The organism is Devosia subaequoris (genome assembly GCF_014197055.1).
In the GTDB taxonomy this organism is placed as follows: domain Bacteria; phylum Pseudomonadota; class Alphaproteobacteria; order Rhizobiales; family Devosiaceae; genus Devosia; species Devosia subaequoris.
The window spans coordinates 627,415-685,085 of record NZ_JACIEW010000001.1 but is presented as its reverse complement, the minus strand read 5'-3'; the positions used below and the strand labels follow the sequence as shown (position 1 = coordinate 685,085).

Here is a 57,671-nt window from a genome sequence, read left to right as displayed (position 1 = left end):
GTTTGGTTTCGGTAATGTCCGAGACCAGTGTCATGAAGGCGCCGTCGCCCAGAGGGCGCTCGTCTATCTGTAGACAGGTGCCATCTTCAAAATGCAGCTCGAGCAGGCGGAGGTTGTCGTCCTCACGCACCAGTTTCATGTACCCACCAGCAATCAGCCGGCTGACGGCCTGATGATAGGTGAGGCGGGTGTCGTCAATGTCGAGGCGGTCGCGATACTGGGCGTTGCAGACGATTAACTGGCCCGTCCCCGTCCAGCAGGCCAGTCCCATTGGAATGGCCGCGGCAAGCTGGTCGTAGCTTTCCCGCTCTTCCGGCGCCGGCACACCTTTGCGGCGCCTGGCCGATAACAGTGTGAGCACACCCGCCAGTGCAAAGGCCGCTGCCCCGCGACGGGTCAGCCCAGAGAAAACGCTGCCATGTTCAAACTCAAGCCCGACCATTCCATGTGGCCCGGCCTCCACCAACTCGGTCAGCGGGCCTGGCGTCGCGCTGCCAGAAAGGCTCGCCCTGATCATTCCCCCGGACCTGAAGGTGGCAGCGTCAAGGGCTGCCTCGGCCTCGCTGGTTGAGCGCATGGCTATGTCGGCAGCCAGCATTTCACCAATGGCGGACAGCTCATGCCGGACGCCGGCAAATGTGCGTGTGACGTCGTAAACCACGAACAGGCTGGCAGCAAAGAACGCGGTGGCGGCTACGGCCGCGCTCGTGCGGGTGAACCGCCAGGCCCAGGGCGCAAGATTTGCGTTGTTGCGGCGTCCTGTTCTGTTCCATTTGCCGACGCGGAATCCAAGTGCGTCGGCGCCGGATGCCCCCGACGACCGCATGAAATTCTCCATCCTTGAAAGGGGTTTAGACCCAAACCAAACTTGCCCTTAACAAGGTATGAATCAGGTTGCCCTGCCTTGTCCAGTGTGCCCCGAGGCACGAATATGAGGAGATCGGAAAAAGCAGAGTCGGCTGAATCACTTAGCCGAGAAGAAAAATTCTTCCAAAAAATTTGTCCCGCAGCGACTGTCCACCTGTCGAACGGGGAACGGCCTCGCCGTCCCCCGTTACGCTCGCTTAGCCGGCAAGGATGCGGTCGAGGATTTCGCCCACATTGCGGCTAAGCGTATGCTGCTCCTTGAGCGCCTGGAGGGCGGTCATGCCCGCCTCGCGGCGCGACGCCTCCAGGATCGGCAGGACGCGGAAGCCGGTAAGAATGCGCGAGGCGACCTGCGGGTTGACCTTGTCGATCTCGGCCACCGCCTCGGTAATGAACCGGAATCCGGCCCCGTCCACGCGGGTAAACTGGACCGGATTGGCCATCACGAAACTGCCCAGCAGCGAGCGCAGCCGGTTGGGGTTGGTTTTGGGGAAGTCCGGTGCCGCCAGGGTCGCACGCATCCGATCAATCACGTCCTCGTCCGGCGCCTGGGCTGAAGCCGTTAGCCACTTGTCGAACACCAGCGGATCACCGGCGAAGCGTGTACGGAACGCGCCGAGCAGGGCGCTTGCCTCACTCGTCCAGTTGCGCACCGAAATGGCCATTGCCGCATAGCGGTCAGTCATATTGGTCGCTACTTCAAACTGGTTGGCTGCGAGGGCGGCGCCACGGTCAGACCCGGTGGTCAGCAAAGACAGCAGGCCATTGCGCAACGAACGACGTCCGGCCTGCGCCGCGTTGGGGCTATAGGCGTCGCTGCTTGCCAACGCCTCATAGGTGCTGGCGAGTTTGGATGCGACCGGCGACACCAGGGCCGTGACCAGCCCCTTGCGGGCAGCGGCAACCGCATCCGGGTTGACGTCCTTGCCAATGTACCGGCCGACGACCGTCTCGGCCGGAATGTCCAGTGCCTGCGCCTTGTAGGCGTCATCAAGCTCGCCATTTTCCAGCGTATCAATAAGTGCGGCGCGCAAGGCGTCGACGTCATCCTCGGACCATGCCTTACCCTGTGCCGCATTGGCGATCAGGGTGGTCGATGCCGTCTGCAACGCGTCCCAGCGATTGAACGGGTCGCTGTCATGGCGTGCCAGGAACAGCAAGTCGTCCTGGCTGAGATTGGTGCTGAGCTTGACCGGTGCCGAAAAGCCCCGGAACAGCGAGGGCACCGGCTTGTTGGCGACACCTTCGAACGTCAACGTTGCGCTATCGCTGTCGAACAGGATCAGATCGTCTTCCACCGTGCCGCCAGATACGCCGGTCCAGCCCAGCGGACTGCCATTTGGGCCGATCAACCCGAACCGCACGGGGATCAGCAGAGGCTTTTTGGTGGGTTCGCCCGGCGTGGGGTCATTGGTCTGGCTGAGGGTCAGCGTGTAGCTTTGGCTGGCAGCATCATAGCTATCCGAGACCTTCACCTGCGGCGTTCCTGCCTGCAGATACCAGGTGGCGAATTGGCTGAGGTTGCGCCCGCTCGAATCCTCGAAAACCTTGATAAAGGCCTCGATGGTCGTGGCATCACCATCATGGCGCTCGAAGTAGAGGTCCATCGCCTTGCGGAAGCCGGCTTCGCCCAGCATGGTGGCCAGCATGCGTACGATCTCCGCACCCTTCTGATAGACCGTGGTCGTATAGAAGTTGTTGATCTCGCGATAATTGTCCGGACGCGGCGGGTGGGCCAGCGGACCACCATCTTCCGGGAACTGGCTGGTTCTGAGGTTCTGCACGTCATGGATGCGCTGCACCGGACGGCTGCGCTCGTCGCTGGTGAATTCCTGGTCGCGGAATACCGTCAGCCCTTCCTTCAGGCAGAGCTGGAACCAGTCGCGGCAAGTGATGCGATTGCCGGTCCAGTTATGGAAATATTCGTGCGCGATGACCCGCTCGATGCCATGATAATTGGCATCAGTGGCGGTCTCCGGCTTGGCGAAGACCAGCCGGTCGTTGAAGATATTGAGGCCCTTGTTCTCCATGGCGCCGAAATTGAAATCCGATACGGCGACGATATTGAAGACGTCCAGGTCATATTCCCGTCCGAAGCGGCGCTCGTCCCAGGCCATGGAGCGGATCAGGCTGTCCATGGCATAGGCGCATTCGGCTTCCTTGCCATGGGTGCAATAGATGCCCAGCTCGACCTCGCGACCACTCATCGTGGTGAAGCTGTCCTTGATTGACCCGAGATCGCCCGCAACCAGTGCAAACAGGTAGGCTGGCTTGAGGAAAGGGTCTTCCCACACGGCAAAGTGCATGCCCTCGCCCAGATCGCCCTGGTCGACCAGATTGCCATTGGCCAGCAAGACCGGCGCCACGGACTTTGGTGCGCTCATACGTACCTTGAACGGGGCGAGTACGTCCGGGCGGTCGAGATAATAGGTGATCCGGCGGAAGCCCTCCGGCTCGCATTGCGTGCACCACGTGCCGCTGGAGCGATAAAGCCCCATCAACTTGGTATTGGCTGCCGGGTTCAGCGTGACTTCGGTTTCGAGCACGAAACGCTTGTGCGGCGGCTCCACCAGAGTCAGCGAATTGGCATCGCTCGCATAAGCGGACTGCATCAGCGGCGCGCCGTCCAGCGCGATCGAGTCGAGTTTTAGCTCGTCTCCGTCGAGCACCAACGGCGTGCCCGGCGCGGTGCCCTCGCGCGGCTCCACAGTCAGTTGCGCCCGCACGCGGGTGCTTTCTTCCAGGATCTTGAAATCAAGCTCTACTGACACGATCCGGTACGGGGTCGGGGCATAGTCCTTGAGGTAGATGGTCTGTTCACTCTCGGTGCGCATGAAGCGGTCCAATTGTCATGGTGTTCTGACTAAGGTGTGGCCGTCTGGTGACAGCCGATTCTGCATTCTCGTGTATCCTATGCGGCTCTCGACTGCATAGCATGACTCTTGTGGCGTCAATTGGGACGCTTTGAGGAGAGGATGCTAGGCAGCCGCCTGCACGTCGTTCCTCTGTGCCTTTTTCGGTCGCATGAGCGATGGTTCCGAAATTTCCGCGCGGCTTCGAACCGTCGGCCAGATATGCCTTGACCTCAACTGCGGTTGAGGTCGCACAGGTATGGGCGACTGAACCGATGCCGCTTTGAACGAATGGTCTTAAGACATGTTGCGCTGGTTTGAATCACGACTTGATCCCTATCCCAAGGGCGACCCGACCGAACCCCCCAAGGGATTGCTGGAGTTCTGTCTTCATTACAGCAAAGGCGCCAAGCGCTGGCTGCTCCTGATGGCCCTTACTGCCGCCTTGGTGGCCATCGGTGAAGTCATCATTTTTGGCTTCATTGGCGACGTAGTGAATTGGCTGGCCGACGCAGATCCCGCCACGTTCCTTGAGACCGACGGTTGGAAGCTGGCGCTGATGGCCGCGATGATCGTCATCGTCGTGCCCGCGATCATGCTGGTTTCGATGCTAACCATGCACCAGACATTGTTGGGCAATTTCCCCCAGCGCATCCGCTGGATGGCGCATCGCTACCTGATCCGGCAGTCGATGAGCTACTTCCAGGACGAGTTTGCCGGCCGCATCGGAGCCAAGCTCATGCAGACGTCGCTCGCCGTGCGCGAGGTGGTGATGAAGCTGCTCGACATGCTGGTCTATGTCGTCGTCTATTTTACCGGTGCGGTGATCCTGGCAGCTTCGACGGACTGGCGACTGGCCATCCCCTTCCTGGTCTGGCTGGCCTGCTATGCGGCGCTCATGATCTATTTCATCCCGCGCCTGGGCAAGATTTCCCAGGCTCAGGCCGACGCGCGCTCGATGATGACGGGGCGGATTGTCGACAGCTATACCAACATTGCGACTGTAAAGCTGTTCAGCCATTCCAATCGCGAGGAGTCCTACGCCAAGGAAGCTATGGATGGCTTCCTCGACACGGTCTACAGGCAGATGCGCCTGTTCACCGTGCTCAACATCCTGGTGCTCTGGTCCAACTCGCTGCTGCTCTTCGCGGTCGGTGCCATGGGAATCTGGCTTTGGATGCAGGGCTTGATGTCGCCAGGTTCTCTGGCCGTTTCACTGGGCCTGGTCATGCGCTTCCAGGGCATGAGCCAGTGGGTGATGTGGGAGATGTCGTCGCTGTTCGAGAATATCGGCACGGTAAAGGATGGCATCAATTCCATCTCCCTGCCGCGCGTTATTCAGGACAAGCCCGAGGCTAAGGCACTGCCGCGCGTTACAGGTGACATCAAGTTCGAGAATGTCGCCTTCCACTATGGCAAGGCTTCGGGCGTCATTGAGGGGCTCAACCTGCATGTACGACCCGGCGAGAAGATCGGGCTGGTTGGTCGCTCGGGCGCCGGCAAGTCGACCCTGGTCAATTTGCTGCTGCGCTTCTACGATCGCGCCGATGGCCGCATCCTCATTGATGGCGAGGATATTGGCAACGTCACGCAGGACAGCCTGCGCGCCAATATCGGCGTGGTCACGCAAGACACCTCCTTGCTGCATCGCTCGGTTCGCGAAAACATTCTTTATGGCCGCCCTGATGCGACCGAGGAGATGATGCGCGCGGCCGCCGAACAGGCCGAAGCTGCCGAGTTCATTGAGACGCTAACCGATCCGCAGGGCCGCAAGGGATACGACGCTCATGTTGGCGAGCGCGGCGTCAAACTGTCGGGCGGCCAGCGCCAGCGCATCGCCATTGCCCGTGTTCTGCTCAAGAACGCGCCCATCCTGGTGCTGGACGAAGCTACTTCAGCGCTGGATTCCGAGGTCGAAGCCGCCATTCAGGGGCAGTTGCAGATGCTCATGCAAGGCAAAACGGTGATTGCCATTGCCCATCGGCTCTCCACTATCGCCATGATGGATCGGCTTGTCGTGCTCGATAAGGGTGTCATTGTCGAGCAGGGAAGTCATGCCGAGTTGGTCGACAGTGGCGGGATTTATTCCCAGCTCTGGGCGCGTCAGTCGGGTGGGTTCCTCGACGTAGATCAGGCCGAAGTCGCGGCGCAGTAGATCGGTAAGGGCGGGGCCAATGGCGCCGCCCTTCTTTCAGCCTGCAACCCTGCCATCGCGTTGCGGAGTGCGCTCCCGCCTCAGATAGGCCCCGACTTCTTCCACGGCCATGGGGCGCCCGAAGAAATAGCCTTGCATGACGGTCCCGCCCAGCGCGACCAGCGCCTGCAATTGCTCCTCGGTTTCCACCCCTTCGAACACGCACGAGATGCCCAGATTGCGGCATAGATCGACCATTGTCTTGACGATGGCGCGGCTGGCGAGGTCGTTGGTGACCTCTGCCACGAAGCTGCGGTCGATCTTGATCCGATGCAATGGCAATTGCTGCACATGCGTCAGGCTGGAATGCCCGGTCCCAAAATCGTCCAGCGCAATCCGAGCTCCAAGGCCAAGCAGCGTCAACAGTGACCGATTGGCCTGTTTGAGATCGCGCATCGCAGCCGTTTCGGTCACCTCGAAGTCGATCTGACAATGACCCCGGCTGCGGTCAAAGAGCGCTGCGATCTGTTCGATGGCCGTGGTTGAGCCAATGTCGTTTGCGGAAAGATTGACCGAAAGCCTGATGCTTGGCGGTAGCGTCCGGCTGATCGCCAGGGCCTTGCGCAGCACGCTCTGAGTGACATTGCTGATCCGCCCGGTGCGTTCGGCCATGGGAATGAATTCTGCCGGAGAAATTTCGCCCAGGACTGGGCTGCGCCATCGCGCCAGTACCTCAAACCCGGTGGTTGCGCCGAGCGAAACATCATATTGCGGCTGCAGCACCACATAGATTTCATCGTCGAGATCGGCGGAATACAGCAAGTGCTCCATATGGCGGACCTTGCTGATCTCTTTTGCATGGACCTCCGAGAAGATAACTGCGCTGCCGCGCTGCTCCCGCTTTGCCGCTGACAAGGCATAATCTGCACGGTCGAAGAGATGGTCACCGGTGTCGCCGGGTTCGGAGACGGCAAACCCCGCCGATGCCGTCAGGCGGATGACGCCTTCGGGCTGTTCGAAGGACAGGCGCATGGCGCCGCACAGGACTTCACCCGCGTGCACAAGGGTTTGACGGTCTATCGGTTCGACTAGGATCAGGCCGAATGTATTGCTTTCCAGCCGGGCCAGGAACGTATCTGCTCGACGCAGCGAGTCGATACGACGCGCCGCTTCCACGAGAACTCTGTCACCCGCCAATTGTCCGAAGATCTGATTGATCGACTTGAACCCATCCAGGTCGAGCCGGCCTACCACGATCCGCCGCCCCTCCAGTTCCGCTTCCTGCAGAACCGTGGCGAGATGCCGATCGAAGCTGCGCCGATTGGGCAGGTCCGTGAGGGTATCCATGTTGGCCAGCCGCTGGTTTTCCTCGCCAAGACGCAAGGTTTCCAACTGCCGTCGAGCTATGGCACTGCGTGAGGCGACCAGATCTGCAAAGTCGCGAGAATTGCTCAGCAGAATGATCAGCAGGACGGCGACGACCAGAACCATGTTGACCGCAATGGCGACCAGGGTTTCTTCTCCCGTCGCAGAGAAGAACACAGTGAATGGCCCCAGCACGCAGATGCCTACGGCAAGGGCCGCGACGCGGACATGCATCAGGCAGAACATGCAGCCGATAGTGGTGATGCCCATATAGAAGGCTATTTGTGACTGGAGATGCGCGTCTCCATAGGGGAACAGGCTGAAGCTCCAGGCGGTAAAGCCCAAAGCCACCGCTGCTCCGGTCCAGATGATGCCGCGGAGTTGGGAACGAACCCTGGTCGGGTTCATTACGCGTTCTCTCGAGCGCCACCAAATAATGGTCCTGAGGAAACAGATGGCTGTCAGCGCAGCCGGAATATAGACGGTCAGTTCTACTGGCGCGGCATCCAGATGCGTCCACGCCAGAATGAGCGTGTTGGCGACCAGCATGATGTACATCAATGGCACCTGACGGCTCAGGGCCCGCCATTGTGCGAGGGCGAGTTCAGGCGTGTCAGTCGGCGACAGATTGGTATTTAAGAAGCGCCTGAATACAGACATAGTGCTCGCTCGCCTTTCATGCGGCGAGCCTATGCGGATAATTACTAACGCATCTGTAAAAACGTTTCCGCTGGCGGGGTTATCCGGACAAATATTGGAAGGCGCCACGATGTGGTAGCCAACAACAGGAGGCCTGAGGACGGCGCAAAAGCGCCGCCCTCTGCCGGCTAATTCCACAAGTGCGGCAAGTGCCCGAAGAAATCCCTACATTTCGAGGATTTCACACACCTCCACCGTGCCGCCGTCGCTCAGGATCGGACAGCCTTTGGCGATCTCGTTGGCCGCTTCGTGGCTATCGGCATTGACCAGCGTATAGCCGGACAGCGGATTTGGGCCGCCGCCTTCCTCCACGCCTTTGCTACCCACGGTCATTGAGCGCCCGAGGGGGGCTCCGCCGTCGGCCAGCTTGTCGCCGAGCGAGCCATACCAGTCGTTCCATGCCTTCATGACCTTGGCACCTTCCTCTGGTGTCTCTGGCATGCCTCCGCCGTGATAGGCCAACATGTACTTGTTCATGCGACGTCTCCCTTACTTTTGGCGAAATCCCCTGCAGGCCCGTCTGGCCGCTCATCGACCGTGGCTCTTGTTCCCGCATTTTGCCCATCGAACGATACGCTTCCGGGGAGGCTTGGGAAAGCGCTGGTGGGTCACGGTTTCGCCATCTTCCTGGCATGCCGGAGGGCGGAAACGCGTTGTAACGTTGCATTGAAATCGATTGCAGAGACTGGTATTGGCCACCGCAGTTCGGCAAATGCCGGAATCGGAGGATAGTTTCATGGCCGTTTCAACCCACAATTCCGCTCTTGATCTGGGTGGCGAATTCACGCTGACCGCAGGCACGCGGGACATTTCAACGATCATGAACCTGCCCGGTGATGTTCATCACGCGCTGCTGGCCGCAGACCTGATCCCCGATCCCTATTTCGGTGAGAACGAGAAAGAGGTGATGTGGGTCAACGAGACGGCGTGGAGCGTCGAGCGCCGGTTCACCGCGGCAGCTACCGATATCGACGGCTACCTGACCCTGACACTGGCGGAGGTGGATTGCATCGCCACCATCTTCCTCAATGGCGAGGAGATTGCGCGGACCGACAACAGCTTCGTGCGAAACGATATCGATGTGACCGGCAAGGTGAAAGCTGGCGAAAACACGCTGCGCATCGATTTCGATATCGCGCCGGATGTCGCCAAGGCGCGCGCTGATGCTCACCCTTTCCCGATCCCGTTCACCAAGAACTACCAGACCAATGGGTTGAAGGGTATCCACATGAACTTTATCCGCAAGGCGGCCTGCCATGCGGGTTGGGACTGGGGCATCTGCCTCATGCCCATTGGCGTCTACGGCACCATGAGCCTGCGCAAGTCCCGCCTGGCCCGGCAGGAAAGCGTCCAGGTCGATCAGGCCCATGGCCAGAATTCGGTCGAACTCTCGATAAAGACTCGGCTTTTCGCCTTTGCTCAAGGAGAGGTTGAACTCGAACACAATATCGATGGTCAGGTCATCACCGACAAGGTGGTGGTCCAGCAAGGCGACAACGTCGTCACTCACAATGTGACCATCGAGAACCCGAAGATCTGGTGGCCGGCGGGGCAGGGGGAGCAGCCGCTCTACGACCTTGTGACCAATCTCGAGGGCGAAGTGACCAACCGTAAGATCGGTCTGCGCCAGCTCGACTGGGTCGTGGAGAAGGACGAGATCGATCACACCTTCAAGTGCCGCATCAACGGTCGCGACATCACCATGATGGGTGCCAACTGGATTCCGGCTGATGCCATCCCCAGCCGTGTCACCCCCGCCGTCATTCGCGACCTGCTCAAAAGCGCCAAGGCGGCAAACATGAATATGCTGCGCATCTGGGGTGGCGGACAGTATGAACCCGACTGGTTCTACGACCTTTGCGACGAACTGGGGATTCTCATCTGGCACGATTTCATGTTTGCCTGCATGAGCTATCCGTCAGACCGTACATTCCTCAAAAGTGTTGAGACCGAAATCACCCAGCAGGTGCACAGGCTGAGCCACCACGCCTCGATTGCCCTTTGGTGCGGCGATAACGAGGTGATCGGTTCGCTCGACTGGTATCCCGAGACCAAGGCGGACAAGGAACGCTACATCGCCAATTACGACCGGCTCAACTCGATGCTGCATCGCATTGTCGAGGATGAAGACCCGGCGCGCCGCTTCTGGCCGTCCTCCCCCTCGCTGGGCTATATGGACTTCTCCGATGGTTGGCACTCCGATACGCGCGGCGACCTGCATTATTGGGACGTCTGGCACTCGGCCAAGAGTTTTGAGGCCTACCGCACGGTCAATCCGCGCTTTGCCTCAGAGTTCGGCTTCCAGTCCTTCACCTCAATGAATGTCGTGGAGACTTTTGCGCTTGAAAAGGATCGCAATCCGTCATCGCCCGTCATGGAAAACCACCAGCGCAATGCAGGCGGCAACGCGCGCATTCTTGAAACCATGACGCGCTATTTCCGCTTCCCGCGCGATTTTGAGCAGATGGTGTTTCTCTCCCAGATCCAGCAGGGGCTCGCCATCAAGACCGCCATCGAATACTGGCGCTCCACCAAGCCGCGCTGCATGGGCACGCTCTATTGGCAGATCAACGACATCTGGCCGGTGGCGAGCTGGTCCAGCCTGGACTATGGCGGGCAGTGGAAGCTGATGCACTACATGGCTCGGCGCTTCTTCTTGCCTGTCAACGTCGTTGCCGTGCCCCAGATCACCGAAGTGCAGACCAATACGCGTGGCACCCCGGTCGAAGGACAATTGCCCGACCAGATCGCCCTGCGGGCCATCAACGATACCGGCAAGCCGGTGTCGATTGCGCTCGAAGTAACTGCCGTCAAGGTGACGGGCGGAAGCCGCGTGGTCTTTTCCGGAAATTCGGCGGTTGGTCCGGATGCAGCAATCACGGTGGCCGATATCCCCTTCGCTGACCTGGCCGAAGACGAATTTCTGTACTTCGTTTGGCGGGACGCACAGGGCAACATCTTGGGCGAGAATGACTATTTCCCCAAGCCCTACAAGGCATACGAGCTGGTCGGAGCCGAGATTCGCGCCGAATGGTCGGATCGGGATGGCAAGGCCGTGCTCACCCTTGAGGCGGACAAGCCGGCCTTCTTCACCACGGCCACTGTGGATGCACCGGGCTATTTCTCGGACAATGCCATCACCTTGCTGCCAGGCAGGCCCGTGGAACTGAGCTTCATTCCGCGCCATGGACACTCGGTCAGCTCCAGCGATCTTGCTGGCTCATTGAAAGTCCAGCACCTGGCAGAGACGTTTTAGTCCCTCGCTTCCATACAAGAAAATGCCGCCCGGTCATTGACTTGGGCGGCGCTCTTGTCCAGCCTTGCCAGCGGTCGCAACCCTCTGCGGCCTCTGGAACTCTAGATGTCTCGTCCCTATTCTCCGCCCGCAGAGCAACGTCTGCTGGGCATCGGCTTGGCGCTTGCCGCCTATCTCATGTTGACCGGCATCGATTCCTCGGCCAAATGGCTCGGGCTGGTTGGCATCTCTTTCATTCAGATCGTTTTTCTGCGCTACGCGATCCACCTTGTACTCGTCGCCACGATACACCTGCCGCGCCACGGCAGGACGATGGTGCGCTCAGGCAATATTCGATTGCAGTTCTTTCGCGCGCTGGCCCTGCTGGGCGCAACAAGCTGCAATTTCCTCGCCGTGCAGTTGCTGCCACTGACCGTTACCGGCTCCATCGCCTTCACCGTACCACTGCTGATCTGCGCCCTGTCGGTGCCGCTCTTGGGTGAACAGGTCGGCTGGCGCCGTTGGAGCGCCATCGCGGTCGGCTTCCTCGGTGTACTGGTTATTGTGCGGCCGGGCAGCGACGCCTTCCACCCCGCAACCCTGCTTTCGCTTGCTGCGGCACTCAGCACGGCCTTCTACATGCTGCTCACCCGCAAGGTGTCCAGCTATGACAGCGCCGCCACCAGCCAGTTCTATGTAGGCATCTTTGCCACGGTCTTCCTCTTGCCGGTCGTGCCGTTCTTCTGGTCGTTCCCCAGCACAGCCGACGGCTGGTTCGTCTTCTTCTCAATCGGCGTCTTTGGCTTTGTCGGTCACCAGCTCATCACGGTGGCCTCGAGCCTGGCCCCAGCGACCGTGCTGGCTCCGTTCTCCTACTTCCAGATTTTCTTTCTGGCGGCGGCGAGCTGGATCATCTTCAACCAGCCGCCGGATGTCTGGCTCTATGTCGGCGCGCCGATTGTCATCGGGTCCGGCCTTTATATCTGGTTGCGGGAGCGTGAGTTGGCCAAGCCCGATACGGTGGTACTCAACGCGCGCTAGTCCTCGTCCACTTCATCAAGCGGTTTCTGGCTCGTCGCCTCCCCATGGGTGATCAGCCGCGCGCTGCGCTGGCCTGTGAGATAGATCCACAGCCAGCTCAGCGTGATGAAAATGCGTGTGCGGGTTTCGACCAGAAAATAGATATGGGCAATGCCCCAGAGCCACCAGGCGGCCCAGCCCTTGATCTTGGTGAAACCGAAATCGATCACCGCTGAGCTTTTCCCGATAGTCGCCAGATCACCGGCATGCTTGTACACAAACGGCTCGACCTCGTGCCCGGCAAGTCGGTCCTGAATGGCCTTTGCCGCGTATTGCCCCTCCTGCTTGGCGGCCGGAGCCACCCCCGGGACCGGTCTGCCGTCGGCCCGACTGACCTTGGCCACGTCACCAACGACGTAGACGTTTGGCAGGCCAGGCACGGTCAGGTCCGGCGCTACCTTGATCTGCCCCCCGCGGTCTGCCTTTATGCCTAGCCACTCGGCAACCGGAGTTGCGGCAACGCCAGCGGCCCAGATGACGGTGCGCGTTTCCAGCCGCCGTTTGCCATAGCTGATCCCCTCGGCGTCTATCGAGCTGACCATCTCGCCCAGTTCCACCTGAACGCCCATGTCTTCGAGAGCCTTGTGGGTGTAGTCCGAAAGCTCCTTGTCGAAATTCGAGAGGACCCGGTCGCCACCCTCGATCAGCACGACCCGAAGCGCCTCCGGGTCCAGTGTATGAAATTGTCCCTTGATGCTGGAGCGACCCAGTTCCACGATCGCGCCCGCCAGTTCGACACCCGTTGGACCCGCGCCAATGATTCCGAAGGTCAGCAATGCCCGGCGCCGTTCCGGATCAGACTCACGTTCCGCGGCCTCAAGGGCCAGCAACAGCTTGCGCCTGATCGCCGTGGCGTCCTCCACCGTTTTGAGACCCGGTGCGAAGCGCTTCCATTCGTCATTGCCGAAATAAGAATCCTGTGCGCCCGTCGCCAGCACCAGGCTGTCATAGCCTTCGCGTTCGCCGTGCTCGAGCAGGACCTCACGTGCCTCGGTATCGACGCCAATGACTGTGCCCATCAGCACCCGCACATTGCCCTGCCGGCGCAGTAGATGCCGGATCGGCCACGCGACTTCGGACGGGCTCAGCGCCGCCGTGGCGACCTGATAGAGCAGTGGTTGGAACAGATGGTGATTGCGCCGATCGATCAGGACAATATCGACATCAGCCTTCTTGAGTGCCTTGGCCGCCGACAGGCCTCCAAATCCCCCGCCGACAATGACGACTTTATGTCTAGGGGATGGCATATGGTGCTCCATTAGCTGGGGTGCGTGCGCATCACTCTTGTGCGCGCTCTCTCCACCTTTCAATATAGGCCGCAAGCCCCTCAGCTTGCAGGGGGACAAGCGCATGGCTGCCCCCGGCTTCAGGCAAGACCCCACCGAACAACAGGCTGGCCCCCAGGCTTGTTCCCGTCGCATCGCCCGACGCGAACACCGGCACCCCGCTCAGTTGCGCCAGGGCCTGCCCGAACAGCCGGTTGCGTGCCAACGGCCCTTCCAGCGTAATGCTGCGGCCCAGACCGCACAGGTCCAGGCAGGCACGCGCCATCAGCGCCAGATAAAGCGAGGCCGCCGCGGTGCGCTGACCAGGCGTCAGACTGTCCGGATCACAGCTCCAGCGCCCGGTCTTGTCGCCAAATGGCCCGACGCCAGGCGCAAAACTCGGCAGCGCCTGTACGTCATTGGCTAGCACAAACGCCAGATCTGCCTCGGTCGGCTCTGCGATGTCCGGCACTAAAGTGTCGAATTCCCGCCCGCCCATGAAACGCGCCGTAGGTACCGCCCGGCCATAGGCATCGACATTGGCGAGACTATCCCTGCCCGGATCGAGCGCCCCGGTATCGCCGCCCACCGTCATCAGGATCGACCAGGTGCCGGTGGAGACGATGGTGAATGGCACCTCATGATGGCCCAGATGCGGCACCAGCGAAGCATTGGAGTCGTGAATGCCACAGGTTACCGGCGTGTCGGTCGACAATCCGGTTTCCGAGACAATGTCCGCCTGAAGCGTGCCGATGACTGATGCAGCCGGCCGCACACCCGGAAACAGGTTGCGCCAGCCCAGCGCGTCGACCATGCTGGAAAAATCGCCGCGATCCGGCGCCCAGAGATCGGTATGGCAACCGAGCGATGTCACCTCGCTCGCCAGCGCACCTGTCAGTCGCCATGCCCAGTACTGCGGGTAGGGCACAATGGCCGTCACCCTGGCGAAATCCTCGGAAAACTCTCGGGATTGCCAATAAAGCTGCGCCCCCCAGTTGAGCCCGTTTGGGAGACGAGGGGACAGGCTCTCGCTGAAGCCAGGGCGGACGCCCGCATAGTCGGCTGCGACAGCCTCGGGTCCGTCAAATTCATAATCGAGTACGGGCAGGGCCAGTTCGTCGCCCGCCAGCAGCGCGCCTGTGGCCCCATGCGTGGTGATGGAGATGCCCTCGAGCCCATGGTCTTGGTGCAGCCCCTTCAATGCCCTCAAAATGAAACCCCACAGCATCTCGACATCGGCATGGGGATAAGGCCCGTCCGTGCGGATGGTATTCGGCACACCCTCTGCGGCAATCTGCGCGCCAGTGGTGCTGTCGATAAGCACCACCTTGGCGTTGGTCTTGCCGATATCGATGACGGCAACATGGCGGGGAGGGGTCTGGGTCATGGCCGAACCTGATTTGAACAGATGCGGAGCGACTTAGACCATTTCTCGCCACCATGCCACCACTGACATGTTAGTTCTATTTGACCACCAGCACGGGCATATCCGCATGGGCCAGCACTTCGGAGGCCTGACTGCCCAGTAACAAGCGCCCCAACCCCCGCCGGCCATGCGAGCCCATCACGACGAGATCGGCGGAAAGCTCCTTGGCCGCGTGCAGGATTCCCTCGGCAGCGTGGCTGTTGGCCACGTGCATCTGCGCCAGATGGGCGCCGGTTTCTCCAGCGATCTTTTCGGCGTCCGTCAGGATGCTCTGGGCGGTTTCTTCTTTCGCCTTGTCCAGGTCTTCGATGATTGAGCTGGTGTCCACCATCATGATCTCGGCTCCCGGCGCAACGATGATGGAGGGTTCCGTAACGGTTACGGCAGTGACCTTGCCGCCGGTCTTGGCTGCCAGCGCCAGCGCATGGCGCAGCGCCTTGTTGGAGAGATCAGATCCGTCGACACCGCACACGATATTGGCATACATGGCGAACTCCCTTGACGCTTAATTGTGTTCCCACACTACATCAACGCGTGGCATCACGCACTGATCCAGATCAGTGGGGAGATTGCATGAGCGCACCTTCCGCACTATTTCGGGCCGCAGGACACAAAACACACCAAGGACGCCGGACTTTTGCCGCAGCTTGACCAAAACAGCGCGATCACCTTGCAACGGGCCCGCCGCTTCTCGGTGGCCCCGATGATGGATTGGACGGATCGGCACTGCCGTTTCCTCCATCGCCTGTTGACGCGCCATAGCTTGTTGTTCACTGAGATGGTCAATTCCGGCGCCATCGTGCATGGCGATGCCGAACGCCATCTGCGCTTCCACGCTGTCGAGCATCCGGTGGCGCTCCAGCTTGGCGGTTCCGACCCCGCAGAACTGGCCAAGGCCTCGGCGATTGCTGAAACCTTCGGTTATGACGAAATCAATCTCAATGTCGGCTGCCCGTCCGATCGGGTCCAGTCCGGTCGGTTCGGAGCATGTCTGATGGCCGAGCCCGAGCTGGTCGCCACCTGCGTTCGCGCCATGCGCGATGCCACGGATCGACCCGTAACCGTCAAGTGCCGGATCGGCATTGACGATCAGGATACCGAAGAGAGCCTTGATCGCTTCGCCGACGCCATGGTCGAAGCGGGCGTCGATGCGCTCTACGTCCATGCCCGCAAGGCCTGGCTAAAGGGGCTCAGCCCCAAGGAAAACCGAACGATCCCGCCGCTCGACTACCCGCGCGTGCACCGGCTGGCCAAGCGGCTGGCACCTTTGCCGACCACGATCAATGGCGGCATCGAAACCATCGACCAGACCATGGAGCATCTCGACCATGTGGATGGCGTCATGCTGGGGCGGGCCGCCTATCACAATCCCATGCTGCTCGCCGAAGTCGATGCGCGGGTCTTTGGCGACCCCCGTCCAGTGCCAGATCTGACCGGGGTCATGACGTTGATGGCGGATTACGCCGAGAATGAGTTGCAGGCCGGTGCCCGCCTCAACAATATCGCCCGCCACATGTTGGGACTCGCCAATGGCCGGCCGGGCGCCCGCCAGTTCCGCCAGATCCTCAGCGTCGACGCCTGCCGTCCCAATGCCGGCCCCGAGGTGTTCGGCCGCGCTCTGGCAGCGGTGGAAGAGCGGGCGCTGGCTCCGGCATAGTGGAATTAGCCTTTCGCTTTGTGGTGGAAGGTTTTCGTTTTCATTCGATTTTGTTTCGGATCGCGGTATAAGCCACCCTTCGGTTGACGTTCCAAACGGCCAATGGGGGCAAAATTGCTGAACAAGAACCTTCGCCTGTTCCACCTAGGATGGGTCATCATTCTCATCGGCGCATTGCTTGCGCACTTCATTCAGACATCAGGCGGCATATCCATTCGCGATATCCGTTTCAACGGCAATAACGGCCAGGTCCTGAGCGGCCTGCTCTATGTGCCTCCGGGCGTCTCGGCGGAAAACAAGGCCCCGGCGATCCTGGCGGTGCACGGCTATATCAATAGCCGCGAGACCCAGTCCGGCTTTGCGATAGAATATGCGCGGCGCGGCTATGTCGTCCTGGCTCTCGACCAGTCCGGACATGGCTATTCCGACGGTCCGGCCTTCGCTAACGGCTTTGGCGGGCCCGGCGCACTGGCCTATCTGCGCGGTCTCGACATCGTCGATACCGACAATATTGGCCTTGAAGGCCACTCCATGGGCGGCTGGACCGTGCTAGCGGCGGCGGCCACCATGCCTGACGCCTACAAGTCCCTCGTGCTCGAAGGCTCGAGCACCGGCGCACCCTTCGCCATGGAAGGGACCCCGGAATGGCCCCGCAATCTTGCGGTCGTCTTCTCCAAATACGACGAATTCTCGCAGCTGATGTGGAATGTCGACCGGGCCCAGGATGTTGCTGACAGCCCCAAGCTGCAGGCGGTCTTTGGCACCGATCAGGCCGTGGTGCCTGGCCAGGTCTATGGCGATATCGCCCAGGGCACGGCCCGCATTCTCCAAATGCCCAACACCACCCATCCGGGCGATCACATCTCGCCCGAAGCCATCGGTTACTCCATCGACTGGTTCGCCGAGACACTGGATGGGGCCGAACCCTTGCCGTCTTCCGACCAGATCTGGTTGTGGAAGGAAATTGGCACGCTGATCGCGCTGGTCGGTTTCGTGGTGCTGCTGGCTGGCACGTTTCAGGCGCTACTGGGCGCTCAGGCCTTCGCCCATCTGCGCGACACGCCGGTCAAGGCGGCGCATTCGGAGCGTGGTGCCAAGTGGTGGCTCGGCTTTGCAATCAGCGCCTTTGTCCCGGTGCTGACCTACTACCTGTTCTTCGGCTGGGGTGAGCAGCTTCTCCCGGCCTCGGCGCTGCTGCCGCAGACGATTACCAGCCAGATCGCCTTCTGGGCGGTGCTGAACGGCCTTATCGTCTTCCTGGTCGGACTTGTGCTGCGGGGTGAAAAGGTCAACGCCCGGGGCAATATCTCCGGTTCTATCCTGATCGCACTGGCGACGGTCGGCATCGGCTACCTGTTTGTCCTGGCAGCGGATTTCCTCTTCAAGATCGACTTCCGCTTCTGGGTTGTGGCGCTCAAGCCCCTCAGCCTGGTTCAGGCCAAGATTGCGCTGGTCTATCTGGTGCCGTTCACCCTGTTCTTCGTGCTGGCGCTACGCGGCCTGCATACCGGACTGACGGTGGCCGGGGACAGCCGCCTCAAGCAGTATCTGTCCAATATCGGCGCACTGGCGCTGGGCTTTCTGGTCTTCCTGGCATTCCAGTATGGCTGGTTGCTGTTTGCCGGTCATCTGTTCAGCATCGAGGAACCGCTGAACACGGTGATCGCCATCCAGTTCCTGCCACTGATGACCATCATCGCCTTCCTGTCCACCTTCACCTATCGGCGAACCGGCAGTTATCTGCCGGGAGCGTTCATAAACGCGCTATTCGTGACTTGGTACATTGTGGCGGGACAGGCCACCCAGTTCCCGGTGAGCTGACAATCCTGGGGCGGGCCTGCGGGCCCGCCCCTTTTTCAATCCACCAGTTCCAGAGAATTCTGCGTCACGCTGTATCGGCTGAGGGTCTCAAGAAACGTCATGCCCAGCAGGCTGGTCTCCAGCGCTCCTGGCTCGGTGACAAAGGCGGTCAGGTTCCGCCGCATGATGCCGCCCACTTCAATGCTGTCGAGCCGCGTCCGGGCGGCGAGCCCCTGGCCATTGGCCGTCGATACCGGAACGCTGTAGCGCAGCCCCTCGACGTTCACACCGGCGGCCTCTGCATCTGCAATGGTCAGCACCACAGCGCTCGCGCCCGTGTCGAATATCATCGGGGTGGTATGGCCATTGATCGTGGCATTGACCTCGAAGTGACCGCCAATGCCGCGCCGGAAGGTCGCAGTGCCCGCTTCGCTGTCCACCAGAGCTACGCCAGGCTGCAATTCTCCAGCGACCCGGCCCACAACACCCAGCAATTCGTCGCGATAGGCATAGGTCACCATGGCCACGCCAAAAAGGCCGACCCAAAGCAGCAAGCCGCCCAGCAGTTCAGAGGCGCGGTGACGTCGGGTGAACAGGCCTCCGGCAAAGATGATCAGCAGCACCAGTAGCGGCACCAATTGCGCCGTCTGCATTTGGTTCAGCCCGACCATGCTCCCGACGTCGGCACTGATCAGCAGCACGATGCCCGCAGCAATGATCAGTGCGATGCCGATAAAGCCCATCAAGTCTGACCTTTCACATTCCTCATTCCGATTAAGGGCGCTGGCGCGGCGATTTCAAGGCGTCACGCGAAGATCAGCAACACGGTCAGGGCCGCGATTTCCCCCAGTGCCCCCGCCGCGCCAATCAGGTCACCGGTTTGTCCCCCCACCAGCCGTTTGCAGAGCGCCGTCCACCCCAGAACGACCAGGGCAACAACGAAAGCTGCAGAAGCGACACCAAGCAAGCTTGATGCCGGTGCTCCGATGACGAAGACCAGCAGCAAAGCGAGCGTCGCCCCGATGGCAAATCGCGACACGGGTAGCGCTCCCACTGCGGACGCGGCGCCATCGGCGCGGGCAGGGGGGAGGGCAACGGCCACCCACAAGGCCCCCGACCGTCCGGCAATATTGGCGGCTAGCCACAGCCCCGCCGCCGCTGGCGGATTGATTGTCGCCACACTGCCAATGGCGCTTACCCGCAAAACCAGAAACAGGCACAGCGCCGCTACCCCATAGGTGCCATGGCGGCTGTCTTTGAGAATTTCGAGCCGTCGATCGGGCGTCGGCCCACCGAACAGCCCATCGGCGGCATCGGCGAGCGCATCCTCCATCATGCCGCCACCGACCAGCACCATGGCCGCGACCGACAATGCTGCTGCAAAATATCCAGGCAGGCCCAGCCAAACCCCGGCAAGCAACAGAACTGGTCCAATGCCCATCACCACCGAAGCGAGCGGCAGAGCCATGGCGATCCGCCCGAGATCAGGCAATTCATGTGACGTGGCGCCTGTTGGCAGGCGAGAAAAGAACCGTAGCGCCATCACCAGATCGTCCAAAAGACCCATTCCGCCCCGAGGGGGGGGCGGCGCATAGGCATCACGGCTGGCAGTGTCGATCCGCTCGGCTCGGTCGGCTTCAGCTCCGTTCTCGCTCAATTGCTTTTCGCTCCGTAATGGGCAACAAGACGCGCGCCTTCCTACCATATCGCGCCGGACCTGCTATGCCACTCAACCCTGCCTTTGCTGACATTGTCGAACTGCTCGTGGCCGTGCCCGATGGCGATGAGCAGGCCGTGACCGCTATCCGGCAGCGTGACGCCCAATTGACCAAGCCCCCCGGTTCGCTTGGCCAGCTTGAAGGGCTGGTGGAATTCCTGGCGCGCTGGCAGCACCGCTCAAAGCCGCGTCTCGACAATCCGATGGTCACAATTTTCGCCGGCAATCACGGCGTGACCGAACAGGGTGTTTCCGCGTTTCCTCGCGAGGTCACAGCCCAGATGGTGTCCAACTTCACCAATGGCGGCGCCGCGATCTCGCAGATTTGTGGGCTGCACGAAATCAATCTGCGGGTCTTCGAACTGGCGCTGGAGCTGCCAACCGGCGACATCACCAAGGAACCTGCACTCGATGACCAGATGTGTGCCGCCACCATCGCCTATGGCATGGAAGCGGTGGCCGGCAAGCCGGACTTGATCTGCCTGGGCGAAATGGGCATCGGCAATACCACCATCGCGGCCGCCATCTATGCGGCGCTCTATGGCGGCACCGGCGCCGATTGGGTCGGCCGGGGCACTGGCGTCGACGATGAAGCCCTCAAGCGCAAGGCCGATGTCGTTGACCGCGCACTGGCGCTGCACAAGGCCGAGCTCGACCATCCGCTCGCCATCCTCGCTCGCCTCGGCGGCCGCGAAATCTGCGCCATGCTTGGGGCGTTGGTGGCAGCGCGGCATCAGAAGGTGCCGGTCATCGTCGATGGTTATGTCGCAACCGCGGCCGCGGCCATCGCGCACGCGGTCAATCCGGCAGCCATCAACCACTGCCTGTTCGCCCATGTTTCTGCCGAAGGCGCCCATGCACAGGTGCTCTCGAAGATGGGACAGTCCGGCCTGCTCGATCTGGGCATGCGTCTGGGCGAGGGGAGCGGAGCTGCCCTCGCTGCTGTGCTGGCCAAGACAGCCCTGCACCTGCACGACAACATGGCCACCTTTGAGGGCGCCTCGGTCAGCGGCAAGTCTGTCTAATCGTCCTGTGGTCGACCCTGGAAACCGTTGGGGCCAGGGACCAGATCGAGCAAATTGACTTTCATCTGGTCGTGAAAGCGCGACACCGACGCCATTGCCAGAGTGTAGAGCGCCTCAATGTCCTGTTGCGCTAAAGCGTTATTGAGCGCCGCGTGCTCGACCAGAAAGTTCAGGATATAGCCCTCGGCCATTTCCTGCCGTTGCTGGTCGCTGAGCGTAAGAAAATTCGGATCATTGGCGAACGCCTGGCGCAGTTGCCGCTGGATCGGGCGACTGTCGACCTCGACGGCATAGGCGCCATTGGCTGCAACCCAGTTGAGCACCCAGTAAGAAGTCAACGCGTCAGCCACATTGTTGGTGGTCAGCCCGTCCGGCGCGACAAGCTCCTGCCAGATCTCGTTTGGGCTCCGCTCTTTAAACGCTTCTACCAGGCTGTCTCGCACCTCGGGCCCGACCGACCAGCGAATACGGGAGAGAAACTCCCGCTGCATCCGCGCCGATATGCTGGGAGAGTGCCGATAGCTGGTATCGAACTCCGCGGCGTCCGCCGCCGCAGAAGGACCATCAACCGCTAGGGGTAATTGCTGGGCATTGGTGCCCAATGGTGTTGCCAGCAGCACCAAAGCGGTCAGAAGTGGGCGTATAAACATCGAGCCTCCAGACACGCGATCCTCAGCGTGATCGCGGCGAAATTTCGGCGCGGCGCACTGATCACCCGGCTTCTGAATAGATTTCCAGCCGATTGCGCTTTTCCACCACCGGCGCAAGGGCATCCATCACCCGGGCGCGCGGGAAGGTGGCGATCACCTCAGTGCCGAAGCGGAGCTTGGAGAACAGGTCGAACCGCCCCTGATGCAGGTCCATGATCTTCTGCACGATCGGCAAACCCAAGCCCGCGCCCTGTTCGGCGGTCTTCTGCGCCAGCGAGCCCTGGCCGAAAGAAGACAGAACGGTTGCGATTTCACTTTCGGGAATGCCCGGCCCGTTATCCTTCACCGAAATCAACTGCCCGCCATCGCCGCTGCGCTGCACCACGAGCACGATCCTGCCCTGCTGCGGCGTGAACTTGATCGCATTGGAAAGCAGGTTGAGCACCACCTGCCGGATGGCGCGCTCGTCTCCCCAGAGACGAGGCAGGTTATCGCCCACGTTGAACACCAGTTCGATATTCTTGGACTTGGCTCGCAGCTCCATCATCCGCCGGCAGTCGTCCGCGATATCAACCAGCGACACGACTTCTTCATTGAGCTCATACTTGCCTGCCTCGATGCGGCTGAGGTCCAGCAATTCGTTGATCAGATTGAGCAAATGCTGTCCGCTGGCGTGAATGTCACCAGCATATTCCTTGTATTGCGGCACCTGATGTGGTCCGAGCAGTTCGGATTTCAGCACCTCGGAAAAGCCGATAATGGCGTTGAGCGGTGTGCGCAACTCATGGCTCATCGTGGCCAGGAACTGGCTCTTGGCGATATTGGCCTGCTCGGCATGTCGGCGCGCCTCGTCCGACATGTTGCGCGCCTCTTCCAGCTCATAGATCAGCGTATCTTTCTCGGCCTGGTGGGTAATGGTTTCCAGCTCCGAATTGTGCAGCTGACGGGCGAGATAAACGAAGAAAATCTCACCGCAAATGGCCACCGCCGCCAGCGTATAGTTGAGCGTGCCACCCAACGCGATCAGCGAAATCGACACCGTCGTCGTTACCGGCAGCGTGCTCATCAGCGTGGCCGGGGGCAGTGTGTGGGTGGCGATGGCATTGCTGGCGATGCTCACCAGCACCATGGCAAACATCACTGGTGCCAGTGCCTCGGGGTCCGTTACCAGAGTAAACAGGGCCAGTAGCGACAGCGCCAGCCCTCCAAGGCTTTCGGCGGCGACAAAGCTGGTGGTCCAGCGGGCTGCGTTGAACTTGTGCGGATCGACCGATTTGAACCGGCGCGCGGTGACCACAACGACCAGCAGGCTCGAAATGACCAGGCCCGCCCAGACGGTCGTGACCATCAGGGGCACCCAGAAACTCGCGACAACCGCCAGAATGCTGACAATGGCGGCCATGGGCAGCGCCGCGCCGATCCGGGAATCGGCATAATCATGCATGAGCTCGAAATCGAAATCGGCGCGCGTACCAGAGCTCGACGTCAGTCGCTGACGCGCTTCGAGCACGGCTTTCTGTGCTGTACGCTTGCCGTCATGTCCGTGGCGTGCGCGGACACTGGCGTCGTGGACCGACATGGAAGACTTACTCATTTACTCGATACTGCGAACAAAAACGCGCTCGCGACGCTCTGGATCGAACCTTAGGGGCGCCTTGGTTAACAGGGCGTGAAACCGCCTCGCCGATTTCCGGTCCCAGCCATCCTGTTGAAAGTCCGCCGCCCAAGAATGCTCTGGCCTGTTGCCGCGCAAGAACGTTAAGATAGTCTCTCGGCATTCGTTCGATTGCGAAGAGCAATAATATTGCGCGTCAACCGTGGCTATGGCACTTGTGTTGGCGCTGGTGGTCAAGTTCTACTGGCTGAGCGAAATCTGATTTCAAGAGATCGAGATGGCATTGGACAAGATCGACCGGAAAATCCTCACGCTCCTGCAGCGAGATGCCACCATGCCGGTCGCCGAGATTGGTCGAAAGGTGGGGCTTTCCACCACCCCCTGCTGGCGCCGTATCCAGAAGATGGAAGAAGATGGAATCATTCAACGGCGTGTGGCGGTGCTTGATCCGGTCAAGGTCAACGTCGGGGTCACCGTCTTCGTGTCGGTCAAGACCAATGAACACAACGATTCCTGGATGCGCAAATTCTCTGGCGTGATCGATGAATTTCCAGAAGTCGTTGAATTCTATCGTATGAGCGGCGATGTTGATTATCTCATGCGTGTCGTTGTGCCCGACATCGGTGCCTATGACACGTTTTACAAGCGTCTGATCAGCAAGATCAATTTGACCGATGTCAGCTCGGCCTTTGCCATGGGTCAGATCAAGTACACCACGGCTCTGCCGCTCGATTTCGCCATCATCTCCGACGATGACAAATAGGCTTTGAACCATGTTGCTCGGATTCGAACATGTCGGCATGACCGTGAGCGACATGGAGCGCGCCATTGATTTCTACTGTGGATTGCTGGGTCTACGTCTGAAGTATCGCAGAACCACTGCCGGCGGCGAGCTCGCCTTTCTCGACGCCGGTGGTGGTATGCTCGAAATCGCTGCACCCGCCTCAGACGTCGGGCCATTTCGAGATGTGCCCCATTCCGAAGCCGGCTTTCGTCACATCACGCTGGCCTATGACGATGTGGACACCATGATCGAAACGCTTGAAGAAGCCGGAGTCGAAATCGCGGAGCGGCCCCGCGCCGCCTATAACACCGAGATGATCACGCGCGTGGCCTTCGTGCGGGATCCAGACGGAGCGCTTGTCGAACTGATCGAGCGTGCAGAGGGACGCTAGAGCGCTTCAGCGAGCGCCGAACAGCGCTGCATGGCCCAGTCGATGAGCCGCACATCGCCATCAGAGAATGCTTCGTGCAGCGTCAGTAGCCCGATCTGCAATTGGTAGAAGCTTAAGGTCTCTGGTTCTGCCAGGCGCCAAGGTTCACGCTGCTCGAAATAGCGGCACTGCTGCTCCATGCAGTCCAGCCAGCCTCGCCAGAACAGGACATTGGCCAGATCATAAAGTGGGTCGCCAATCCTGGCCTCGGACCAATCCAGCACCCCGCTGACCAGGCCGCGCAGCACCAGAACATTGTTCGATCCGAAATCGCCATGCACCAGTCCCCGGCGCTGCGGCAGCTTGGCGACGTTTCCAGCGACCAGCTCTGCCCAGCGATCAATTGAAGCGCGCGCGTCGGCACCGGTATGGCGCCAGTCCAACTGCGCGACCGCGGCAACGAAATCCGACCAGCTTGAACGCGCGGCCATCAGCGGGGACGCGGCCAAACGATGCAGTGTGGCCGTGTCGAGGGCGGCGAGCCGATCAAGCACCTGGGCGACGCCGTGACCAAATTCGAACGCGCCGCCTTCAGGCAGTGCCTGCAGCGTGTCACCGGGCAGCAATCGGGACACACAGGCAAAGGCATTGTTCTCCAGAGGGGCGACCAGCATGACCTCCGGCACCGGAATAGCGCTTTCGGACAACGCCGCACCGATCAGCTGATCCATCTCGAAGCCGAGGGCCGTAGCATTGACACGAACGACAAAAGCCTCTGCCCCGCAATCAAAGGCGAAAGCACGGGACTCCTCGCCTTCGGTCAGCTGTCGTAATGGTCCACGGAGAGGAAAAGCACTATCGAGAACCTGGTCCAGCGCTGCCGGCGAAAACTCTGGTTTACCCACCCGTCACGCTCATATGCCGAGCTACGGCGGGGTCCGCACGCGTCCGGTCCAATACGAAGTCATGGCCCTTGGGCTTGATGATCATGGCGTGGTCCAGCGCAGCATCGAGGGCTTCAGCACCGCCATTGCGCCAGGCATCGCGCAGATTGACCTGATCATCCTGCCCCAGGCACAGATAGAGCTGCCCGGTGGCCGTCAGTCGAACCCGATTACAGCTCTCGCAGAAATTGTGGCTCATCGGGGTGATGAAGCCCAGCGTTCCACCTGTCTCGGCGACATGAACATAGCGCGCCGGCCCGCCCGTGCGCTTGTCGAGCTTTGTGAAGCTGTAGCGGCGCGCCAGCCGGTCATGTAGCTCGCGCAGGGGAAGATAAGTATCGACCCGGTCAATGCCGACGTCACCAAGAGGCATCCCCTCGATCAGCGTCAGCCCCATGCCTCCACCATGCGCCCAGTCCATCATGGCCTCGATTTCGTGGTCATTGACGCCGCGCATCGCCACCATGTTGATCTTGATGGCCAGGCCCGCCGCCTGGGCTGCGCCAATTCCCGCCAGCACATCGCCGAGCCGTCCGCGCCGTGTGATCTGCGCAAAACGGGCCGCGTCCAAAGTATCGAGCGAGACATTGAGACGACGTACACCGGCCGCAAACAGGCCTTCAGCGTGTTTCTGGAGTTGGCTGCCATTGGTGGTGATGGTCAATTCATCCAGGCCGTTGCCAATCCGGCCACCCAGATTGCGCACCAGGGCCATGATATCGCGCCGCACCAGCGGTTCGCCCCCTGTTAGTCGTATCTTGGTGGTGCCACGGGCAATGAAAGCGCCGGCAATGGCCTCGACTTCCTCGAAGCTGAGTACATCCTTCTTGGGCAGGAAGGTCATGTCCTCCGCCATGCAATAGACACAGCGGAAGTCACAGCGATCCGTCACCGAGATACGCAGATAGGAAATGCGTCGGCCGAAACTGTCGACAAGGGGGCGCTGGGGCGTGGGCGAACCGGTCATGCCCTCAGTTTATCCCTCTGCTTCGCTGACGCAAAGCGCCCAAAAGAAAAGAGCCGCCAAATTGGCGGCTCTTTCCGAAAATCTTGTTCGGATCAGTGATTGACCACGATCAATGCGCCCACCCGCACGCGGTCGTAAAGATCCATCACGTCGTCATTGGTCAGTCGGATGCAGCCCGACGACACCGCCTGGCCGATGGACCAGGGCTCGGACGTCCCGTGCACCCGGTAAAGCGTGGAGCCGATATAGAGCGCCCGTGCACCCAGCGGATTGTCCGGGCCACCGGGCATATAGGCCGGCAGATCGGGCACGCGCTTGCGCATGGCCGGCGGCGGCGTCCAGCCGGGCCATTCCGCCTTGCGGGTGATGCGGTGGGTGCCGGACCAACGGAAACCGTCACGACCAACGCCAATGCCGTATTTCATCGCCTTGCCACCTTCGAGCACCAGATAAAGCCGGCGTTCGCTGGTTTCGATGACGATAGTGCCTGGCTTGTGGTTGGTTTCGTAGTTGACGATTTGCTTGCGGATCGAGCTGCTGCCGGTCCGACCACTGGCCGAACGTTCCTCGAACTTGTTGGTTTCCGGATTATACCACAGAGCCGCACTTGACGGCAGTACGGTGCTGACTGCCAGCAAAACTGCCATGCCAAACGCCAATACAATTCTTGTGATGCTCATGCTTCCACTTGGCCTCTCAAATACGTTGCCCTGATTCGGGTCCACGACTATTTGCGCTACTTACTTTGTCTCGTGCGAGGCCGAAAGGGACCCGCCCAGTTTCCGCCACATATGCGTCATCATCGCCACATTGTGTTGCCAGTCGGTTACACCTTGGAGTCACCAATCCGTGAACACGCGACTTTCGGATGCTTGACAGTCATGGTGCCTCGCTGCCAAACCCGCCGAAATTGGCGAAAGGACTGATCAATGAGCGAAGCGCTGAAGCGTGAGGCCGCAGCTCGGGCCGTCGCCGAAATTACCTCCGGCATGAAGGTGGGATTGGGCACTGGCTCGACCGCCAGGCACTTCGTGGAATTGCTCGGAGCGCGCGTGGCGCAAGGATTGGATATTGTCGGCGTTCCCACCTCGGAGGCCACGGCTCGCCAGGCGCGGGAATGCGGCATTCCTCTGTCCGATCTGGATAGCCTCGATCGCCTCGACCTCACGGTTGATGGGGCAGACGAAATCGACCCTTCTCTCAACCTCATCAAGGGGGGCGGCGGAGCGCTGTTGCGCGAGAAGATCGTGGCGGCGGCGTCGGACGCCATGATCGTTATTGCCGATAGCTCCAAAATCGTCGATGCGCTTGGACGCTTTCCGCTGCCCATCGAGGTCAACCGTTTCGGCCTCGGCGCCACACGGCATGCTGTCGCGGCAATAATGAAGCACCATAATGCTCAGGGCGAGCTGAAATTGCGGGCTTCCGGCAATGGCGAACCATTCCTTACCGATGGGGGGCACCTCATCCTGGATGCATTTTTTGGCCGCATTTCGCAGCCAGAAGCCCTCTCAAACGAGCTTCTGGACATTCCGGGCGTGGTCCAGCATGGACTGTTCCTGAAAATGTGCCGCGAGGCTTATGTGGCAACGCCGAATGGCGTAGAAACACTTCTCAAGGGCAATTGACCAGAGTGGGACGAGACAAGATGGCATTGTGGAATATTGGAAACTGGGCACGCAGTGCCAGGATGATGGCACTGGCTGCACTGGTTGCCGGCACCTTTGGAGCCGCTGTACCGGCCTCTGCCCAGGAAGTGGCGCCAGAAGAGCTTGCCATGGCACGCAAATATATTGATCTGACCGACCGCGGCGCCGTGTTCGAAACCACAATTGTGGAAATGGGCATCGATACGATGCGCCAGATCATCACCCAGAATCCGGAGATCCAGGAAGAGACCAGCGACGCCATTGGCGAGGTCATCAAGTCCTATAACGGCCGCAAGGGCGAACTGCTCGATCAGTTTGCCCGCGTTTACGCGATCTACTTCACCCTCGAGGAACTGACCGAAATCGTGGCCTTTTACGAGTCGCCGGTGGGCCAGAAGCTGGCAACCGCCAACTCCGAGCTGAACGCGGATGTTCGTCGCGTGCTGCAGGTTTATACCAACAACCTGCGCACCGAATTCTTCGCCAAAGTGCGCTCCGAACTGCGCGATCAGGGTATTGAGCTCTGATTCCTATGGCATTGCCTGGATACCGACCCCGCCTTGTGCGGGGTCTTTTTTTGTGCGAAGCCCAAACTATATTCATCGTCATTAGACGATAGAGCGTCGGCATGTTGGTATGCGCTGAACCGAGCAGGGGACTGAAATGGATTTCGACTACGATCTGATCGTCATTGGTGCCGGTTCTGGTGGCGTCCGCGCTGCGCGCATGGCCGCGACCTATGGCGCCAAGGTGGCCATCGTCGAGGAATTCCGTGTCGGCGGCACCTGCGTTATTCGCGGTTGCGTACCCAAAAAGCTCTATGTCTACGCGGCGCGCTTCCGCGACCAGTTCGACATTGCGCAAAGCTTTGGCTGGCACGTCGACGCCAGCTTTGATTGGCCAACCCTGGTTGCTGCCAAGGAAAAGGAAATCACCCGGCTCGAACATGCCTATGCCAGCAACCTGGAAAAGCCTGGTGTCGAGATCATCCGCGACCGTGCAGAGGTGACAGGTCCGAATGGCGTTCGTCTTGTGCGCGACGGGCGCGAACTGAGCGCCAAATATATTCTGGTGGCCACCGGCGCGCGGCCGTTCGTTCCCGATATTCCGGGTGCCGAGTTGGGCATCACATCCAACGAGGCCTTCGATCTGCCCAGGCTGCCCCATTCCATCCTCATCGAGGGTGGGGGCTATATTGCGGTTGAGTTCGCCACCATTTTCGCTGGCCTGGGCGTCAACACCACCATCATTTATCGCGGTGACTGCATCCTGCGTGGCTTCGATGAGGATATGCGGCGCGGTCTTGAAGCCGGGCTCACCGAGCGCGGCGTCCGCATTATTTATCAGACCACCATCAAATCGCTGGCCAAGACCGGTGACGATGTGACTGCCACGTTCAGCGACGGTGTCTCCGCTCCTTACGGGGTTGTCATGTTCGCCACTGGCCGCCGGCCAAATATCGACGGCCTCGGCCTTGAAAGCGCTGGGGTGAAGCTCACCGAGCACGGCTCCGTCGCCGTCGACGAATATTCGCAGACCTCCGTGCCCTCGATCTACGCGGTCGGCGACGTCACTGGCCGTGCCCAATTGACCCCGGTGGCCATCCGCGAAGGCTGGTACTTCGCCGAGACAGTGTTCAACGATAATCCGCTCAAGGTCGATCACTCATTGATCCCGACCGCAGTCTTTGCTGAGCCGGAGATCGGCACCGTCGGTTTGACTGAAGCAGAGGCTGCGACCCACGGCGATGTCGATGTTTACGTCTCGCGCTTTCGGCCCATGCAAAACACGCTCTCCGATCGCACCGAGCGCATGATCATGAAGCTGATCACGGAGAAGGACGAGGGCAAGGTGCTTGGCGTTCATCTTCTGGGTCCAGGAGCTGCCGAAATGATCCAGCTCGTCGGCGTGGCCGTCAGCATGGGCGCCACCAAGGTCGATTTGGACCGCACGATTGCCCTGCATCCCTCGGCTGCCGAAGAGCTGGTGACCTTCAAATCGCCAAGCTATTCCTACCGCGACTGCAAACGCGTCTGACCCTTTCTGCTTGGCAGCGGCGCTCTGGCTTGCTAGATCGCCCCGACCCTTCCTGCCGGCCCGAAGCGAGACAGATTATGACTACCTGGACACCGAGCTCCTGGCGTGAGAAGCCAATCCGGCAGGTGCCGGCCTATCCAGATCCGGCTGCCCTTCAGGACGCTGAACGCCAGCTCGCGACCTTTCCACCGCTGGTGTTCGCCGGTGAAGCGCGTGATCTGAAGTCCCGCCTAGCAGCGGTCGCAGCCGGTGACGCATTCCTGCTCCAAGGCGGCGATTGCGCCGAAAGCTTTGCCGAGCACGGCGCCGATCATATCCGCGATTTCTTCCGCGTTTTCTTGCAGATGGCGGTGGTCCTGACCCATGGGGCGTCCAAGCCGGTCGTCAAGGTCGGTCGCGTCGCCGGGCAGTTCGCGAAGCCGCGCTCTGCCGACACAGAAATCATCGACGGCGTTGAACTCCCCTCCTATCGCGGCGATATCATCAACGACATTGCCTTCACCGAAGCCTCGCGCGTTCCTGACCCCAACCGCCTCCTGATGGCCTATCGCCAGTCGGCCGCAACCCTCAACCTGCTGCGCGCCTTCTCAATGGGCGGCTATGCCGAACTGACCCGCATTCACGAGTGGACCATGGGCTTCATGAAGGGCTCAAGCTGGGATGCGCGCTTCGAGGAAGTGGCTCGCCGCATCGACGATGCCATCACCTTCATGTCGGCGCTCGGCATCAATCCCGACAATACACCGGCTCTCAAGCAGACCAGCTTCTTTACCAGCCACGAAGCTCTGCTGCTCGGCTATGAGGAGGCGCTGACCCGCCGGGACTCGATCACCAATGACTGGTACGCGACCTCCGGTCACATGCTCTGGATCGGCGACCGCACCCGCGATCCCGACGAGGCCCATGTCGAATATTTCGCCGGCATCAAAAATCCCATCGGCATCAAATGTGGGCCGAGCCTGTCCAATGACGATCTGCTGCGCCTGCTCGACCGGCTCAATCCGACCGACGAAGCTGGCCGCATCACCCTGATTTCACGTTTCGGCGCCGACAAGGTGCACGAGCACCTGCCGCGCCTGATCGAAACGGTGCAGAAGGCTGGCCGCACGGTGGTCTGGTGCTGCGATCCGATGCATGGCAATACCATCAAGGCGTCGACCGGCTTCAAGACCCGCCCCTTCGACCGTGTGTTGGCAGAAGTGAAGAATTTCTTCGATGTGCACCGCGAAATGGGCAGTTACGCCGGCGGCGTGCATATCGAGATGACCGGTGACGACGTCACCGAATGCGTCGGCGGCGTCTCTGCAGTGACCGAAGCAACGCTGTCGGATCGCTACAATACCTATTGCGACCCGCGCCTCAATGCCAGCCAGGCGCTGGAGCTGGCCTTTCTGGTTGCCGAAGAAGTGCACGCGCAAAAGCCGCCGCGCCAACAGCGTCTGGCCGGCGAGTAGTCGTCTGCCCAGCCCGCATCGCCGCTTCCCGCCTGCGCCGCTTGCCCTTGCCGGGGTGAGCGGCTAATCCTTGCGCCGCATCCGGCTTCACACCGGATGGTCCTGTTCCATGCACCCAGGCCAGCTTCCAGTGACCGACCAGCTTCGCATCGCGCTCGCCCAGCTCAATCCCAAGGTGGGCGACTTGTCCGGAAACCTCGCGCTCGCGCGCCAGGCGCTGGACGACGCCAAGGCCGCAAAAGCCGACATCCTGATGCTGTCCGAATTGTTCCTCACCGGCTATTTCCCGGACGATCTGCTGTTCAAGGAACAGTTCATAAAGGACGCCATCGGTGCCGCGCGGGCGCTGGTGGCCGATACCAAGGGCACCGATGTGGTGCTCATTCTGCCGACTATCTGGCTCGACGTCACGGGCTTGCACAATGCGGTTCTGGTTGCTGAACACGGCGATATCACGGCCATCCGCTACAAGCGCGAATTGCCCAATAGCGACGTGTTTTATGAGCCGCGCTATTTCGAGGCCGGCCCGCTGCCGCTGCCCGTCACAATCAAGGGCGTTTCAGTAGGCATTCCGATCTGCGAGGATGTCTGGCACACACCGGTCTGCGAGCATTTGGCCATGCGTGGCGCCGAGATCATGCTTTGCCCCAACGGCTCGCCCTATTGGACCAATAAGCAGCATATCCGCAAGGACCTGGTGCGCGCCCGCGTGGCCGAAGACGGCGTGCCCATGCTCTATCTCAATCAGGTCGGTGGTCAGGACGAACTGGTCTTTGACGGCGCATCCTTTGCCATGGAGCCGGGCGACAAGCTGGTCCTGCAAGGCAAGTCCTTCGAACCCGATTTCATCGTCTCCGATTGGGTCCGCACCGACGCTGGCTGGACCTGCAACAACGGCCGGATCGAAGAGTTGACCTCGGTCAAGGAAGCGCCCTGGCGCGCATGCGTGCTCGGCCTGCGCGATTACGTTCTCAAGAACGGGTTCTCTCATGTTGTGCTGGGCCTTTCCGGCGGTATCGACAGTGCCGTAGTAGCCGCCATGGCCGCCGACGCTTTCGGGCCTGAGAAGGTCCACGCCATCATGCTGCCCTATCGCTACACCTCCGAAACCAGCCTGCGGGATGCCAGGGACTGCGCCGACAGGCTCGGCGTCCGTTATGACATCGTCACCATTGGCGATCCGGTCGACACCGCGCTCAATGAGTTGCAGCCCATTTTCGGCAATCGCCCCATCGACATAGCCGAGGAAAACCTTCAGTCGCGCATGCGCGGCACCATCCTCATGGCCGTCTCCAACAAACTCGGCTCCATGTTGCTGACCACGGGCAACAAGTCCGAAATGGGCGTGGGCTATGCCACCATCTATGGCGACATGAATGGCGGCTATAATCCGCTCAAGGACATGTTCAAGATGGATGTCTACGCTCTGGCCGCCTGGCGCAACAAGCACCTGCCGGGCGATTGCCTGGGTCGGGCAGGAGAGGTCATCCCCCAATCCATCATCGACAAGGCCCCCAGCGCGGAACTCCGCCCCGACCAGACCGACCAGGACAGCCTGCCACCCTATCCGGTGCTCGATGATATCCTCGCCTGTATTGTGGAAGAGGAAATGGCGCTGGACGACATCGTGGCGCGCGGGCATGACGCAGCCCTGGTCAAGCGCATCGAACGTCTGCTTAACATTGCTGAATACAAGCGCCGTCAGGCCGCGCCGGGCCCCAAGATTACGCCTCGCGCCTTTGGGCAGGGGCGCAAATATCCCATCACCAATGGCTACAAGGACGGGACAATAGGATGAGTGTAACCGTTCGCTGGGCGCCGTCCCCCACCGGCCATATTCATCTGGGTAACGCCCGTCCGGCCTTGCTCAATTGGTATTTTGCCCGCCGCCATGCCGGCCGCTACGTGCTGCGCATGGACGACACTGACCACGCCCGCTCTACCCGCGAATTTGCCGATGGCATCGAAGCGGACCTGTCCTGGTTGGGGATTCAGCCCGACCTGCTGGTGCGCCAGTCCGAGCGCACAGCGCTCTATGACGCCGCCCGCGATCGTCTGGTTGCCGCCGGCCGCCTCTATCCCTGCTACGAAACCGAGGAAGAACTCGACCGAAAGCGGGCCCGCGCGCGTCTGTTGGGCAAGCCCCCAATCTACGATCGCGCCGCGTTGAACCTCACCGAGGAAGATCGCGCCCGTCTCGAAGCCGAAGGCCGCACGCCGCATTGGCGCTTCCGGCTCGATGGTCGCCCGGTGCAGTTCGACGACCTCATCAAGGGACCGCAGACGGTAAATACCGCATCCATGTCTGACCCGGTGCTGATCCGTGCGGATGGGTCCTACCTCTATACGCTTCCATCCGTCGTCGACGACATTGACCTCGATATCACCCACATCATCCGGGGTGAGGACCATGTGTCCAATACGGGAACCCAGATCGAAATCTTCGAGGCCCTGGGTGCAACGCCGCCGACTTTTGGCCATCATAACCTGTTGACCGACGCGCAGGGGCAGGGCTTCTCGAAACGTCTGGGCAGCCAGTCGATCGCCGATTTCCGGGAAGAGGGCTACGAGCCGCTGGCCATAGCCATTGTCGCAACCCTGACCGGCACCGGCCTGCCGGTAGAGGTCTATGACAACCTTGACGCTATCGCCGAAAAGCTTGATTTCTCGATGATTTCGCATGGGTCTGCCCGGTTCGATCCTGCCGAACTCGACACGCTCAACGCCCGCATGCTGCATGCGATGCCCTATGCGGATGCAGCGCCGCGCCTCAGCGCGCTTGGGCTGGAAGGCGAGGCCATGTGGACCTTGCTGCGGGAAAACCTCGTCAAATTCCCTGACATCGTGGAATGGTCCAAGCTGCTGACCGGTCCGGTCGAGCCGGTCGTGGCCGAGGAGGATCGCGACTTCCTGGCCCTGGCCAAGGCCATGCTGCCCCCCGAACCCTGGGACGACTCAACCTGGAGCCATTGGACCAATGCCCTCAAGGCGAGCACCGGGCGCAAGGGCAAGGGGCTGTTTCTTCCGCTACGCATGGCCCTGACAGGCCGTCATGACGGTCCCGAACTCAAGTCCCTGCTTGTCCTGCTCGGGCGTAAGGCGTGTCTGGACCGACTACCCTGACGCTCTTGCCACCAAGCTGGACGATCCGCAGTTCCGGCGTCACTGGCGCACTTGGCTGACGAGCAATCTCGCCCGGTCCGGCGGGACGCGGACGGGGCAGGGGCACATCAACGAGGGCTACGGTCGCGACAGCTTCCACCGGGGCTGCCTGCACCGGCGCAACGCCGCGCGGATCCCGCAACGGCATGGGGATGCGCACCCCATTGATATCCAGCATTGCCCGGCTGCTGCCATCGGCGGTCGCCACCACTGTCACCGACCCATCAGCGGTCGGCGCAGCGTGGCAACTGGCCGATTTGTCGAACTCATTGCGGTAGGCAAAGGCCGTCGGCAGGGATGCGTAAGGCACGCCATTGACGCTGCGCATCTGCTCGGGTTCTTCGCCCGGATTATTGTAGTAATAGAGTTCGACTGCCGTATTGGGGCACATCTGCTGGCAACTGATCGCATCATTGCCGAGATAGTCGGGCAGGGTCGCATAGCTGATCGGCCAGAAATACCCATCGCTCAGGCGCACGCATACGGTGCGCACAGTGTTGTAGCCCTGATAGCCCCAATAGTCGCCGCCGTCGACGAAATCACCATTGGTGAAATCGCCCTCTGACGTCGTGCCGAAAATGCGGTCGAAAATGTTCTGGCGCTCGCGGGTGAACGTCGCGTTGGACCCTGAATTGCAACCGAAGCGCGCCATTTCCTGCAGGATGGCCTCGCGCTGCTGGGCCACAGCATTGGCGGTTTCCACTGACTGGCTGAGCTGGGCATAGTCATCCCGCAGGCTCAGCACGTCGCGCGCGATTAACTGGCAGCTGCGGCTCAACGTGCGTCCGGCGCGGGCATCGTCATTGCAGCCCTCGCGAATATATCGGCTTTCGGCCTGCTGAACCTGGCGCTGCAATTGGCGCGCCGCATTGGAATTGCTGCCTAGCTGACGAAAATCACCATTGCGGTCGAACTGGGCCAGGGCCGACTGCAATTGCCGGCATTGCGCGGCCTGTGCATGGGCGACATCGACATCCAGCACCAGCACGATCGCCGCCAGGATCAGCAAGATAAGGGGGCGAAGCCCCGACAAAGTGATATTCACGCCATATTCCCGTTTGCGGAGGCCGAACCCGCATGCGCCTTAGGGCCGTTGATGGATCTTGCAGCAAATCAATGGCTTGAAGCGTCAAACCGATTCTAACGCCGTGGATAATGCTTTAACGTCCATGGCAACATTATAGCGACATGATTTGCCCCGCGGTAGCGCGTCCGGGCAACACACGCCTTAAGGAGAGATCGCATGAAACTCGCCACCCTGCGCAATGGCCGTCCCGATGGCCAGCTCGTGGTCGTTTCCAACGATTTGGCCCGGTGTGTTTCGGCCGGACGCATTGCGCCCAATCTCCAGGCTGCCATGGATGATTGGGAGCGGGCCGAACCTGCCCTGGAGGCGCTTGCGATACAGCTTGATGCGGACGAGATCACCGGCCAGGTCTTCGACCCGAAGGCAGCGCATGCGCCTCTCCCCAGGGCCTATCAGTGGATTGATGGTTCAGCCTATATGAGCCACCTCGAGCGTGTCCGGTCGCTCAAGGGCAGCAAGGACGAAGAACTGCAATCCATCCGTCCGCTGCTCTATCAGGGCGGCTCCGATTCACTCCTGGCAGCGACCGCACCCATCGTGGTGCCCAGCGACGATCTGGCACTCGATTTTGAGGGCGAAGTCGGCGTGATTATCGGGGCTGTGCCCATGGGCGCGACGCGCGAGCAGGCCTCATCAGCCATTCGGTTGGTGACTGTGCTCAACGACGTGTCGCTGCGCCGCCTGGTGGTCGATGATCTCCAGAACGGTTTTGGTTTTTTCCACGCCAAGCCGTCCACCGCTTTTGCGCCCATTGCGATGACCCCGGCCAGCCTTGGCGCGAACTGGCGTGACAATCGCCTGCATCTGCCCATCCGCATCGAGGTTAATGATAAGCTATATGGTCAACCAAATGCCGGTATCGGCATGCATTTTGACTTTGCAGATCTGATCGTCGAGGCGGCGCGCACCCGCAATCTGTCGGCAGGCACCATTATTGGAGGCGGTACGGTCTCAAACCCGCACGACCAGACCCTTCCGCTGAAATCGGACGGCATCGGCTTTGCCTGCATTGCCGAGGCGCGCACCGCCGAAAAGGCCAAATATGGCCGGGCCCGCACACCTTTTCTCAAGCCGGGAGATCAGGTGCGCATTAGGGCCGTGGACGCAGCCGGGCATTCGATATTTGGCGACATCGAACAGTCAGTCTTTCTGCTGTCTGATTAGCTGGTCACATTCGCGTGTGCACATTGGGACTGTCACCAAGCCGTGCAATCGTGTGGGCGTGGGATGAGGACCCGTCCGGTGCAGGATATTTTCGAGGGAACAAGACGATGATGAAATTGGTCTCCGCAGCCGCCATCGGCACCTTTCTGGCTCTCGGCGCCGTTGCCGTCATCGCCCAGGATGGCTTCACGCCGCCTGAAACAGCCGAAGAGGCTGTAGAGATGCGCCAGGCCCTTATGAAGGAAAATGGCGGCGTCCTGCGCTCCGCTCGCGGTCTCTCCGGGGCCGAGGCGGTTACCGCCATGACCACTTTGCGCGACAATTTCAGCCACGTTCCCGACCTCTTTCCTGAAGGTTCGATTGTCGGCGACACCAAAGCGCTTCCCGCCATCTGGGAGGACTGGGAGGGCTTTGTCGCCATAGCCAATGCCAGCGAAACTGCCGCGGCTGAGGCTCTTGCTGCCGCTGAGGCCGGCGATGCCGATGGTTATGCGACCGCGCTTCAGTCTCTGATGGGCACGTGCGGCCAGTGCCACCAGCAGTTCCGGGCGGAGTAGCTGCCCCGCGCGTATTCGAATCTATCGCCTCCAAAGCGAATGGGCGGCCCTCGGGTCGCCCTCTTTTTATTTGCACTTGATTTCTTCGGGCCGCGCGGCCAATCTCCGCGCCATGAACACCGCATGCACCATTACCTGCTGCATTATTACCTGCTAACCCCAGCGTTGGCGGAGCGGTCTTCTTCATCCTGATGGTTTGAAAACGGATAGAGGCTCTCCCGCCAGAGCAATACCGTATGGCCCACAGGACCCCGCGATGACCCCGGCAAAGCCGCAGCTTTCTCTCTATAACACGCTCACCCGGACCAAGGCGCCCTTCGTGCCGATGGACGAGAACAATGTGCGCCTCTATGCCTGCGGTCCCACGGTCTATGACTTCGCCCATATCGGCAATGGTCGCGCCGCCATCGTCTTCGACCTGCTGTTTCGCCTGCTGCGCTACACCTATGGGGAAGAGCACGTCACCTATGTGCGCAACATCACCGACGTCGATGACAAGATCAACGCCCGTGCCCTGCGCGATCATCCTGACCTGCCCCTGAACGAGGCGATCCGCAAGGTCACCGAAACCACCGCAGCGCAATATCAGAAGGATGTAGCGGCGTTGGGTTGCCTGGAGCCGACGATACAGCCCCGAGCCACCGAAAACATCGTCGAGATGCAGGAGATGATCCAGCGTTTGCTGGATAAGGGTAATGCCTATGAGGCGGACGGCGAAGTGCTGTTCGCCGTCGATTCCATGCCCGATTACGGCCAGCTTTCAGGCCGCAATCTCGAAGACAATCTGGCTGGCGCCCGCGTCGCCATCGACACCCACAAGCGCAACCCCGCCGATTTCGTGCTCTGGAAACTATCGTCCGAGGATGAACCCGGTTGGGACAGCCCCTGGGGTCGCGGCCGCCCCGGCTGGCATATTGAGTGCTCGGCCATGTCCGAGCGCTATCTCGGCGAAACCTTCGACATTCATGGAGGCGGCCTCGATCTCATCTTCCCGCACCATGAAAACGAAATCGCCCAGTCCCGCTGCGCCCACGGCTCGCACGCCATGGCCAATGTCTGGATGCATAATGGCTTTCTGCAGGTCGAAGGCCAGAAGATGAGCAAGTCGCTGGGCAACTTCTTCACCATCCACGACCTGCTCGAAACCGAAGCCTTCGGCGGCCGCAAATGGCCCGGCGAAGTGCTGCGGCTAGCGATGCTGATGACGCATTATCGTGAGCCGATCGATTTCACGGTGCGACGGTTGGAGGAAGCTGAAGCGTTGCTCAACGGCTGGTACCGTGCGGTGGGCGACGTGACGGCCGAGGGCGGACTTTTATGTGCCGGCATGGTCGACGCGCTTGATGACGACCTAAATACCCCGGCAGCCGTCCAAGCCTTGCATGAACTGCGCGCCGAAGCAGTCAAGGGTATCGCGCCAGCCATGCGCTCGCTCAAGGCCAGCGCGGCCTTGCTTGGCTTGCTCACCGATACGGCAACACATTGGTTTTCCGGCGAGGATGTGGAGGCTGGCGCGGTCCAAACGCAAGTGACCGCCCGCCTTGCCGCCCTCAACGCCAAAGACTTCGCCAAGGCCGACGCCATCCGCAACGAGCTCGCCGAACAGGGCATCGCCCTGATGGACTACAAGGACGAGAACGGCCAGCGTCAGACCAAGTGGGAGGTCAAGCGATGACACTTTGCCTCGGAGGGAGAAGGTGATGGAACGCTACAAGATCGAAGTCAGCGGCGGCTGCCAATGTGGTGCCGTGCGGTTCCATGCCACCGAGATGCTGGACAATTCCCACATCTGTCACTGTCGCATGTGCCAGAAGGCCGCCGGAAATATTTTTGCGGCCCTGGTCGCCGCGCCGCGCGATGCCATCACCTGGACGCGGGGGGAGCCAAGCCGCTTTCGCAGCTCAGAACACGTGGACCGAGGGTTCTGCGCCAATTGCGGTACGCCGCTCTTCTACGACGACCGCCAGGGCGATCGGGTCAATTTCATGGTCGGAGCTCTCGACCATCCCGAGCAGTTCCCGCCCCACGCCAATACCGGCAATGAAAGCCGCGTGCCCTGGTTCGACACATTGCCATCCATCGAGCATGGCGGCATTACCGAAGATCCGGAGCGCGAAGACTGGTGGAGCGCCATTCAGGCAACATCGCATCAGCATCCCGACCACGACACCGAAGTCTGGCCCAAGAAACAGTAAGCCCAGTTAGGCCCCCAATGTCCCGCACACGCCTTTATCTATTCGACACCACCCTGCGCGACGGTGCGCAGACCGCCGGCATTGAGTTCTCGCTCGAGGACAAGATTGCCATTGCCGGCATGCTCGAACAGATTGGTGTGGACTATATTGAAGGCGGCTATCCCGGTGCCAATCCCGTCGACACCGCCTTCTTCGAAAAAAAGCGCACGAACAAAGCCATTTTCACCGCCTTCGGCATGACCAAGCGGGCAGGGCGCTCGGCCGCAAATGACCCCGGCGTGATGGGGTTGGTCAATTCGTCGGCAGAGGCCGTCTGCTATGTTGCCAAGGCCTGGGACTATCAGGTCGAGCTGGCGCTTGGCTGCAGCACCGACGAACACCTCGAAGGCATTGCCGACTCGGTGCGCACCGCCTCGGACGGCAACAAGGAAGTGCTGGTCGATCTCGAACACTTTTTTGATGGTTACAAGGCCGACCGCACCTATGCCCTGGATTGCGTGAAGACGGCGCTTGAGGCCGGTGCGCGCTGGGTCGTGCTCTGTGACACCAATGGGGGCACCATGCCTTCGGAAGTGCGCGAGATCGTTGCGGACGTGATGACCATCGCGCCCGGGGATCGCTTGGGCATCCATCCCCATGATGATACCGGCCAGGCCGTCGCCAACGCTCTGGCCGCTATTGAAGCCGGCGTCTGCCAGGTGCAGGGCACCCTGAACGGCCTGGGCGAGCGCTGCGGCAATGCCAATCTGGTGACCCTGATCCCGACCCTGGCGCTCAAACCCTATTATGCCGACCGCTTCGAAACTGGCATCACGCCCGACCATCTCGAACAGTTGACGCATATTTCGCGCGCTTTCGACGACCGGCTCAACCGCGCGCCCGCGCGGCAGGCGCCTTATGTTGGCGCATCGGCTTTTGCCACCAAGGCAGGCATCCACGCCTCGGCCCTGCTCAAGGATTTTTCTACCTATGAGCATGTGCCGCCCGAAAGCGTCGGCAATGAACGCTCCATCATGGTGTCACAGCAGGCTGGCAAATCCAACCTGCTCACCGCATTGGCCCGACACGACATTGCATTGCAAAAGGACGATCCGAAGCTGGAAAAGCTGCTCGCCACTGTCAAGGAACGCGAATCCCGCGGCTACTCCTATGACGGCGCCGATGCGTCCTTCGCGGTTCTCGCGCGCCGCGTTCTTGGCACGCTGCCCGATTTTTTCGACGTCGAACACTACCGCGCCATGGTCGAGCGGCGCCACAACGCCCTCGGTGAGGAAGTTACAGTCACCGAAGCCGTGGTCAAAATCCGGGTCGATGGCGAATTGCTGATGTCGGTGGCCGAGGGCAATGGTCCAGTCAACGCGCTGGATCAGGCCCTGCGCAAGGATCTGGGCAAGTATTCCTCCCGAATCGAAGATCTGGAGTTGGTCGACTTCAAAGTGCGTATCCTGGACGGCGGCACGGGCGCGGTCACCCGTGTACTGGTCGAGAGCCGAGACGGCAGCGGTGAGCGCTGGGTAACTATCGGCGTTTCGCCCAATATCATTGATGCCTCGTTTGAAGCTCTGTATGAATCAATCACATACAAGCTGTTGAAGACTGAGGCGGCACAGGATTCGACACTGGGGGCAAACGCCAGCCGGGCGAGAACACTCGCCGGCTGATTGAATTTTACCGGGAGGGCAAACTGGCCGAAACCGCTCCGAAACGACCTCTGGCTCTGACGATCGGGGCAGCGGCAGTCACTCTACTCGTTGTTCTAGGCGTTCTGTCCGGTCCATCGATTGTCACCTGTTTCAACAGCCCCGACGGTATGGGGCAATGCCTACGCGGTAAGATGGTTGAAGTCGGGCTTATCCCGGCTCCGCCTGCGCCTGCAGTTGCCGAGACCGAAGCGCCCGCCGAAGAAGTCGTCGCCAGTGTCGAAGAAGCGGTGCCTGCCGAACCCGAACTGGATGTCACGCCACCTATAGAGGCGGAGGCTGAAGCCGACGTCGATCAGGTTGTCGCCGCCACGTTCGGCCTGCTGCGCGCCGAACCCGACGGCTCGGTTGTTATCGCTGGTAGCGGTACGCCAGGCAGTCGCGTTGAAGTGTTCGCCAATGGAGAACTGCTCGGAACCGTCGAGGTGGAATCGAGCGGTGATTGGGTCTTCGTACCCGATGCGCCGCTGCCGCCTGGCGGAATGGAAATCACGCTGGGCGAAGAGGGCAAGCCCGGCAGCGCCGAGGACTCCTTTATCGTCGTCATCAACGAGGACAAATCCAGCCAGCCTCTGGTCGTCGCCAGTACGCCGGGCGAGGCCAGCGAAGTGCTGCAGGGCCTGAACGCGCCCACGCAGATGGCGCTAGCTCCTGCTGCAAATCCTCTGCAACCCGCTCAGGATCGTCCTGCCGCGAATCCGGTGGCTCCGGCACAACCTGCTGCGTCCGAAGATGCGCCGGCTGTGCCACTCACGGCCGTTGAGCCACAGCAGGCTCTCGAAGCGCTCGAACCTTCCGAAGCTGCTGCGTCCCAGCAAACCACCGCGCCGCTCGCACCCGACGTCCCCGCCGCTGAGCCCGAGACTGCTGCCGAACCGGCCAGCCCCGAGCCCGCATCCCCTCCTGCAGACGAAAGCCGCATTGCGCCCGCCCAAACGGCCACCGGAGCGCAAACCGGTGTCGACACGTCGGGACCAACCGAAGCTGCTGAGATGGACGTAGCGGGGCAACCGGAAACACAAGCGCCGGCACCTGCAGAACCGGCACAGCCCCTGGATCAGGACGAAGCGGTGGTTTCGCCCGCGCCTGTGACCAATGCCCAGCCTGCAGATGAGGCGCAGCCCCCTACCGACACCCCTGTGCCAGCCGCAGAGACCATTCCCGCCGAGGAGGCCGAGGAGGCAGCCGCACCCACTCTGCCACAGCCTGAATCGACGCCTGCCTCCGCCACCGAGCCGGAACCAGCGGCAACAGCCGGAATCGTCGAAGATCCGCAGATCGCTGCAACGGACCCTGATCCGGCCGCCGAAGCGGTCGCCGAGCAGGCTGCCGAAACGCTGGCGGCAGCGCCGGTGGTGCCGCCAACCATCGATGCCATTGAGATCGAAAATGACCGCACCTTCTTTGCAGGTGCCGGGCCCGAGGGTGGTATTGTTCGCCTCTATGTCGACGATAGCTTCGTCGCGGACGCAACGATTGAAGGTGGTCGCTGGCTGGTCGAGGCCGGTCCGGTGCTGGACGCGCCCAGCCAGCGCGTGCGCGTGGACTTGCTACAACCCAACTCCGCTGAAGTCATCGCGCGCGCCGAAGTTAATTTCGTCGTGGAAGTGCCGGGTGCCGAAACGTCGGTCGATATTGCTCAAGCACCAGCGCTGGAAAGCGAACCTGCTTCGCCGCCCGAAACCGCCGCTCCAGCAGCCGCGGTCCCCGCGGCAGACGCTCCGGTCGAGCCTGTGGTGGTGACGCCTGACCAGCCTGCGATCGAACCCGACGTGGCTGCAGCCGAGGAGGAGGCGCCCCCGCCAGTTGAGACACCTGAGCCGGTCGTTGCAGAGTCGGAACCGGCGCGTGAAGCACCTGATGAGCAAGCTGCATCGGTTGAGCAGACAGAGCCCGTAACGGCCGAACCGGCGTCTGCCCCTCCTGCCGCTGACGCGCCCACCACGGCGGAACCACAGCAGGCACTGGCCGAGCCGGTTGAGACGCCTGCGGAAACGGTCTCGGATGAGCCTGCTGTGCCGACAATGGTCGCCGTATCCTTGGGAGATCCGGATGCGCAGCGTTTTGCCTCCGGCAAGGCCATTATTCGCCGCGGCGACAACCTCTGGACTATCGCACGTCGCGTATATGGCGAAGGGCTCAAATACACGACGATCTATCAGGCCAACACCGGCCAGATCCGCGATCCGGACCGGATCTATCCGGGTCAGGTTTTCGACCTGCCCGAGGATGCTCTGGTTCGGTAATCCACCAGAAAGCGGCGCCGAAAGGCGCCGTTTTCACGGGCCTATTGATTTTCCGCGCGGCAAGCCCCATTTTCCATCGTAATTCACCGATCAACCGGACAGCGCCAGCCCCACTGGGCGGTCCCGACACGCCGAGCACAGCGCCATGCATGATGATGACATTGCCAATACCATGCGTGCGCTTGGACACCCCGTACGTCTGGAGATCCTGCGCATTCTGGCCACCCAACAGCAGGGTCAATGCTGTTGCGCCGATGTAACGGACAGCTTGACCCTGGCCCAGTCGACCGTCTCCCAGCATATCAAGGTTCTGCTCGATGCAGGCCTGATCGAGCGCAAGCCGCATGGCACGCGCAATCGCTATTGTCTCCGCCATGACAAACTGGCCGAACTCAATTCGGCCTTTGGCGGTCTCCTCAAGGGGCTGGCGCCCGTCGCCGCCAACAAGGAAACGGAACAGGCCTGATGGCTTCTGACAGCACTGAGAAGAAACCGTCCGTCAGCGCGGATGAGGGTTCGGTATTTTCTACCGTTCGGAATCTCTGGTCCTATATGTGGCCGAATAATCGCCCCGATCTGAGGATGCGGGTGGTTATGGCGCTGGCCGCGCTGTTGGCGAGCAAGGTCGCCACGACCCTCATACCCTTCGCCTACAAGGGCATCATCGATAGCCTGGATGGCCCCGAGCCGGACCAGACTTTGGTGCTTGGATTGGCGATACCCCTGGTCCTGGTCATCGCTTATGTCGTCGGCAATATCGTGGACGCCGGCTTCCAGCAATTGCGCGATGTCTGGTTCGCCAGTGTCGGTCAGCATGCCGTGCGCAAGCTGGCCCTGCAGACCTTTCACCACATGCATCGCCTGTCGCTGCGCTTTCACCTGCAGCGGCGCACCGGCGGCCTGTCGCGCGTTATCGAGCGCGGCACCAAGGGCATTGAGACGGTGGTCCGCTTCGCCATGCTCAACATCGCCCCGACCATGGTCGAGTTTGTCGTGGTGGCCGTCATTTTTGTCTGGCTGTTTGGTGTCAGCTATCTCGGCGTGCTGGTGGTGATGATCTGGGGCTATCTCTATTTCACCATCAAGGCCTCGAACTGGCGCATCTCCATCCGCCGGGACATGAACGAGAGCGATACCGACGCCAACGGCAAGGCGATTGACAGCCTGCTCAACTTCGAGACGGTGAAGTACTTCGCCAATGAAGACATGGAAGCCCGGCGCTTCGATGGCGCGATGGAGGGCTATGAACGCTCGGCCATCCGCATCTGGACCTCGCTTGGTTTCCTCAACTTCGGCCAGGCGGTCATCTTCTATAGCGGCTTTCTTGCCATTTCCATCATGTCCATCCTGGGCGTCATGGACGGCACGTTGACCCTGGGTGATTTTGTTCTGCTCAACACCTTCCTAATGCAGATCTATCGGCCGCTCAACTTCATCGGCTTTGTCTATCGCGAGCTCCGCCAGGGCCTCACCGATATCGAGGAGATGTTCAAGCTGCTCGACCAGGATCCCGAGATTCAGGACAAGCCCGGCGCGAAATCGCTCGCCGTGACCGGTCCCGTCATCCGCTTTGAGGACGTTAGCTTCCACTACGATCCGGACCGTCCGATCCTGAAAGGGGTCAGCTTCGATGTCCCCGCAGGCAAGACGGTGGCCATTGTCGGCCCGACCGGTGCAGGCAAATCAACCATCTCGCGCCTGCTGTTCCGTTTCTATGACGTAACCGATGGCCGCGTGACGATCGACGGGCAGGATCTGCGCGACGTCACCCAGGAGAGCCTGCGTTCGGCTATCGGCATGGTCCCGCAGGACACCGTGCTGTTCAACGACACCATCGGCTACAACATCGAATATGGCCGTCCCGGCGCTTCTGCCGAAGAGGTCAAGGAAGCTGCGCGTATGGCGCAGGTCGCCGGCTTTATCGAGACCCTGCCCAAGGGCTACGACACGCCTGTGGGCGAGCGCGGCCTGAAGCTCTCGGGCGGTGAAAAGCAGCGCGTTGCCATTGCCCGCACCATCCTCAAGTCGCCCTCGATCCTGATCCTGGATGAAGCCACTTCTGCCCTAGACACCAAGACCGAGCGTGACATTCAGGCCGCACTGGACGAGGTGTCGCGCAACCGCACTACCGTCGTTATTGCCCACCGCCTCTCCACTGTCGTCAATGCCGATGAAATCCTGGTGCTGCGCGACGGGCAGGTCGCCGAGCGTGGTGACCATGCCAATTTGCTGCAGCAGGATGGTCTGTATGCCCAGATGTGGAACCGCCAGCGCGAAGCAAACGAGGCTGCGGAACTGCTGGCCCGCACCCAGAACGACCCCGACGGCTTCGTCAAGCGCGGTACGCCGGCTGCGGAATAGCCGTCAGGCGGACGCTGCGGTCACAATAAGCATGGCGTTGGAGCGATTGGCGCGCTGTTGCCCGCGGTGATCAATCAATGCCTTCAGGAGCGATTAGACAGCGCATATAACGGCGCCGTCCGAAGCAGTTTGATCGGAGCAGCGGCATGACCATATCGATCCGCAGGGCGAAGGACGATGACAAGAGCGCAATCGCCAATCTGATCCAGCTCTATCTGCACGACATGACCGAATTCATGCCATTCCCAGTGGGATCGGATGGCCGGTTTGAATACGGCTTCCTCGACCGTTTCTGGCGCCATCCCTATTTCCTCATGTCAGGCGAAGAGATTGCCGGCTTCGCGCTGGTCATAGAGGAGTGCCCGCTGACTGGCCGGAAACCCTGCTGGTTCATGGCAGAATTCTTCGTGCTCCGTGCCTACCGGGGCAGGGGCGTTGGCAGGTCGACGCTCGATCTGGTCCTGAAGGCGCATCCCGGCGCCTGGCATATCGCTGTGCCTCACGCCAATGTTGCGGCGCGGAAATTCTGGCCTCAGGCGCTGGGCGGCAGGTTGGTTACGTCGCGAGACATCGCATTCGAAGGTGACACCTGGACGCTGACAGCGTTCCAATCCCAATAAAAATGCAAGAAGGCCCGCATTGCTGCGGGCCTTTCTCACGGTTTGAAAAGATGTCTCTACTCGGCCGCATCTCTTCGGCTGACCACTGTCACGCCATTGGCTTCCTTTTCGGTCAGCCCGGCCTGTTTGGAGACGATATAGCGCTTGGTGCTATCTGCGTCTTCGGGGATTTCCACGGCCATGCCGTCGAAACCTGCTGGCGCCGCCGCTTCCTTCTGGCGGAAGGGGCTGGAAATCCAGACGCCGATCACCGCAAAGATCGATCCAAGCCACCGGATCTGCTTCCACATCACCGTCGGCGCAGTAATCATCACCGGCACCATGACCAGGGTCAGGGCCGTCGACAGGAACAGGCCGGAGACGAGTGCTGCCGAGAGATGAACGAACCAGGAGCCGGCAATGCCGCCCGCCACGATTTCGCGGCGGATGAAGTCAAACTCGACATTGGCCCACATCGGGATGACGCCCAGGGCGGTGAGGAAGGCCGTCAACAGTACTGGTCGCACGCGCTGGCTCACGGTCAGTAGCATCGCCTTGACCGCTTCTACGTTCTGGTGCCGGTGATAGTCATTATAGGTGTCGATCAGCACGATGCCGTTCTTCACCACAATACCAGCGAGGGCCACGATGCCCAGCCCCGTCATGATCGCCGAGAAGGTCATTCCGGTGATCAGCATGCCAAGCAGCACGCCGGCCACGGACATCACCACGGTCATCAGCGTGACCAGCACCTGGTAGAAGCTGTTGTACTCGAGCAGCAGGATGAAGGAGATGAGAACCAGGGCCATGATCATCGCCTGGCCAATAAAAGCATTGGCGTCCCCCATCTGTTCTTCGGCGCCGCCGAACTCAACGTTCACGCGGTCGGGGAAGTCCTGCTGGGCGATCCAGGCCTGCAATTCTTCAACCTTGTCGGCGGCATACACACCTTCTGGCAGTATAGGCAGAGCCGCAGCGACAGCCATAGTGTAGACTTGGTTGCGGCGCTGGATATTGGCCACCTTGGGAACGGCGGTCCGCTCGATGAAGTTCGAAACGGGCACAAGTCCTTGGCTGGTGGCGATGCGCATGGAGTCCAGCGCATCAAACGTGCGTTCGTCCTCCGGCAGCCGCACACGGATATCCAGTTCGTCGCCCGTCAGTGCATCGCGATAGGTGCCAAGCTTCACGCCCGAGGTGACCAATTGCACATAGGGTGCCAGTTCACGTACGCCAATCCCGTATTTGCCGGCTTCGGCCCGGTCCACGGTGATCTGCCAGTCGATGCCCGGGGAGGGGCGTCCGTCTTCCAGGTCCACCACTTCTGGCCACGTTGCCAGATGGTCATGGATTGCCGTCACGACAGGGACGAGATCATCATAATTGGTGCTTTCGACACGCAGATTGATGTCCTTGCCGGCCGGCGGACCGTTCTCTGCCGCGATCACCTGAATGTCGAGTCCGGCAATGTCGGCCACGCGCTCACGAATATCGGTGAATATCTCCTCGGCTGGAACACGGTGGTTCCAGTTGGTCAACTGCAGCTGGAAATTGCCGATCGTGTCAGGCGGCATGGTGCCAAAGGCGCCTGTTGTGCCGAACTGCATGATCACGTCCTGGATGCCCTGGACCTGTATCAGTTCGTTTTCGACTTCCACCAGCATGTCCCGGATTTCCTCGGGAGAGTAGTTGCCCCTGCCAACCACGGCGACCGTGGCGAACTCGGGCTCGGACGCCGGGAAGGCTTCTGAACCGGTTGGGTTGGCCGAATAAGCCACAAATATGGTGGCGATGACGCCGAATCCCACAGCCAGCGTTGGTAGCGGCCAGTGCAGCAGCTTTTCCATCGCGCGCACATAGAACCCGGTCAGCCCGCCCACCTTCTTGGAGTCGAACTTGTCCGGATACATGACGATGTCGGCCTTGGCCTTTTCTTTCTCGTCCACGTGGGTCGAGGCGATCAGCGAGCCAATGACGGGCATGAATATCAGGGCAGAGATAAAGGACGCGATCATGACGATGATCACGATCATCGGCAGATAGCTCATGAACTTGCCGATAATGCCGGGCCAGAACAACAGCGGAATGAAGGCGCCCAGCGTTGTCGCCGTAGCACCTACCACGGGCACAAACATCTTGCGCATGGCCATAACGAAGGCTTCCCGCTTGGGAACCCCTTCCTGCAATTTGCGCTCTGCATACTCGACCACCACCACGGGATCGTCCACCAGAACGCCAACCGCAATGACCAGGCCAAACATCACCATCATGTTGATGGTCATGCCCAGACCCTGGGCCACCAGAAAGGCCATCATGAACGAGAGCGGGATCGACATGCCGATCATAATCGCGGGGCGCACGCCGAGTGTGGCCACGCAGGTGATCAGCACCAGCGCCACCGCCGTCAATACCGCCGCTTCAAGCGAACGGAATAGCGCCGTCGTGGTCTCTGCCTGGTCGAGGAAGAACGAGTAGCTCACGCCCGCCGGCCAGTCCTTGGCGGCCTCGGCAGTCACCGCGCGCACCTTGTCGGAAACGTCGATGACATTGGTGCCCAGCTTCTTGGAGATGCCTAGAATCAGGGCAGGGGAGCCGTTGACCTGTGTATATTCGGTCGCATCGGCCAGTGTACGGGTAATGGTGGCGACATCGCCGAAGGTGACAATCGTGTTGCCGTCAGTCTTGAGCGGCAGGCTGAACACATCTTCGGCCGTCGTGATCAGACCGGGAACTTCAACATTGAACGAGCCCTGTCCGGTGTTGAGCGTTCCGCCAGCAACCACCATGTTGTTGCGGGCCAGGGCGTCGAACAACTGGTTGGCCGTCAGGCCATAGGCTTCCAGGCGCAGAAGGTCCACACGGACTTCAAGCTGCTCCTCGCGGGCGCCGGACAACGTGGCTTCGCGTACCTCGGCGATGCCTTCAAGGGCGTCCTGCAGCAGCTCAGCGCGACGAGCAAGCTCCTTTTCGGGTGCGGATCCATAGACAGCGACCGAAATTATCGGCATGCCCACGATGTCGATCTCGTTGACAGTGGGGTCGTTGGCGTCATCCGGCAGTGAAGCGCGCAGCGCATCCATGCGCGCGCGCGTATCGGCGAGTGCCTGATCCTTGTCGGTATTGATATCGAACTCGAGGAACACCGACGCGTGGCCAGTGGTGGAGGTTGAGCTGATATTGTTCAAACCTGGCAGCGTCGCCAATTCTTCTTCGGCCGGCTTGGCCAGAAGGTTTTCCGCATCCCGGGGCGAAACGCCCGACTGGCTGATCGACACGTAAAGATACGGCACGTCGATTGCCGGAAAGCTTTCCTTGGGCATCGACATATAGGCGCCCGCGCCAGCGGCCAGAACGACGATCATGATCGTCAGGACGACCCGCGGCATCCTGAGGATTTTTTCGATAAAATCGAGCATGGTTGCGTTCCTAGCTGGCAGCGGTTTCGGCGGACTGTTCGGTTGAGCCGGCATCAACCGCCTGCCCGGAATTCACATTCTCCTGCCCCACGGTGATCACGTCGGAAATCAGTGGCAGGCCGGTGACCCACACGCCCTCGCGGGTGTCGCTCACAATGGTGATCGGGTAGAAAGCAACCACGCCGTCTTCCACCGTGCGCACGCCCAACACGCCATCATCATCCAGCGTCAGGACAGACTGTGGCAGCAGATGACCCGGAGCGGTGCCGATATTCACGATCGCCTCGGCAGTCACCCCGTCGCGAATGGCGAAATCCTCATTGGGGATTTCGATTTCAGCGGGAAATGCCCGGGTCGCATTGTCTGCGACTGCTGATACATAGGTCACCTCGCCCGCAACGCTTTGGCCAGTTACGGTCGTTATCGTGGCTTCGAGACCCGTCTTCGCCAGTTCGATATGCGCCTCCGGCACCATGCCGGTGAAAACGATCGGGTTGAGCTGCACGATGGTGGCACATGGCGATCCGGCGTTGAGCATGGAGCCCTCTACCGCAACCGGGTCCTGCACCAGCCCCGCCACTTTGGCGACGATCTCGGTGCGTTCCAGTTCTGCCTCGGCATTGTCCAGGCCGGCCTTGGCCTGGCTGACACCAGCCTTGGCCTGGGCCAGGGCGACCTCAACCGCATTGGCTGTATTCGCAGCGGCCAGTCCGCGATCGCGCAGATCGGCATTGGTATCGAAATTCAGCTGGGCCTGAGCCAGCGCTGCCTCGGCCTGTGCCAGCCCGGCTTCTGCCTGGGCCACAGCCGCGACACGTGTGCCCTGGTCGAGTGTGCATAGGGGGTCGCCGACTTCGACGCGCTCCCCCTTGGTGACATGCACGACATCTACGGCACCCGAAGTTTCCGCCACCGCGGTGATTGTTGCTTTTGCCTGAGTGCGGCCGCGCAACGGCACCTCGATGGGCATTGCTGACGCCGTGAACCGCTCGGTGCGCACGCTTTGCAGTGGGGCGCCAGAGCCGGTCGTGGCTTCATTGCGTTGCGCAATTGTCAGCGCTGGATCGACTTCAGGTGCACTGTGTTGGGCCAGCACGCCTGCATCGTCCAATGCGGAAGCAATGGGGCCATGCTCTTCGCCTTCGATAACGGCAATGATCGGCGTCTCGCCCTCGCCGGGCCCTCGGCCGCCTTGAACAAAGGTTCCAGTTGCCAGCCAGCCACCAGCAAGAAGCAGGATGACGAAAGCCAGGCCATAGGAGAACAGTGCACGCATGAAGTCTATCTCGCCCCTTATTCAGCCGCGTCTTTGCGTGGCTCGGCTCGCGCCATTGTGATTAGTTCGTGCATATGGGTGCGCAAATGTTGTTCCGCAACCTCCAATACTGCACGCCCGTAGTTGATGACCCACATATCTGCTGCATTGCAGCTATGCTCTTTGGGTGCCTGTTCCAATTTCTTGAGATCCTCGGCCGTTCGCTCGAGAAACTCATTACAACGCTGCTCGACCAGATCGCGCGGAAGGATGTGCGCAAAACGCGCAAAGAGCAGGAAGGGGCTGCGGAACACGTCTTCGCCCAGAGGCTCGCTGAGCTCGGCCGCAAAAGCGGCCTTTCCTGCCTCGGTGATGGAATAGACCTTGCGCGCGGGCTTGCCGGCCTGTTGCTCGGAGCGGCTGGTGACCAGGCCTTCGTCTTCCAAACGCGCAAGTGCGGGGTAGATCGAGCCATAGCTGGCTTCGACGAAATAGGCGAAATTGCCTTCCGTACACATTCGGCGAATGTCGTATCCGCTGGCCTCTTCTTCATAGAGAATGGAGAGGCAGAGAGTTCTGACGTTCATGCGCGCGTTCCTCTGGCCATATTCTGGTCCGATATATGCTCGGCGTATATATGGCTGTAACACCTGCTGCAAGCTTTACGGCAGGGGAGGATGCGCAGATCAGTTAATCACGGATTGCACGACAGAGCTGTCGCGCCAGGCGGTGCGATGATTTCCGGCCCTCTGGGCGCGCTGATGCGCCCGCACTCACAATTCAATGAGGCGACGCATCTCATTGGCCCCGGTCTGCGCCAACTCCAGGCTAGCCGCCGCGATAAAATAGGGATTGAGGAACTTTAGCTCCCCTTTGCCATAGCGCATCGGCGCGCCATCCAGTGTCAGGACAGCGCCGCCAGCTGCTTCAAGCACAGCCTGCCCGGCGGCGGTATCCCATTCACAAGTCGGGGTAAACCGGGGGTAAAGCTGGGCGTCTCCGCGCGCCAGCAGACAGAACTTGAGAGATGACCCCACCGACACATCGCTTTCCACCTCCAGCGTGTGGCAAAGCTGCTGGAGCGCCGCATGGCCATGGCTGCGGCTGGCAACAATCTTCGGGCGCTGCAGCAGCCCCACCTTGATGGCCTCCCGCCCGACCACGACGCCAGCTGCGACTCTGCCGGCCCAGGCACCATCCGCATCACCCACGAAGATGTCGCCGCTGGCTGGCGCCAGCACAACTCCCATCACTGGGCGGCCTTGCTCAACGAGCGCAATATTGACGGTAAACTCGCCATTGCGCTTGATGAATTCCTTGGTGCCGTCCAGCGGATCGACGACGAAATAGCGATCGCCCAGCTGCGGGATGATCCCCGCCGCCACACTCTCTTCGCCCAGCACAGGCAGGCCGGTGATCTTCAGATGCTCGATGATAATCGCTTCAGCCGCCGCATCAGCCTCGGTAACCGGCGAGCCGTCATTCTTGGTGACGACATGGATCGGTCGGTCATAAACGGCACAGATCACCTCTGCAGCAGCGATAGCGGCGTCGACGGCGATATCAGTCAAAGACAGGGCGGCGGCTTCGGACATCATGCGCCTCGTCCCGCTGCAATAACCACATCGAGTCCAAGATCGAGCGGCGTAGCGCCCATGGTGATCTGGCTGGTGGAGATATAGTCCACACCGGTTTCGGCGATGGATCGCACCCGGTCCAGCTTCACACCGCCCGATGCTTCCAGCTTCGCCCGGCCGGCATTGAGCGTCACAGCCTCGCGCAGGGTCTCATTGTCCATATTGTCAAGCATGATGATCCGGGCGCCGGCTGCCAGCGCCTCTTCGAGTTCCGCCAGCGTCGTTACCTCGATTTCTATGGCCACCAGATGTCCGGCAAAGGCCTCAGCCGTCTGGTAGGCCGCGGTCACGCTACCCGCGACGGCAATGTGGTTGTCCTTGATCAGAATAGCGTCATTGAGCGCAAAACGGTGATTGGCGCCACCGCCACAGCGCACGGCATATTTCTCGAAGGCCCGCAGGCCGGGGGTGGTCTTGCGGGTGTCGCAGATCATCGCGCTCGTCCCTGCGACGGCGTCGGCATAGCGCCGGGTCTGGGTTGCGATCCCGCTCAGGTGGTTCAGGAAATTCAGCGCCACCCGCTCGCCTGACATGACAAGTCGTGCCGGACCGGAAATCTCTGCAACGATACCGCCGACCTCGACGCGATCGCCATCGGCAAGCTTGGCTGAAAAGATGACGCCGTCGCCCACCAGCCGGAAGGCCGCAGCGGCAAGTTCGAGACCCGCAATCACACCCGCTTCACGTGCCGAAAGCGTGGCAGTGGCCCAGGCGTCCGGCGCCAGCGTTGCCTGGCTGGTCAAATCGCCCGCCAGTCCCAGATCTTCCTCCAGCGCCGCCGTAACCGCACGTTCAATGAACAGGCGAGGAAGTTGAGGGGGTAGGGCGGTCATGGTGCGTCACCGACTATATGGACTGGCCCGTGCTTTACGACGCGTGCCCAAGACTGACAACAGCACCAGGGGGTACGCTTTTGTGCGTCTGTCCCCTATCGCAGCAAACTCTGCCCCCCATCGATCCACACGGGACTGCCGGTGACATGCCGCGCCGCATCGGAAACCAGAAAGGCGATGACATCGGCAACGTCCCCGGGCTTGCCTTTCGCACCGCCAGTCAGCGGGATATCACCTTCGGGAAAATGCACGGGGATCCCGGCCTCTTCACTTTCGCGGTGTTCGGTGCTGTCCTCGATATCGCTTTCGATCGCGCCGGGACAGACGGCATTTATGCGGATCTTTTTCTGGCCCAGCTCCAGCGCCAATTGCTTGACCATCGCCAACTGCCCCGCCTTGGTGGTGGTGTAGGCGGTTGCGCCCGGAGAGGTGAAGGTGCGCGTCCCGTTAATTGACGAAACCACCACGATGGCCCCGCCCCCACCTGCCTCCAGCGCCGGCACGGTATGATGGATGGTCAGAAAGGTGCCGCGCAGATTGACGGCGATGGTTTTGTCCCATTCCTCGGGCGCCAAATCGTCTATCGGCGCCCAGACCCCGTTAATGCCAGCATTGGCCACAACGATGTCCAGCCGCCCGAAGTGCCCCAAAATCTCGGCGACCGTCGCCTTCATGCCCGTATCGTCGGTGATATCGCAGGTCGTCGCTGTGGCCTTGCCTCCGGCGCGCTCGATTTCTGCGGCGGTGGCCTCTATCTCATCGCGGGTGCGGCTGAGAGCAACCACCGTCGCACCCTCACGCCCAAGCTTGAGTGCCGTCGCCTTGCCGATGCCGGAACCCGCGCCCGTGACCAGCGCAACCTTGCCATCCAGAATTGCCATTGCCCATTCTCCACATTGCTTTGCAGAGCAACGCGGCAGACAGGCAATGGTTGAGCCCCGATGTGACGAACGGGCTAGAGCCGCTTGGGGTGGTCGGCCTCGATGATCCCGTGCGTAAGGCTTCCGGTCACCGGATAGAGCGGGATCAGACAAGCCTGCAAAGCGTGGTAGAGGTCGGGCTTGCCCACAAACAGACGCGAGGTCGGTACGAGTTGCTCGGTCAATTCGCTGTGCCAGCCACCGCGTTCGCGGTCGATTACGTGGTTCTCGGCAAAGTCCCAAAGCTTGCGATACCAGCGCTGGTAGTAATCGTCATGGTCATAGGCGCCGATATAGGCCGCCGCTCCAATCGCCTCGGCCACCGGCCACCACAGCTTTTCACGCATGATGGGCTGATTGTTCCAGTCCAAGGTATAGAAAAAGCCGCCATGTACCTTGTCCCAGCCCAGATCGATGGCCTGGCGGAACAGGCCGCGCGCTGACTCGGTCATCCAGCTATGTTCCTTGCGGCACAATACGAAGAGCTGAAACAGTAGGCGCGACCACTCCAGCGCGTGCCCCGGCGTCGTGCCGGACGGACGGAACATCTCGGAGCCGAGATAGTCCTTGTCCAGACTCCAGTCCTCATGGAAATGCTCGGCCACGCGATAGTCGAGCTTGGCCGCATTGCGGTGGATGATCAGATCGGCGATCTTGGTCGCCTTCCGGAGGTATTCGGTCTCGCCGGTAGCCTCATAGGCAGCCATCAGCGCCTCGGTCAGGTGCATGTTGGAGTTCTGGCCGCGATAGGTGCTTATCTGCCGCCAGTCATTGCCGAATTCTTCGCGCACGGCGCCGATCTTCTTATCCCAGAAACGTTGCTCGATCACCTCGGTAACGTCGGCGATCACCTGGTCGGCCAGGGGATGTCCCACCAGCTTGGCGCTGGCGCCCGCCAGCAGCACGAAGGCATGGCCATAGGCCTGCTTGCTGTCATCGACATAGCCATCGTCATCCAGCGACCAGACATAGCCGCCATTGCGCTGGTCGCGATGCTTCTCCCACAGATAACGCATGCCGTGATCGACAATTTCATCTGAGCCGGGCCGACCGATCAGGCTCCCGATCGTGGCGCAGTGAATCATGCGTGTCGTGACGTGAACCTGCCGCAGCCCATTTTCTGGCGAGAGCGGCTGACCATCATCGGAAAGCTCGAAAAATCCGCCCTTTGGATTGAGCGAGGACGCCTCGAAGAAATCGAACAGCCGATTCGCCTGGGTCATCAGATATTGCCGGTGAAACGGCCGGCTTTGCCAGGCGCCCCAATTGGTTTCGGGCAGGCGATTGGGGTCGTTGGTCATGCTGGCTCCTCCCGGCTTGCTCAAGCGCCGGTCATCTTCGGCGGGAGTTCTAGCGAAACAATGAGAACGTTGCAATTCCTGGAAGGTACTGAGCGAGACTAGCTTTGCGAGCCTTGGCTTCGAGGCAGAGCAACTCGTCGGCTAGCCCTTTCGATACCAGTCTTCCACCCGCTTCACCTCGTCTGCCGAGCCAAGAACCACCGGTACGCGCTGGTGAATATCGGTGGGCTCGACCTCGAGTATATCCTGTGTCCCGGTCGTTGATCGGCCACCGGCGCCCTCAACGAGCCAGGCCATTGGATTTGCCTCGTAAAGCAGCCGCAGCCGTCCGCCCTTGGCGACGGTCTCGCTGTCTAGCGGATAGAGGAAAATACCGCCCCGCATCAGGATGCGATGAATGTCGGCGACCATCGAGCCCACCCAGCGCATATTGTAGCGCTTGCCCGCCGGGCCGGTTTCGCCCGCAATGTTCTCGCGCACATAGCCGCTCGTTGCGGCATCCCAGAAGCGTTCACGTGCGGTATTGATGGCGAATTCGCCCGACGCGACCGGCACCTTCGCCTCGGCCACTGTCTGCACCCAGTCGCCCTTGTCGCTGAGCGTAAAGATGCTGGTCGGCCCCTCGATCCGCACCACCAGGCTCGCCGCCGGCCCATAGGCGACATAGCCAGCGGCCAACTGCGCCCGCCCCTTTTGCAGCGGCCCGCCTGCGCTCGCCAGAACCGAGAAAATCGTTCCTACGGTAACATTTACGTCGAGGTTTGAAGAACCATCCAGGGGGTCAGTGGCCACGATCAACCGGCCCTGACTCGATAGTTCAACGGCTTCATCCAGCTCTTCCGATACCAGAATCGAAATGGCCGCATTTGCCTCCAAGTGATTCAAAACAATGTCGTTTGAGATCACATCGAGCGCCTTTTGCGCCTCACCCTGCACGTTGTCCGATCCGGCCAGTCCAGTTTGCCCGGCGATGGGGGCCTGACGCAGCACAGCGGCAATTTCTGCACCGGCGGCAGCCATCGACAATATGGCATGGCTGAGATCGGCATCATCGGTTTGCGTGCTCAGCCACTGGGCGAGATCAGTCATTGGCAAGTCTCCATTTGCTGTGGCCCACCTTCGACAAACGGACCAACCATACAAGGCCGACTTTCGGGTGAGGGAGGCGCGCGTCGTTATCCTTCTCGCGCCAGATCGGTCAGCAAACCCGCAGCCACGCTCAACCGCGAGACGGTAATGCCGCCCTCAGTCAATTCTTTCACCGCCGCCACCGACCTCGCCAACGCAACAGAACGCTGCGCCACGAAGTCATCGACACTTCCTGCGACCAGAACATCGGCTGCCAGGTCGCGCAGCGCGCGCATCAGATTGGCCAAAGCACGGTCCAGCGCCATGCGGTCGAACCGGTCGCCCAGAACGATAGCGCGGCCATCCTCGATAATGCGGAACAGGTCAAACAATCCAGCAACGCCGAAATAGGCCTTGGCTGCTCTGGTCAGATCCACATTCCCGCGCTCTGCGACCAGCACTATGTCGCTGGCATGACTGAGGAAGGGCAGGGCGCCGATGCGCTGCGCCAGAGCCTCGGGAACACCATGCGTCATCAACCCGCTGATCCGCACCTCAAGCGCTTGGCGTTGATCCTC

Annotated in this window: 47 protein-coding genes (2 of these 47 only partly in view); 23 read left to right on the top strand and 24 right to left on the bottom strand. The window is 60.9% G+C overall.

Going from position 1 to position 57,671, the window contains the following annotated elements:
- Both GGR20_RS03230 and pepN read right to left on the bottom strand, forming a co-directional pair.
- Positions 1 to 826, bottom strand: partial view of a sensor histidine kinase gene (locus GGR20_RS03230; RefSeq protein ID WP_183309761.1) — the 5' portion only. Its footprint begins 800 nt before the window's first position; 826 of the gene's 1,626 nt are visible here — the first part of the coding sequence; the start codon lies at positions 824 to 826; its stop codon lies off the left edge, out of view.
- A gap of 238 nt (positions 827 to 1,064) precedes the next feature.
- A complete protein-coding gene (pepN, locus tag GGR20_RS03225; protein ID WP_183309760.1) occupies positions 1,065 to 3,701 on the bottom strand; it encodes an aminopeptidase N in 2,637 nt (878 codons plus the stop codon).
- A 322-nt stretch (positions 3,702 to 4,023) separates the two neighbouring features.
- On the opposite strand from pepN, the gene GGR20_RS03220 reads away from it, so the two are divergent.
- Positions 4,024 to 5,874: an ABC transporter ATP-binding protein gene (locus GGR20_RS03220; RefSeq protein WP_183309759.1), complete on the top strand. Its 1,851-nt coding sequence runs from the start codon at positions 4,024 to 4,026 to the stop codon at positions 5,872 to 5,874.
- 36 nt (positions 5,875 to 5,910) lie between these two features.
- Here GGR20_RS03220 and GGR20_RS03215 read toward each other — a convergent pair whose 3' ends face one another.
- The gene (locus GGR20_RS03215; protein WP_183309758.1) at positions 5,911 to 7,878 is read right to left on the bottom strand and encodes a putative bifunctional diguanylate cyclase/phosphodiesterase; all 1,968 of its coding nucleotides are present in this window, start codon (positions 7,876 to 7,878) and stop codon (positions 5,911 to 5,913) included.
- Positions 7,879 to 8,082: 204 nt separating this feature from the next.
- Positions 8,083 to 8,394, bottom strand: coding sequence for a YciI family protein (locus tag GGR20_RS03210; protein ID WP_183309757.1), 312 nt, complete (start codon positions 8,392 to 8,394; stop codon positions 8,083 to 8,085).
- 259 nt (positions 8,395 to 8,653) lie between these two features.
- On the opposite strand from GGR20_RS03210, the gene GGR20_RS03205 reads away from it, so the two are divergent.
- A complete protein-coding gene (locus tag GGR20_RS03205) occupies positions 8,654 to 11,173 on the top strand; it encodes a beta-mannosidase (RefSeq protein WP_183309756.1) in 2,520 nt (839 codons plus the stop codon).
- Between the two features lie 105 nt (positions 11,174 to 11,278).
- On the top strand, positions 11,279 to 12,193 hold the full coding sequence (locus GGR20_RS03200) for a DMT family transporter (RefSeq protein WP_183309755.1): 915 nt from the start codon (positions 11,279 to 11,281) through the stop codon (positions 12,191 to 12,193).
- On the opposite strand, the gene GGR20_RS03195 is transcribed toward GGR20_RS03200, so the two are convergent.
- The 3 genes from GGR20_RS03195 to GGR20_RS03185 form a co-directional block, all read right to left on the bottom strand.
- Positions 12,190 to 13,479, bottom strand: coding sequence for an NAD(P)/FAD-dependent oxidoreductase (locus GGR20_RS03195; protein WP_183309754.1), 1,290 nt, complete (start codon positions 13,477 to 13,479; stop codon positions 12,190 to 12,192). The two genes, GGR20_RS03200 and GGR20_RS03195, sit on opposite strands and share 4 nt — an antisense overlap.
- Positions 13,480 to 13,510: 31 nt before the next feature.
- Positions 13,511 to 14,884, bottom strand: a complete 1,374-nt coding sequence (locus tag GGR20_RS03190) for an FGGY-family carbohydrate kinase (protein ID WP_183309753.1) — start codon at positions 14,882 to 14,884, stop codon at positions 13,511 to 13,513.
- Between the two features lie 76 nt (positions 14,885 to 14,960).
- A complete protein-coding gene (locus GGR20_RS03185; protein WP_183309752.1) occupies positions 14,961 to 15,410 on the bottom strand; it encodes a universal stress protein in 450 nt (149 codons plus the stop codon).
- A 150-nt stretch (positions 15,411 to 15,560) separates the two neighbouring features.
- Here GGR20_RS03185 and dusA point away from each other — a divergent pair, with 150 nt between their 5' ends.
- Positions 15,561 to 16,580 carry a tRNA dihydrouridine(20/20a) synthase DusA gene (gene dusA, locus GGR20_RS03180; protein ID WP_276511862.1) on the top strand — a complete coding sequence of 340 codons (1,020 nt, stop codon included), beginning with the start codon at positions 15,561 to 15,563 and terminating at the stop codon, positions 16,578 to 16,580.
- 114 nt (positions 16,581 to 16,694) lie between these two features.
- A complete protein-coding gene (locus GGR20_RS03175) occupies positions 16,695 to 18,401 on the top strand; it encodes an alpha/beta hydrolase family protein (protein WP_246349370.1) in 1,707 nt (568 codons plus the stop codon).
- 35 nt (positions 18,402 to 18,436) lie between these two features.
- Here the strand turns inward: GGR20_RS03175 and GGR20_RS03170 are convergent, their stop codons facing one another.
- Positions 18,437 to 19,123 carry a retropepsin-like aspartic protease family protein gene (locus tag GGR20_RS03170; protein WP_183309750.1) on the bottom strand — a complete coding sequence of 229 codons (687 nt, stop codon included), beginning with the start codon at positions 19,121 to 19,123 and terminating at the stop codon, positions 18,437 to 18,439.
- A gap of 62 nt (positions 19,124 to 19,185) precedes the next feature.
- Positions 19,186 to 20,037 carry an adenosylcobinamide-GDP ribazoletransferase gene (locus tag GGR20_RS03165; protein ID WP_183309749.1) on the bottom strand — a complete coding sequence of 284 codons (852 nt, stop codon included), beginning with the start codon at positions 20,035 to 20,037 and terminating at the stop codon, positions 19,186 to 19,188.
- Positions 20,038 to 20,102: 65 nt separating this feature from the next.
- Here GGR20_RS03165 and cobT point away from each other — a divergent pair, with 65 nt between their 5' ends.
- The gene (gene cobT / locus GGR20_RS03160; protein ID WP_183309748.1) at positions 20,103 to 21,122 is read left to right on the top strand and encodes a nicotinate-nucleotide--dimethylbenzimidazole phosphoribosyltransferase; all 1,020 of its coding nucleotides are present in this window, start codon (positions 20,103 to 20,105) and stop codon (positions 21,120 to 21,122) included.
- On the opposite strand, the gene GGR20_RS03155 is transcribed toward cobT, so the two are convergent.
- Both GGR20_RS03155 and GGR20_RS03150 read right to left on the bottom strand, forming a co-directional pair.
- Positions 21,119 to 21,772, bottom strand: a complete 654-nt coding sequence (locus GGR20_RS03155) for a DUF6683 family protein (RefSeq protein ID WP_183309747.1) — start codon at positions 21,770 to 21,772, stop codon at positions 21,119 to 21,121. The genes cobT and GGR20_RS03155 overlap by 4 nt on opposite strands.
- 61 nt (positions 21,773 to 21,833) lie before the next feature.
- Entirely contained in the window at positions 21,834 to 23,366 is a 1,533-nt protein-coding gene (locus GGR20_RS03150; protein ID WP_246349369.1) for a sensor histidine kinase, read from the bottom strand.
- A gap of 304 nt (positions 23,367 to 23,670) precedes the next feature.
- Between GGR20_RS03150 and GGR20_RS03145 the strand changes: the two genes are divergently transcribed.
- Both GGR20_RS03145 and GGR20_RS03140 read left to right on the top strand, forming a co-directional pair.
- The gene (locus GGR20_RS03145) at positions 23,671 to 24,150 is read left to right on the top strand and encodes an Lrp/AsnC family transcriptional regulator (RefSeq protein ID WP_104894700.1); all 480 of its coding nucleotides are present in this window, start codon (positions 23,671 to 23,673) and stop codon (positions 24,148 to 24,150) included.
- A gap of 10 nt (positions 24,151 to 24,160) precedes the next feature.
- The gene (locus tag GGR20_RS03140) at positions 24,161 to 24,562 is read left to right on the top strand and encodes a VOC family protein (protein WP_183309746.1); all 402 of its coding nucleotides are present in this window, start codon (positions 24,161 to 24,163) and stop codon (positions 24,560 to 24,562) included.
- On the opposite strand, the gene GGR20_RS03135 is transcribed toward GGR20_RS03140, so the two are convergent.
- The 3 genes from GGR20_RS03135 to GGR20_RS03125 form a co-directional block, all read right to left on the bottom strand.
- Positions 24,559 to 25,446, bottom strand: coding sequence for a phosphotransferase (locus GGR20_RS03135; protein ID WP_183309745.1), 888 nt, complete (start codon positions 25,444 to 25,446; stop codon positions 24,559 to 24,561). The genes GGR20_RS03140 and GGR20_RS03135 overlap by 4 nt on opposite strands.
- Positions 25,439 to 26,452 (bottom strand): GTP 3',8-cyclase MoaA, encoded by a 1,014-nt coding sequence (gene moaA, locus GGR20_RS03130; protein WP_183309744.1) that lies wholly within the window; start codon positions 26,450 to 26,452, stop codon positions 25,439 to 25,441. The genes GGR20_RS03135 and moaA overlap by 8 nt, the downstream gene beginning before the upstream one ends.
- 92 nt (positions 26,453 to 26,544) lie before the next feature.
- Positions 26,545 to 27,126, bottom strand: a complete 582-nt coding sequence (locus GGR20_RS03125) for a L,D-transpeptidase (protein ID WP_420827426.1) — start codon at positions 27,124 to 27,126, stop codon at positions 26,545 to 26,547.
- Between the two features lie 255 nt (positions 27,127 to 27,381).
- Between GGR20_RS03125 and rpiA the strand changes: the two genes are divergently transcribed.
- The 6 genes from rpiA (at position 27,382) to gltX (ending at position 34,715) form a co-directional block, all read left to right on the top strand.
- Positions 27,382 to 28,080 carry a ribose-5-phosphate isomerase RpiA gene (gene rpiA / locus GGR20_RS03120; protein ID WP_183309742.1) on the top strand — a complete coding sequence of 233 codons (699 nt, stop codon included), beginning with the start codon at positions 27,382 to 27,384 and terminating at the stop codon, positions 28,078 to 28,080.
- A 20-nt stretch (positions 28,081 to 28,100) separates the two neighbouring features.
- Positions 28,101 to 28,628 (top strand): DUF2059 domain-containing protein, encoded by a 528-nt coding sequence (locus tag GGR20_RS03115; RefSeq protein ID WP_183309741.1) that lies wholly within the window; start codon positions 28,101 to 28,103, stop codon positions 28,626 to 28,628.
- Positions 28,629 to 28,764: 136 nt separating this feature from the next.
- Positions 28,765 to 30,138 (top strand): glutathione-disulfide reductase, encoded by a 1,374-nt coding sequence (gene gor / locus GGR20_RS03110; RefSeq protein WP_183309740.1) that lies wholly within the window; start codon positions 28,765 to 28,767, stop codon positions 30,136 to 30,138.
- A 74-nt stretch (positions 30,139 to 30,212) separates the two neighbouring features.
- Positions 30,213 to 31,592 (top strand): class II 3-deoxy-7-phosphoheptulonate synthase, encoded by a 1,380-nt coding sequence (locus tag GGR20_RS03105; RefSeq protein WP_183310057.1) that lies wholly within the window; start codon positions 30,213 to 30,215, stop codon positions 31,590 to 31,592.
- 109 nt (positions 31,593 to 31,701) lie between these two features.
- Complete coding sequence (locus tag GGR20_RS03100; protein ID WP_183309739.1) at positions 31,702 to 33,390, top strand: NAD+ synthase; 1,689 nt, start codon at positions 31,702 to 31,704, stop codon at positions 33,388 to 33,390.
- Positions 33,387 to 34,715 carry a glutamate--tRNA ligase gene (gene gltX / locus GGR20_RS03095; protein ID WP_183309738.1) on the top strand — a complete coding sequence of 443 codons (1,329 nt, stop codon included), beginning with the start codon at positions 33,387 to 33,389 and terminating at the stop codon, positions 34,713 to 34,715. The genes GGR20_RS03100 and gltX overlap by 4 nt, the downstream gene beginning before the upstream one ends.
- On the opposite strand, the gene GGR20_RS03090 is transcribed toward gltX, so the two are convergent.
- Positions 34,660 to 35,799 (bottom strand): DUF2865 domain-containing protein, encoded by a 1,140-nt coding sequence (locus GGR20_RS03090; RefSeq protein WP_183309737.1) that lies wholly within the window; start codon positions 35,797 to 35,799, stop codon positions 34,660 to 34,662. The two genes, gltX and GGR20_RS03090, sit on opposite strands and share 56 nt — an antisense overlap.
- 198 nt (positions 35,800 to 35,997) lie before the next feature.
- Between GGR20_RS03090 and GGR20_RS03085 the strand changes: the two genes are divergently transcribed.
- The 9 genes from GGR20_RS03085 to GGR20_RS03045 all read left to right on the top strand — a co-directional run bounded on the left by GGR20_RS03085 (position 35,998) and on the right by GGR20_RS03045 (position 46,684).
- Positions 35,998 to 37,005: a fumarylacetoacetate hydrolase family protein gene (locus tag GGR20_RS03085; protein ID WP_183309736.1), complete on the top strand. Its 1,008-nt coding sequence runs from the start codon at positions 35,998 to 36,000 to the stop codon at positions 37,003 to 37,005.
- A 107-nt stretch (positions 37,006 to 37,112) separates the two neighbouring features.
- The gene (locus GGR20_RS03080; RefSeq protein WP_183309735.1) at positions 37,113 to 37,562 is read left to right on the top strand and encodes a c-type cytochrome; all 450 of its coding nucleotides are present in this window, start codon (positions 37,113 to 37,115) and stop codon (positions 37,560 to 37,562) included.
- Between the two features lie 256 nt (positions 37,563 to 37,818).
- Positions 37,819 to 39,237, top strand: a complete 1,419-nt coding sequence (cysS, locus tag GGR20_RS03075; protein ID WP_183309734.1) for a cysteine--tRNA ligase — start codon at positions 37,819 to 37,821, stop codon at positions 39,235 to 39,237.
- Positions 39,238 to 39,262: 25 nt separating this feature from the next.
- On the top strand, positions 39,263 to 39,757 hold the full coding sequence (locus tag GGR20_RS03070; RefSeq protein WP_183309733.1) for a GFA family protein: 495 nt from the start codon (positions 39,263 to 39,265) through the stop codon (positions 39,755 to 39,757).
- 17 nt (positions 39,758 to 39,774) lie between these two features.
- Positions 39,775 to 41,418: a citramalate synthase gene (gene cimA / locus GGR20_RS03065; protein WP_183309732.1), complete on the top strand. Its 1,644-nt coding sequence runs from the start codon at positions 39,775 to 39,777 to the stop codon at positions 41,416 to 41,418.
- A gap of 173 nt (positions 41,419 to 41,591) precedes the next feature.
- Positions 41,592 to 43,703, top strand: coding sequence for a LysM peptidoglycan-binding domain-containing protein (locus GGR20_RS03060; protein WP_183309731.1), 2,112 nt, complete (start codon positions 41,592 to 41,594; stop codon positions 43,701 to 43,703).
- Between the two features lie 145 nt (positions 43,704 to 43,848).
- Positions 43,849 to 44,169 (top strand): ArsR/SmtB family transcription factor, encoded by a 321-nt coding sequence (locus GGR20_RS03055; RefSeq protein ID WP_183309730.1) that lies wholly within the window; start codon positions 43,849 to 43,851, stop codon positions 44,167 to 44,169.
- Positions 44,169 to 46,064 carry an ABCB family ABC transporter ATP-binding protein/permease gene (locus GGR20_RS03050; RefSeq protein ID WP_183309729.1) on the top strand — a complete coding sequence of 632 codons (1,896 nt, stop codon included), beginning with the start codon at positions 44,169 to 44,171 and terminating at the stop codon, positions 46,062 to 46,064. The genes GGR20_RS03055 and GGR20_RS03050 overlap by 1 nt, the downstream gene beginning before the upstream one ends.
- 146 nt (positions 46,065 to 46,210) lie before the next feature.
- Positions 46,211 to 46,684 (top strand): GNAT family N-acetyltransferase, encoded by a 474-nt coding sequence (locus tag GGR20_RS03045; protein ID WP_183309728.1) that lies wholly within the window; start codon positions 46,211 to 46,213, stop codon positions 46,682 to 46,684.
- 56 nt (positions 46,685 to 46,740) lie between these two features.
- On the opposite strand, the gene GGR20_RS03040 is transcribed toward GGR20_RS03045, so the two are convergent.
- The 9 genes from GGR20_RS03040 to GGR20_RS03000 all read right to left on the bottom strand — a co-directional run.
- The gene (locus GGR20_RS03040; RefSeq protein WP_183309727.1) at positions 46,741 to 50,079 is read right to left on the bottom strand and encodes an efflux RND transporter permease subunit; all 3,339 of its coding nucleotides are present in this window, start codon (positions 50,077 to 50,079) and stop codon (positions 46,741 to 46,743) included.
- 10 nt (positions 50,080 to 50,089) lie between these two features.
- The gene (locus GGR20_RS03035; protein WP_183309726.1) at positions 50,090 to 51,355 is read right to left on the bottom strand and encodes an efflux RND transporter periplasmic adaptor subunit; all 1,266 of its coding nucleotides are present in this window, start codon (positions 51,353 to 51,355) and stop codon (positions 50,090 to 50,092) included.
- A 17-nt stretch (positions 51,356 to 51,372) separates the two neighbouring features.
- Positions 51,373 to 51,921, bottom strand: coding sequence for a PadR family transcriptional regulator (locus GGR20_RS03030; protein WP_183309725.1), 549 nt, complete (start codon positions 51,919 to 51,921; stop codon positions 51,373 to 51,375).
- Between the two features lie 186 nt (positions 51,922 to 52,107).
- Positions 52,108 to 52,932 (bottom strand): 3'(2'),5'-bisphosphate nucleotidase CysQ, encoded by an 825-nt coding sequence (gene cysQ / locus GGR20_RS03025; protein ID WP_246349368.1) that lies wholly within the window; start codon positions 52,930 to 52,932, stop codon positions 52,108 to 52,110.
- The gene (gene nadC / locus GGR20_RS03020; RefSeq protein WP_183309724.1) at positions 52,929 to 53,804 is read right to left on the bottom strand and encodes a carboxylating nicotinate-nucleotide diphosphorylase; all 876 of its coding nucleotides are present in this window, start codon (positions 53,802 to 53,804) and stop codon (positions 52,929 to 52,931) included. The genes cysQ and nadC overlap by 4 nt, the downstream gene beginning before the upstream one ends.
- A 95-nt stretch (positions 53,805 to 53,899) precedes the next feature.
- Entirely contained in the window at positions 53,900 to 54,685 is a 786-nt protein-coding gene (locus GGR20_RS03015; protein ID WP_183309723.1) for an SDR family oxidoreductase, read from the bottom strand.
- 74 nt (positions 54,686 to 54,759) lie between these two features.
- Positions 54,760 to 56,025, bottom strand: a complete 1,266-nt coding sequence (locus GGR20_RS03010) for an AGE family epimerase/isomerase (RefSeq protein ID WP_183309722.1) — start codon at positions 56,023 to 56,025, stop codon at positions 54,760 to 54,762.
- A 141-nt stretch (positions 56,026 to 56,166) separates the two neighbouring features.
- Positions 56,167 to 57,114, bottom strand: a complete 948-nt coding sequence (locus GGR20_RS03005; protein ID WP_183309721.1) for a class 1 fructose-bisphosphatase — start codon at positions 57,112 to 57,114, stop codon at positions 56,167 to 56,169.
- Positions 57,115 to 57,200: 86 nt separating this feature from the next.
- Positions 57,201 to 57,671, bottom strand: partial view of an NAD-glutamate dehydrogenase gene (locus tag GGR20_RS03000; RefSeq protein ID WP_183309720.1) — the 3' end only. It continues 4,203 nt past the right edge of the window; only the last 471 of its 4,674 coding nucleotides appear in the window; the start codon falls outside the window, past its right edge; it ends in the stop codon at positions 57,201 to 57,203.

Excerpts from the sequence above, each read along its gene's own strand:
- GGR20_RS03035 (WP_183309726.1), bottom strand. The coding sequence starts at position 51,355 with ATGCGTGCACTGTTCTCCTATGGCCTGGCTTTCGTCATCCTGCTTCTT.
- cimA (WP_183309732.1), top strand. The coding sequence starts at position 39,775 with ATGTCCCGCACACGCCTTTATCTATTCGACACCACCCTGCGCGACGGT.
- moaA (WP_183309744.1), bottom strand. The coding sequence starts at position 26,452 with ATGACCGGTTCGCCCACGCCCCAGCGCCCCCTTGTCGACAGTTTCGGC.
- GGR20_RS03040 (WP_183309727.1), bottom strand. The coding sequence starts at position 50,079 with ATGCTCGATTTTATCGAAAAAATCCTCAGGATGCCGCGGGTCGTCCTG.
- nadC (WP_183309724.1), bottom strand. The coding sequence starts at position 53,804 with ATGACCGCCCTACCCCCTCAACTTCCTCGCCTGTTCATTGAACGTGCG.
- GGR20_RS03150 (WP_246349369.1), bottom strand. The coding sequence starts at position 23,366 with ATGAGTAAGTCTTCCATGTCGGTCCACGACGCCAGTGTCCGCGCACGC.
- GGR20_RS03005 (WP_183309721.1), bottom strand. The coding sequence starts at position 57,114 with ATGACTGATCTCGCCCAGTGGCTGAGCACGCAAACCGATGATGCCGAT.
- GGR20_RS03060 (WP_183309731.1), top strand. The coding sequence starts at position 41,592 with ATGGTTGAAGTCGGGCTTATCCCGGCTCCGCCTGCGCCTGCAGTTGCC.
- pepN (WP_183309760.1), bottom strand. The coding sequence starts at position 3,701 with ATGCGCACCGAGAGTGAACAGACCATCTACCTCAAGGACTATGCCCCG.
- GGR20_RS03195 (WP_183309754.1), bottom strand. The coding sequence starts at position 13,479 with ATGCCATCCCCTAGACATAAAGTCGTCATTGTCGGCGGGGGATTTGGA.
- gor (WP_183309740.1), top strand. The coding sequence starts at position 28,765 with ATGGATTTCGACTACGATCTGATCGTCATTGGTGCCGGTTCTGGTGGC.
- GGR20_RS03010 (WP_183309722.1), bottom strand. The coding sequence starts at position 56,025 with ATGACCAACGACCCCAATCGCCTGCCCGAAACCAATTGGGGCGCCTGG.
- GGR20_RS03080 (WP_183309735.1), top strand. The coding sequence starts at position 37,113 with ATGATGAAATTGGTCTCCGCAGCCGCCATCGGCACCTTTCTGGCTCTC.
- GGR20_RS03205 (WP_183309756.1), top strand. The coding sequence starts at position 8,654 with ATGGCCGTTTCAACCCACAATTCCGCTCTTGATCTGGGTGGCGAATTC.
- GGR20_RS03070 (WP_183309733.1), top strand. The coding sequence starts at position 39,263 with ATGGAACGCTACAAGATCGAAGTCAGCGGCGGCTGCCAATGTGGTGCC.
- cobT (WP_183309748.1), top strand. The coding sequence starts at position 20,103 with ATGCCACTCAACCCTGCCTTTGCTGACATTGTCGAACTGCTCGTGGCC.
- GGR20_RS03220 (WP_183309759.1), top strand. The coding sequence starts at position 4,024 with ATGTTGCGCTGGTTTGAATCACGACTTGATCCCTATCCCAAGGGCGAC.
- cysS (WP_183309734.1), top strand. The coding sequence starts at position 37,819 with ATGACCCCGGCAAAGCCGCAGCTTTCTCTCTATAACACGCTCACCCGG.
- GGR20_RS03170 (WP_183309750.1), bottom strand. The coding sequence starts at position 19,123 with ATGGGCTTTATCGGCATCGCACTGATCATTGCTGCGGGCATCGTGCTG.
- cysQ (WP_246349368.1), bottom strand. The coding sequence starts at position 52,932 with ATGATGTCCGAAGCCGCCGCCCTGTCTTTGACTGATATCGCCGTCGAC.
- rpiA (WP_183309742.1), top strand. The coding sequence starts at position 27,382 with ATGAGCGAAGCGCTGAAGCGTGAGGCCGCAGCTCGGGCCGTCGCCGAA.
- GGR20_RS03200 (WP_183309755.1), top strand. The coding sequence starts at position 11,279 with ATGTCTCGTCCCTATTCTCCGCCCGCAGAGCAACGTCTGCTGGGCATC.
- GGR20_RS03100 (WP_183309739.1), top strand. The coding sequence starts at position 31,702 with ATGCACCCAGGCCAGCTTCCAGTGACCGACCAGCTTCGCATCGCGCTC.
- GGR20_RS03185 (WP_183309752.1), bottom strand. The coding sequence starts at position 15,410 with ATGTATGCCAATATCGTGTGCGGTGTCGACGGATCTGATCTCTCCAAC.
- GGR20_RS03215 (WP_183309758.1), bottom strand. The coding sequence starts at position 7,878 with ATGTCTGTATTCAGGCGCTTCTTAAATACCAATCTGTCGCCGACTGAC.
- GGR20_RS03030 (WP_183309725.1), bottom strand. The coding sequence starts at position 51,921 with ATGAACGTCAGAACTCTCTGCCTCTCCATTCTCTATGAAGAAGAGGCC.
- GGR20_RS03050 (WP_183309729.1), top strand. The coding sequence starts at position 44,169 with ATGGCTTCTGACAGCACTGAGAAGAAACCGTCCGTCAGCGCGGATGAG.
- GGR20_RS03115 (WP_183309741.1), top strand. The coding sequence starts at position 28,101 with ATGGCATTGTGGAATATTGGAAACTGGGCACGCAGTGCCAGGATGATG.
- GGR20_RS03155 (WP_183309747.1), bottom strand. The coding sequence starts at position 21,772 with ATGTTTATACGCCCACTTCTGACCGCTTTGGTGCTGCTGGCAACACCA.
- GGR20_RS03210 (WP_183309757.1), bottom strand. The coding sequence starts at position 8,394 with ATGAACAAGTACATGTTGGCCTATCACGGCGGAGGCATGCCAGAGACA.
- GGR20_RS03140 (WP_183309746.1), top strand. The coding sequence starts at position 24,161 with ATGTTGCTCGGATTCGAACATGTCGGCATGACCGTGAGCGACATGGAG.
- GGR20_RS03190 (WP_183309753.1), bottom strand. The coding sequence starts at position 14,884 with ATGACCCAGACCCCTCCCCGCCATGTTGCCGTCATCGATATCGGCAAG.
- GGR20_RS03055 (WP_183309730.1), top strand. The coding sequence starts at position 43,849 with ATGCATGATGATGACATTGCCAATACCATGCGTGCGCTTGGACACCCC.
- gltX (WP_183309738.1), top strand. The coding sequence starts at position 33,387 with ATGAGTGTAACCGTTCGCTGGGCGCCGTCCCCCACCGGCCATATTCAT.
- GGR20_RS03015 (WP_183309723.1), bottom strand. The coding sequence starts at position 54,685 with ATGGCAATTCTGGATGGCAAGGTTGCGCTGGTCACGGGCGCGGGTTCC.
- GGR20_RS03045 (WP_183309728.1), top strand. The coding sequence starts at position 46,211 with ATGACCATATCGATCCGCAGGGCGAAGGACGATGACAAGAGCGCAATC.
- GGR20_RS03085 (WP_183309736.1), top strand. The coding sequence starts at position 35,998 with ATGAAACTCGCCACCCTGCGCAATGGCCGTCCCGATGGCCAGCTCGTG.